The organism is Bradyrhizobium sp. 2S1, from assembly GCF_011516625.5.
Taxonomy (GTDB): domain Bacteria; phylum Pseudomonadota; class Alphaproteobacteria; order Rhizobiales; family Xanthobacteraceae; genus Bradyrhizobium; species Bradyrhizobium septentrionale.
Genome location: NZ_CP147717.1, coordinates 461371 through 518534, shown reverse-complemented (window position 1 = coordinate 518534; position 57164 = coordinate 461371). Strand labels below are relative to the sequence as shown.

At 60.1% G+C, this 57164-nt stretch carries 49 protein-coding genes and 11 pseudogenes (2 of these 60 only partly in view); 38 read left to right on the top strand and 22 right to left on the bottom strand.

The features are described from left to right. The 5 genes from HAP54_RS02455 to lpxK form a co-directional block, all read left to right on the top strand. Window positions 1–93: the 3' portion of a 3'(2'),5'-bisphosphate nucleotidase CysQ gene (locus HAP54_RS02455; RefSeq protein ID WP_166298628.1), read on the top strand. It extends 717 nt beyond the left edge of the window; only the last 93 of its 810 coding nucleotides appear in the window; its start codon lies off the left edge, out of view; its stop codon occupies window positions 91–93. A gap of 103 nt (window positions 94–196) precedes the next feature. After that, window positions 197–445 carry a DUF4170 domain-containing protein gene (locus tag HAP54_RS02450; RefSeq protein ID WP_166298627.1) on the top strand — a complete coding sequence of 83 codons (249 nt, stop codon included), beginning with the start codon at window positions 197–199 and terminating at the stop codon, window positions 443–445. Then, window positions 442–1155 carry a lysophospholipid acyltransferase family protein gene (locus HAP54_RS02445; protein ID WP_029079220.1) on the top strand — a complete coding sequence of 238 codons (714 nt, stop codon included), beginning with the start codon at window positions 442–444 and terminating at the stop codon, window positions 1153–1155. Before HAP54_RS02450 ends, HAP54_RS02445 begins: the two co-directional genes overlap by 4 nt. Further along, on the top strand, window positions 1118–2452 hold the full coding sequence (locus HAP54_RS02440; protein ID WP_166298626.1) for a 3-deoxy-D-manno-octulosonic acid transferase: 1335 nt from the start codon (window positions 1118–1120) through the stop codon (window positions 2450–2452). Before HAP54_RS02445 ends, HAP54_RS02440 begins: the two co-directional genes overlap by 38 nt. After that, on the top strand, window positions 2445–3455 hold the full coding sequence (gene lpxK, locus HAP54_RS02435; RefSeq protein ID WP_166298625.1) for a tetraacyldisaccharide 4'-kinase: 1011 nt from the start codon (window positions 2445–2447) through the stop codon (window positions 3453–3455). The genes HAP54_RS02440 and lpxK overlap by 8 nt, the downstream gene beginning before the upstream one ends. A gap of 14 nt (window positions 3456–3469) precedes the next feature. Here lpxK and HAP54_RS02430 read toward each other — a convergent pair whose 3' ends face one another. Then, a complete protein-coding gene (locus HAP54_RS02430) occupies window positions 3470–3697 on the bottom strand; it encodes a DUF2093 domain-containing protein (RefSeq protein ID WP_016848019.1) in 228 nt (75 codons plus the stop codon). Between the two features lie 187 nt (window positions 3698–3884). On the opposite strand from HAP54_RS02430, the pseudogene HAP54_RS02425 reads away from it, so the two are divergent. Next, window positions 3885–4367, top strand: a pseudogene (locus HAP54_RS02425) (dienelactone hydrolase family protein); the annotation flags it as partial. A 44-nt stretch (window positions 4368–4411) separates the two neighbouring features. Here HAP54_RS02425 and HAP54_RS02420 read toward each other — a convergent pair. The 4 genes and pseudogenes from HAP54_RS02420 to HAP54_RS02405 all read right to left on the bottom strand — a co-directional run. Then, the gene (locus tag HAP54_RS02420) at window positions 4412–5746 is read right to left on the bottom strand and encodes an IS1182 family transposase (RefSeq protein ID WP_166202952.1); all 1335 of its coding nucleotides are present in this window, start codon (window positions 5744–5746) and stop codon (window positions 4412–4414) included. A gap of 345 nt (window positions 5747–6091) precedes the next feature. Continuing rightward, a complete protein-coding gene (locus tag HAP54_RS02415) occupies window positions 6092–6814 on the bottom strand; it encodes an outer membrane protein (RefSeq protein WP_166214455.1) in 723 nt (240 codons plus the stop codon). Window positions 6815–7422: 608 nt separating this feature from the next. After that, a complete protein-coding gene (locus HAP54_RS02410; protein ID WP_224741406.1) occupies window positions 7423–7854 on the bottom strand; it encodes a hypothetical protein in 432 nt (143 codons plus the stop codon). A gap of 407 nt (window positions 7855–8261) precedes the next feature. Next, a pseudogene (locus tag HAP54_RS02405) lies at window positions 8262–9003 on the bottom strand (IS256 family transposase); the annotation flags it as partial. Window positions 9004–9047: 44 nt separating this feature from the next. Here HAP54_RS02405 and tnpA (HAP54_RS02400) point away from each other — a divergent pair. The 5 genes from tnpA (HAP54_RS02400) to tnpC (HAP54_RS02380) all read left to right on the top strand — a co-directional run bounded on the left by tnpA (HAP54_RS02400) (window position 9048) and on the right by tnpC (HAP54_RS02380) (window position 13394). Further along, entirely contained in the window at window positions 9048–9443 is a 396-nt protein-coding gene (gene tnpA / locus HAP54_RS02400; RefSeq protein WP_166202956.1) for an IS66-like element accessory protein TnpA, read from the top strand. Continuing rightward, window positions 9440–9658, top strand: coding sequence for an IS66 family insertion sequence element accessory protein TnpB (gene tnpB, locus HAP54_RS02395; protein ID WP_166294299.1), 219 nt, complete (start codon window positions 9440–9442; stop codon window positions 9656–9658). The genes tnpA (HAP54_RS02400) and tnpB (HAP54_RS02395) overlap by 4 nt, the downstream gene beginning before the upstream one ends. A 561-nt stretch (window positions 9659–10219) precedes the next feature. Then, entirely contained in the window at window positions 10220–11446 is a 1227-nt protein-coding gene (gene ltrA, locus HAP54_RS02390; RefSeq protein ID WP_166306448.1) for a group II intron reverse transcriptase/maturase, read from the top strand. 33 nt (window positions 11447–11479) lie between these two features. Beyond that, window positions 11480–11674 carry an IS66 family insertion sequence element accessory protein TnpB gene (gene tnpB / locus HAP54_RS02385; RefSeq protein ID WP_166293650.1) on the top strand — a complete coding sequence of 65 codons (195 nt, stop codon included), beginning with the start codon at window positions 11480–11482 and terminating at the stop codon, window positions 11672–11674. Between the two features lie 46 nt (window positions 11675–11720). Next, a complete protein-coding gene (tnpC, locus tag HAP54_RS02380) occupies window positions 11721–13394 on the top strand; it encodes an IS66 family transposase (RefSeq protein WP_166205228.1) in 1674 nt (557 codons plus the stop codon). Window positions 13395–13479: 85 nt separating this feature from the next. Here tnpC (HAP54_RS02380) and HAP54_RS02375 read toward each other — a convergent pair. From HAP54_RS02375 to HAP54_RS02360, 4 genes and pseudogenes are all read right to left on the bottom strand, one after another. Then, window positions 13480–13767, bottom strand: a pseudogene (locus HAP54_RS02375) (transposase); the annotation flags it as partial. 612 nt (window positions 13768–14379) lie between these two features. Next, window positions 14380–14754: a hypothetical protein gene (locus tag HAP54_RS02370; protein ID WP_029084494.1), complete on the bottom strand. Its 375-nt coding sequence runs from the start codon at window positions 14752–14754 to the stop codon at window positions 14380–14382. 1430 nt (window positions 14755–16184) lie between these two features. Then, a pseudogene (locus HAP54_RS02365) lies at window positions 16185–16889 on the bottom strand (LLM class flavin-dependent oxidoreductase). Further along, a pseudogene (locus tag HAP54_RS02360) lies at window positions 16796–17053 on the bottom strand (transposase); the annotation flags it as partial. The pseudogenes HAP54_RS02360 and HAP54_RS02365, both read right to left, overlap by 94 nt. Before the next feature lie 176 nt (window positions 17054–17229). On the opposite strand from HAP54_RS02360, the gene HAP54_RS02355 reads away from it, so the two are divergent. After that, window positions 17230–17502, top strand: coding sequence for a hypothetical protein (locus HAP54_RS02355; RefSeq protein WP_035978067.1), 273 nt, complete (start codon window positions 17230–17232; stop codon window positions 17500–17502). A gap of 576 nt (window positions 17503–18078) precedes the next feature. Here HAP54_RS02355 and HAP54_RS02350 read toward each other — a convergent pair. Together HAP54_RS02350 and HAP54_RS02345 are read right to left on the bottom strand one after the other, a co-directional pair. Further along, window positions 18079–18372, bottom strand: coding sequence for an ABC transporter substrate-binding protein (locus tag HAP54_RS02350; RefSeq protein ID WP_029084498.1), 294 nt, complete (start codon window positions 18370–18372; stop codon window positions 18079–18081). Window positions 18373–18866: 494 nt separating this feature from the next. Continuing rightward, window positions 18867–19580 (bottom strand): MerR family transcriptional regulator, encoded by a 714-nt coding sequence (locus tag HAP54_RS02345; RefSeq protein WP_175619350.1) that lies wholly within the window; start codon window positions 19578–19580, stop codon window positions 18867–18869. Window positions 19581–19721: 141 nt separating this feature from the next. On the opposite strand from HAP54_RS02345, the gene HAP54_RS02340 reads away from it, so the two are divergent. Continuing rightward, complete coding sequence (locus HAP54_RS02340) at window positions 19722–20132, top strand: hypothetical protein (RefSeq protein ID WP_166298624.1); 411 nt, start codon at window positions 19722–19724, stop codon at window positions 20130–20132. A gap of 391 nt (window positions 20133–20523) precedes the next feature. Here the strand turns inward: HAP54_RS02340 and HAP54_RS02335 are convergent, their stop codons facing one another. Both HAP54_RS02335 and nodD1 read right to left on the bottom strand, forming a co-directional pair. After that, window positions 20524–21519 (bottom strand): LysR family transcriptional regulator, encoded by a 996-nt coding sequence (locus tag HAP54_RS02335; RefSeq protein WP_165125947.1) that lies wholly within the window; start codon window positions 21517–21519, stop codon window positions 20524–20526. A gap of 619 nt (window positions 21520–22138) precedes the next feature. After that, window positions 22139–23083, bottom strand: coding sequence for a transcriptional regulator NodD1 (gene nodD1 / locus HAP54_RS02330; protein ID WP_029084501.1), 945 nt, complete (start codon window positions 23081–23083; stop codon window positions 22139–22141). 837 nt (window positions 23084–23920) lie between these two features. Between nodD1 and HAP54_RS02325 the strand changes: the two genes are divergently transcribed. From HAP54_RS02325 to HAP54_RS02270, 12 genes are all read left to right on the top strand, one after another. Next, window positions 23921–24553, top strand: a complete 633-nt coding sequence (locus tag HAP54_RS02325) for a NodA family N-acyltransferase (RefSeq protein ID WP_029084503.1) — start codon at window positions 23921–23923, stop codon at window positions 24551–24553. Then, entirely contained in the window at window positions 24550–25209 is a 660-nt protein-coding gene (gene nodB, locus HAP54_RS02320) for a chitooligosaccharide deacetylase NodB (protein ID WP_084518718.1), read from the top strand. The genes HAP54_RS02325 and nodB overlap by 4 nt, the downstream gene beginning before the upstream one ends. 17 nt (window positions 25210–25226) lie before the next feature. Beyond that, window positions 25227–26582, top strand: coding sequence for a chitooligosaccharide synthase NodC (nodC, locus tag HAP54_RS02315; protein WP_166298622.1), 1356 nt, complete (start codon window positions 25227–25229; stop codon window positions 26580–26582). A 30-nt stretch (window positions 26583–26612) separates the two neighbouring features. Further along, window positions 26613–26849, top strand: coding sequence for an SAM-dependent methyltransferase (locus tag HAP54_RS02310; protein WP_051346709.1), 237 nt, complete (start codon window positions 26613–26615; stop codon window positions 26847–26849). A 30-nt stretch (window positions 26850–26879) separates the two neighbouring features. Continuing rightward, complete coding sequence (locus HAP54_RS52415) at window positions 26880–27134, top strand: SAM-dependent methyltransferase (RefSeq protein WP_334261874.1); 255 nt, start codon at window positions 26880–26882, stop codon at window positions 27132–27134. After that, entirely contained in the window at window positions 27110–28819 is a 1710-nt protein-coding gene (nodU, locus tag HAP54_RS02300) for a nodulation protein NodU (protein ID WP_166307315.1), read from the top strand. Before HAP54_RS52415 ends, nodU begins: the two co-directional genes overlap by 25 nt. 1 nt (window position 28820) lies before the next feature. Next, entirely contained in the window at window positions 28821–29741 is a 921-nt protein-coding gene (nodI, locus tag HAP54_RS02295) for a nodulation factor ABC transporter ATP-binding protein NodI (protein WP_224496934.1), read from the top strand. A gap of 3 nt (window positions 29742–29744) precedes the next feature. Beyond that, window positions 29745–30533, top strand: coding sequence for an ABC transporter permease (locus HAP54_RS02290; protein ID WP_029084506.1), 789 nt, complete (start codon window positions 29745–29747; stop codon window positions 30531–30533). Between the two features lie 316 nt (window positions 30534–30849). Next, on the top strand, window positions 30850–32928 hold the full coding sequence (locus tag HAP54_RS02285; RefSeq protein WP_165129156.1) for a carbamoyltransferase family protein: 2079 nt from the start codon (window positions 30850–30852) through the stop codon (window positions 32926–32928). 106 nt (window positions 32929–33034) lie between these two features. Further along, window positions 33035–34144 carry a nodulation protein NodZ gene (locus HAP54_RS02280; RefSeq protein WP_166298621.1) on the top strand — a complete coding sequence of 370 codons (1110 nt, stop codon included), beginning with the start codon at window positions 33035–33037 and terminating at the stop codon, window positions 34142–34144. A gap of 571 nt (window positions 34145–34715) precedes the next feature. Beyond that, complete coding sequence (locus HAP54_RS02275) at window positions 34716–35999, top strand: IS256 family transposase (RefSeq protein WP_166298302.1); 1284 nt, start codon at window positions 34716–34718, stop codon at window positions 35997–35999. A gap of 113 nt (window positions 36000–36112) precedes the next feature. Then, window positions 36113–37056 (top strand): IS630 family transposase gene (locus HAP54_RS02270; RefSeq protein WP_166298620.1). Its coding sequence is split into 2 segments (ribosomal slippage): window positions 36113–36221 and window positions 36221–37056, totalling 945 coding nucleotides; the frame shifts between segments, so codons are not numbered across the junction. 25 nt (window positions 37057–37081) lie between these two features. On the opposite strand, the gene HAP54_RS02265 is transcribed toward HAP54_RS02270, so the two are convergent. Continuing rightward, complete coding sequence (locus HAP54_RS02265; protein ID WP_166298619.1) at window positions 37082–38146, bottom strand: IS630 family transposase; 1065 nt, start codon at window positions 38144–38146, stop codon at window positions 37082–37084. 420 nt (window positions 38147–38566) lie between these two features. On the opposite strand from HAP54_RS02265, the gene HAP54_RS02260 reads away from it, so the two are divergent. The 7 genes from HAP54_RS02260 (at window position 38567) to tnpB (HAP54_RS02230) (ending at window position 45864) form a co-directional block, all read left to right on the top strand. Further along, window positions 38567–39403 (top strand): SDR family NAD(P)-dependent oxidoreductase, encoded by an 837-nt coding sequence (locus HAP54_RS02260; protein WP_029084977.1) that lies wholly within the window; start codon window positions 38567–38569, stop codon window positions 39401–39403. Between the two features lie 253 nt (window positions 39404–39656). Continuing rightward, window positions 39657–41411 (top strand): nif-specific transcriptional activator NifA, encoded by a 1755-nt coding sequence (nifA, locus tag HAP54_RS02255; protein ID WP_166298618.1) that lies wholly within the window; start codon window positions 39657–39659, stop codon window positions 41409–41411. A gap of 582 nt (window positions 41412–41993) precedes the next feature. Next, window positions 41994–42836, top strand: coding sequence for an electron transfer flavoprotein subunit beta/FixA family protein (locus HAP54_RS02250; RefSeq protein ID WP_166298617.1), 843 nt, complete (start codon window positions 41994–41996; stop codon window positions 42834–42836). Between the two features lie 243 nt (window positions 42837–43079). Next, window positions 43080–44195: a GFA family protein gene (locus tag HAP54_RS02245; protein WP_166298616.1), complete on the top strand. Its 1116-nt coding sequence runs from the start codon at window positions 43080–43082 to the stop codon at window positions 44193–44195. A 97-nt stretch (window positions 44196–44292) separates the two neighbouring features. Then, window positions 44293–44967: a 2OG-Fe(II) oxygenase gene (locus HAP54_RS02240; protein WP_029084981.1), complete on the top strand. Its 675-nt coding sequence runs from the start codon at window positions 44293–44295 to the stop codon at window positions 44965–44967. A gap of 286 nt (window positions 44968–45253) precedes the next feature. Further along, window positions 45254–45649 (top strand): IS66-like element accessory protein TnpA, encoded by a 396-nt coding sequence (gene tnpA / locus HAP54_RS02235; RefSeq protein ID WP_166202956.1) that lies wholly within the window; start codon window positions 45254–45256, stop codon window positions 45647–45649. Beyond that, window positions 45646–45864, top strand: coding sequence for an IS66 family insertion sequence element accessory protein TnpB (tnpB, locus tag HAP54_RS02230; protein ID WP_166294299.1), 219 nt, complete (start codon window positions 45646–45648; stop codon window positions 45862–45864). Before tnpA (HAP54_RS02235) ends, tnpB (HAP54_RS02230) begins: the two co-directional genes overlap by 4 nt. 85 nt (window positions 45865–45949) lie before the next feature. On the opposite strand, the gene HAP54_RS02225 is transcribed toward tnpB (HAP54_RS02230), so the two are convergent. The 7 genes and pseudogenes from HAP54_RS02225 to istA form a co-directional block, all read right to left on the bottom strand. Further along, on the bottom strand, window positions 45950–47359 hold the full coding sequence (locus tag HAP54_RS02225) for an integrase catalytic domain-containing protein (RefSeq protein WP_166293515.1): 1410 nt from the start codon (window positions 47357–47359) through the stop codon (window positions 45950–45952). Window positions 47360–47784: 425 nt separating this feature from the next. Continuing rightward, window positions 47785–48438: pseudogene (gene istB / locus HAP54_RS02220) on the bottom strand (IS21-like element helper ATPase IstB); the annotation flags it as partial. Window positions 48439–48463: 25 nt separating this feature from the next. After that, window positions 48464–50137 carry an IS66 family transposase gene (gene tnpC / locus HAP54_RS02215; protein ID WP_166205228.1) on the bottom strand — a complete coding sequence of 558 codons (1674 nt, stop codon included), beginning with the start codon at window positions 50135–50137 and terminating at the stop codon, window positions 48464–48466. A gap of 46 nt (window positions 50138–50183) precedes the next feature. Then, window positions 50184–50531 carry an IS66 family insertion sequence element accessory protein TnpB gene (tnpB, locus tag HAP54_RS02210; protein ID WP_063676425.1) on the bottom strand — a complete coding sequence of 116 codons (348 nt, stop codon included), beginning with the start codon at window positions 50529–50531 and terminating at the stop codon, window positions 50184–50186. Next, complete coding sequence (tnpA, locus tag HAP54_RS02205) at window positions 50528–50923, bottom strand: IS66-like element accessory protein TnpA (RefSeq protein ID WP_166202956.1); 396 nt, start codon at window positions 50921–50923, stop codon at window positions 50528–50530. The genes tnpB (HAP54_RS02210) and tnpA (HAP54_RS02205) overlap by 4 nt, the downstream gene beginning before the upstream one ends. Before the next feature lie 62 nt (window positions 50924–50985). Further along, window positions 50986–51117 (bottom strand): annotated as a pseudogene (locus tag HAP54_RS02200) (IS21-like element helper ATPase IstB); the annotation flags it as partial. Between the two features lie 8 nt (window positions 51118–51125). Beyond that, window positions 51126–52616, bottom strand: a pseudogene (istA, locus tag HAP54_RS02195) (IS21 family transposase); the annotation flags it as partial. Between the two features lie 115 nt (window positions 52617–52731). Between istA and tnpC (HAP54_RS02190) the strand changes: the two are divergent. After that, window positions 52732–53490, top strand: a pseudogene (tnpC, locus tag HAP54_RS02190) (IS66 family transposase); the annotation flags it as partial. Window positions 53491–53799: 309 nt separating this feature from the next. On the opposite strand, the pseudogene HAP54_RS02185 reads toward tnpC (HAP54_RS02190), so the two are convergent. Next, window positions 53800–54009 (bottom strand): annotated as a pseudogene (locus HAP54_RS02185) (hypothetical protein). A 136-nt stretch (window positions 54010–54145) separates the two neighbouring features. Between HAP54_RS02185 and tnpA (HAP54_RS02180) the strand changes: the two are divergent. The 5 genes and pseudogenes from tnpA (HAP54_RS02180) to tnpC (HAP54_RS02160) form a co-directional block, all read left to right on the top strand. Beyond that, window positions 54146–54457 carry an IS66-like element accessory protein TnpA gene (gene tnpA / locus HAP54_RS02180; RefSeq protein ID WP_166298498.1) on the top strand — a complete coding sequence of 104 codons (312 nt, stop codon included), beginning with the start codon at window positions 54146–54148 and terminating at the stop codon, window positions 54455–54457. An 84-nt stretch (window positions 54458–54541) separates the two neighbouring features. After that, the gene (gene tnpB / locus HAP54_RS02175) at window positions 54542–54760 is read left to right on the top strand and encodes an IS66 family insertion sequence element accessory protein TnpB (protein ID WP_166298587.1); all 219 of its coding nucleotides are present in this window, start codon (window positions 54542–54544) and stop codon (window positions 54758–54760) included. Between the two features lie 561 nt (window positions 54761–55321). Then, on the top strand, window positions 55322–56548 hold the full coding sequence (gene ltrA, locus HAP54_RS02170) for a group II intron reverse transcriptase/maturase (protein WP_166306448.1): 1227 nt from the start codon (window positions 55322–55324) through the stop codon (window positions 56546–56548). Between the two features lie 33 nt (window positions 56549–56581). Then, a complete protein-coding gene (gene tnpB / locus HAP54_RS02165) occupies window positions 56582–56776 on the top strand; it encodes an IS66 family insertion sequence element accessory protein TnpB (protein ID WP_166294302.1) in 195 nt (64 codons plus the stop codon). A 45-nt stretch (window positions 56777–56821) separates the two neighbouring features. After that, window positions 56822–57164, top strand: a pseudogene (tnpC, locus tag HAP54_RS02160) (IS66 family transposase) (its annotated part continues 1280 nt past the right edge of the window); the annotation flags it as partial.

Below are 57164 nucleotides of genomic sequence, written 5' to 3'. Positions count from 1 at the left end.
CGCCGGGAGGTGACGCATGGGGTGCTGGTGGCAGCAGGACGCGAACGTCACGCACGCATTGTCGAGCATTTTCGCAACCGTCCATTGCCGTGAGACCCCGCCGATCCGCGCCGTTCCTCCGATTGCGACGACCAGACGTTACGACAGACTTGTGACGACCACGACTTTGCCGGGCATCTCGTTAGGAAAAACCATCATGTCAGACAATGCCCAGCCGCAGCTGCTCCACCTCGTCATCGGCGGCGAGTTGATCGATCTCGAGCACAACACCTTCAAGAACCTGGACGAAGTCGAGATCGTCGGCGTCTATCCGAACTATGCGACCGCCCATGCGGCCTGGAAGGCGAAGGCGCAGCAGACCGTGGACAACGCCCAGATGCGCTATTTCGTCGTTCACCTCCACCGGTTGCTCGATCCTGAGCAGGACACAAAGCACTCCCATTGAAACGACTACTTCGCGATCTGCTGCGCAGCGGCTTCGTGCAGCGCGTGCTGGGTGTGCTTGCGGCCGAGTATCTGCGGCTGGTCTGGCACACCAACCGCTTCAGCTACCAGCCGCCTGACGTGTATGGGATCGTCGAGCCCTTGATGCCGGCGATCTTCGTGTTCTGGCACGGCCAGCACTTCATGACGCCGTTCATCAAGACCAAGGAGAGCTACCGCGCCAAGGTGCTGATCTCCCGCCACCGCGACGGCGAGTTCAACGCGCTGGCGGTGGAGCGGCTCGGGATCGGCACGATCAGAGGTTCCGGCGACCATTCCGGCGCGTTCCATCGCAAGGGCGGCGTCGGCGCTTTCCTGGAGATGGTTCGGACGCTGGAAGACGGCTGCAACATGGCGACCACGGCCGACGTGCCGAAGCGGGCGCGGGTGGCGGGTCTCGGCGCCATCATGCTGGCGCGGGAGAGCGGCCGGCCGATCATCCCCTTTGCGATGGTCACCAGCCGATTCATCCGGTTGAAAAACTGGGATTCGACCACCATCAATTTGCCATTCGGGCGCGGCGCAGTGGTAGGTATTGAGCCGGTCTATGTGCCGCCCGATGCCGATGCCGCGACGATGGAGAAGCTTCGGCAGCACGTGGAGAACCTTCTCAACGAAGCGACCCGACGCGCCTATGCAGCCGTCGGGCGGCCGGAGGCAACGCTTGGCTAGCTCGCTACCGATGACGTTGCGTGTGTACCGCAAGCTGTCGTCCGCGATGGTGCCGCTCGCGCCTGCCCTGATCAAGCGGCGGCTCAAGCTCGGCAAGGAAGATCCCGAGCGCGTCGGCGAGCGGCGCGGCATGAGCGCCGATGTCAGGCCGCAGGGGCCGCTGGTGTGGATCCACGGCGCCAGCGTCGGCGAGGTGCTGGCGGCGGCAGGGCTGATCGAGCGGTTGCGCGCGCTCAATTTGCGCATCCTGCTGACCTCGGGCACGGTGACCTCGGCCGCGATCGTGGCCAAGCGCTTTCCGCCCGACGTGATCCACCAATATGTGCCGTACGACTCACCGCGCTATGTGACGCGCTTCCTCGATCACTGGCATCCGTCGCTGGCGCTGTTCATCGAGTCCGATCTGTGGCCGAACCTGATCCTGTCGTGCGCGGCGCGGCGGCTGCCGATGGTGCTGATCAATGGACGGATGTCGCAGCGCTCGTTCCCGCGCTGGCGCCGGGTCTCCAACACCATCGGGGCGTTGCTTGGACGGTTCGACATCTGCCTTGCGCAGTCGAACACTGACGCTGAGCGCTTTGCCGCGCTCGGCAGCCCGAATGTCGTCGTTACCGGCAACCTCAAGCTCGACGTCGCGGCGCCGCCGGCCGATCCCGCCAAGCTGGAGCGGCTGATGTCGGTGACGCGTGGCCGTCCGATCGTGGTTGCCGCATCGACCCATCCGGGCGAGGAAGAAATCCTGATCGAGGCGCACAAATCGCTCGCCGGCTTCTTCCCCGGGCTGCTCACGGTGATCGTGCCGCGGCATGCCGCGCGCGGCGAGGCGGTGGCGCGGCTGGTGACGGAGGCGGGCCTGCGCCCCGGCCTGCGATCGCACGAAGACTTGCCGGTTGCGACCACCGATATCTATGTCGCCGACACGATGGGCGAGCTCGGCCTGTTCTACCGGCTGGCGCCGATCGTGTTCATGGGCGGCTCGCTGGTCGCCCATGGCGGCCAGAATCCGATCGAGGCGATCAAGCTTGGCGCTGCGATCGTGCACGGCCCGCATGTCTTCAATTTCACCGACGTCTATGACGCACTCGATCGTGCCGGCGGCGCGCGGCGCGCCGACGATCGCGAGGCGCTGGTCAAGCAGCTTGGCCAGTTCCTCGCCGATCCCGCGGCGCGCGACACCTCGCTGGGTGCCTCCGAACGCGTCGTCGAACAACTCGGTGGTGCGCTGGAGCGCACGGTGACCGCTCTCGAGCCCTATTTGTTGCAGTTGCGGCTCGAGATGGGAGCCGCCAATGCGTGAGCCGGCCTTTTGGCACCGGCCGTCGTCCTGGATATCGCAACTGTTGAGACCGCTTGCCGCGCTGTACGGCGCGGTGGCCGCGCGGCGCATGCAGCGCGCCGGCATCGACGCCGGCATCCCCGTGCTTTGCGTCGGCAATTACCACGTCGGCGGCGCCGGCAAGACGCCGACCGTGCTGGCGCTGGCAAAACTGCTGCGCGAGCTCGACGAACGGCCGGTCGTGCTCAGCCGCGGTTATGGCGGCAGGCTTGCCGGCCCGGTCAAGGTCGATTCCGACAGCCACACCGCGGCAGATGTCGGCGACGAGCCGCTGATGATGGCGGCGAGCCTGCCGGTCGTGGTGTCGCGCGACCGCGCCGCGGGTCTGGCGCTGGCGCGGGCGCAGAACGCCAGCGTGATCCTGATGGATGACGGCTTCCAGAACCCGTCGGTCGCGAAGGATTGCTGCCTGATCGTGGTCGACGGCACGCGCGGCATCGGCAACGGCCGCGTCATTCCGGCCGGACCGTTGCGCGCGCCGCTGCCGCCGCAGCTGGAGCGGACCGACGCGCTGATCGTGGTCGGCGAGGGGCGTGCGGCGCAGGACATCGCGGCCGAGATCGCCTCCCGCGGCAAGCCGGTGCTGCCGGCGCATCTGACGCCGGACGCGGCTTCGCTGGCGGCGCTGCGCGGCACGCGTGCGCTCGCCTTTGCCGGCATCGGCGATCCCGCGCGCTTCTTCAATTCGCTGCGGTCGAGCGGCGTCGATGTCGTGCGCAGCAGGGCTTTCGCCGATCACCACGCCTTCACGAAGGACGAGATCGATCAGCTCGTCGCTGACGCCCGAGATAATGGCCTGACGCTGGTGACGACGGAGAAGGATTTCGCGCGCCTGCGCGGCACCGATGCGGCGAAGACGATCGTGCCGTTCGCGGTGACGTTGCAATTCGCCGACGTTGGCGCGCTGCGGCGCCTGGTGGCCGATCAGCTGTTCAAGGCGCGGGACAGGAGGCTGCGCAAGTGAACCTGGCCTCGAGCTTAGGCCTGCGGCTTGAGCACGCCGGGATGGTGGCGCTGCAGCACGGCGGTCGGGGTGGCGTAGGCCTCCTGCAGGTCGACGCTCCAGTACTTCAACTCGTCGAGCGGAATCCGGACATCGGTGATCGCACAACGCACGAAGGTGCCGGGCGAGATCACGCGGAAATCGCCGTCAAGATATTGCACCTGCGCTTCGCCATGGCCCGAGGGACCGAACTTGTTCAGCACGATTGAGCTCTCCGCCTTGCCTCTGACGAGGCAGCCTTAAATGTTCATGAAGCCGTCTATCACAGATAGGCGGGCATGTCCGCCCGTTAAACCACCGACTTGTGATGATTTGGCGGCGGAAGCGCATGGTAGCGTTGCACGCGTGGTTCGCCGCGTTTGCAGCGCCATGACGAGCCGGCCGGATCGGATGCGCCTCAAGTCAGTTTTCATGTGTCTCGCGATGCTTGCCGTGCCGGCCGCGGCCGCAGCGCCGCTTCCGGCCCCGCATCGGGTCGAGATTCCCGAAGGCAATGTCACGCTGCATGCGCAGCTCTACCGGCCCGATGGCGACGGGCCGTTCCCGACGGTGATCGCGCTGCACGGCTGCGGCGGTCTCGCCGGCCACTCTGAGCAGGTCGCACTGCGCTATCGCGACTGGGCCGAACAGCTCCTGACCTCCGGCCATGCGGTGCTGCTGCCGGACAGCTACGGCTCGCGCGAGCTTGGTCCGCAGTGCCGCATCAGGGAGCATCAGGTCCAGACCCGCCGTGCGCGGGTCGCCGACATCAATGCGGCGCGGCAGTGGCTGGTGCAGCAGAAATGGGTGGCGAAGAGCCGCATCAGCCTGATCGGCTGGGGCAATGGCGCGGCCGCCTTGCTGTGGGCGGTGCGGCCGCAGCTAGGAGCCCGTCCAGATATGTTTTCGTGACGGGCATTTGTTGTAGAGTAGCAGGCTCAGGCTGCGTTTGCGAGGTTGAACAGCTTGAGGAGGTTATGGACGGTGCAGATCATTGTCCACTCGGCGCGCACTTTCTCGATGCCCCGCAACAGGAACTGGCGGAAGCCTCTTGCCTGTTTGATCTGCCCGAACACCGGCTCCACCACTTGCTTTCGCAATCGGTAGGGTGTTTCGAAGCCGCCATCGTCGATCTTCTTTCGCATGGCCTGTGTCAGCGGGCCGCCGACTTTTCCGTTCGCTACTGTCGGGTGCTTGGCGCGTCCGGGCGCGACATAGCCATCGATGCTGCGTGTGTCGAGCGCTTCGAGATTGGCTTCGCTGCAGTAGCCGGAATCCGCTGAGGCCTGCCGCGGCTTGCGGCCAAGATTGCTCTCGATGGCCTCGATCAGGGGCACCAACTGGCCCTGATCGCTGCCGTGCTGGGTCAGTTCTTGCGCGACAATGATCTGGGCATGTGCATCGACGGCCGCCTGGGCATTATAGGCCTGAACGAAGCCATCCTTCGACTTCATGATGCGGCTTTCCGGATCGGTGAAGTTGCGTTGCGCCTTGGGATTGGGTTCCTCCGATGGCAGCGCCGCCGGTTTGCCCGGCTTCTTGCGGCCTTCGGCCTGGCGCTGCTGTTCCTTTTCGGCCTCGATGCGGCGCTCTTCCTCCGCCGCCAGTTTGGCGTCCGCTTCCAGCGCCGCCATCGCTTGCTGGATCTTCGCCAGCCGTTTCTGCTTGTCGACGGTCCAGTCCGGCAGTTCGTCGCTGTTGCCGAAAGTCTCATCCTCCGAGGCATCCGCCGCCTCGGCGGCCGCCAGCATGCGAGCGACCTCGGCCTTCAATTCCGCCTCGCGCTTCTTCATGCGCTCATAACTCATCGCCTTGTGTTTCGACGCGTTCGCCTTGATCTTCGTACCATCCAGCGCGACATGACCGAGCTTGACCAGCCCGGCCGTCTCGCACAACTTCAGAACCTGCACGAATAGCGCGCCGAGCGCCTTCAAATGTCGCTTGCGAAAGTCGCTGATCGTCCGAAAATCCGGCGCATCCAGCGCCACGATCATCACAAAATCGTTCCGCTCCCGGCAGGCCTTGGCAATCCGACGCGACGAATACAGCCCACTCGCATAGCTATGCAGCAGCAGCGCCACCATCATCCGCGGATCAAACGGCGGCTGCCCAAGCCCGCTCACATAGCTGCCCATGATCTCCCTGAGATCGAGGCTCTCCCGCACCAGATCAACCATAAACCGCGAGACATGGCCTTTCGGCACGAAGTCCTGCACATTCGGCGGCAGAAGCAGCGTCTGATCGATGTTCCAAGGCCGAAAATACTTGCTCATCGCCCAATGTTGAATCAGACCCGACCAGATTTGAACAGCGACTATCCAGACAAGCTCCTAGGGCAAGGTGGTCGCGCCAGTGGCCTACGTCGTCTGGAGCTGCTTGCGCTCAGCCGGCGAAAACCGGTGATCATCCCGGCATCTGGCTCATAAATTTGGTGGCGCCGCGTACACCATTTGATGGTAGCTGCCATTTGAGTGACGTCGCGCAGTCCGTCGAGAGACCGAGCTCGGGATTCAGGAAAAATTCGGCCGCGGCCGGGCCGCTGCAGAGAGCGCCTCCTGAAGAAAGAGCCCCGACCCAGGTCGAGGCTCTCGATTGACCGCGCTAGTGCGTAGAGATCATTATTTGCCAAGCACCGGGCTGAGCTTGTAATTGAACCGCGCTGTGATCAGATCGACGTCCTGGTGGACGCGATCCACGCCGGCACCTGGGAAGGCTACATTGGTGCCCTGCATGAACAAATGGTCATACTCGACGCCGGCGGACCAGCTCGGCGTAAGACTGACTTCGACACCGGCGCCCAGCGCGCCACCCCAACGCACATTGCTGCTTTTGGCAATCTCCGTACCAGTCGCCACTGAGTCGATGTGGTAGGTGTTGCTGGTCACGGCGGCACCGCCCTTGGCGTAAAGCAGCACGGCATTGAATGCGTAGCCAATCTGGCCAGCAAGCAACCCGAACGCATCCGTCTTGGTGCGGAGGGTGTCGGCCGGGAAGGCGGTGCTGACATTGGAGCCGCTGAAGTCGGCCCAATTGCCCTGGCCCTCGATGCCGTAAACCATATTGAAGATCTGCCAACGATAGCCAATCTGGCCGCCGATCGAACCACCTGTCGAATTATGGCAGCCCTCGGGAGTGACGCCATTGAAATTCCAGCAATTATGGCCAGCCCCCCAGCCGCCATTGATACCGATATAGTAGCCGGTCCAGTCAGTGATCGGGGCCGCGATTGGCATCGGCGGCGCCTTTATATTGACGGGCTGCACGGCGAAGTCTGCGCCAAGCGCCGGTGCCGCTGCACTGAGCGCGACAATGCTTGCAGTCAGAATCAGAAAACTCTTCATTTCGAGTGTCGTTCCTTTCGGTGCCCCCCGGCGCTGTGCGTCTTAACAACATCGACGCCGATTGCTGTAACTGCAGGACAACAATCCTTCGGGAGAAATGCGCGGAACCGCACGTAGCGTCAGATTGTGGAGCGTGCAAGGACGTCACGCGCACCCGTCAGCGAAATGCGCCGAATCTGGCTTGGGCTCACACGCAAAATACGCCAATGGAAATTCGGATCAGTCAACGTTGGAAGACGTGAGGCGTTATGGTGCAGCGTGCTCCTTGAGACTGCGGTTTCGCGTCGCGGTGCGCCGTGATATGGGGTGTAAGCTCCCCGTCAAGAACCAGCGCGAGAGCCGAGCTGCGTAAGTCCTGCCGGTGCGTGATGAGCTGCTTGGCGAGTGCTCTCAGGCGGGCCGCGCTTTATCAAGCCGTCGAGGAACACCCGATCGCAAGGCACGTGCGATCACAACGCGCGCGGCGTTGCGGCGCCTTCAGCGCGGCGAAAGATATGAGTGGAGGAAGGTCAGATCGGTCACCATCGGCGTCGACGTTCATTCTTGGCTGAATGACGGGGCAAACCTGGCGAACCGGATCTCTCTTGCCAGTGGATGTGCGAGGAAGCCTATTGCGTGGTCGCATGCGCAAGCTCGGCGCGCAAATTGCGTATCGCCTCGTTTGCAAGATGGAGTGCATTGCGTTCGCCGTTCCTTACCGAGCTCGCCAGTAAATCGCGCAATCGGCGATGAAGGACGGACTTCAGATTGTGCGCTAGGATCGGATCACTCTCGACAAAGCGCCACGCTTTATCAAACGCCACACTCACGAGAGCCTCTGGCGCCTGGACCTGCTGGGATAAGTCGTGATCCATCTCAAACTCCACTGCAACGCCCTTCAAAGAACAAATCAGTTTGTCCCAAACGAAACCGAGAGCATGTGGCCAGCGCTCAAATCGGTTGCGATCTTGCTCGCGCATCGAGCTACGCTCGGCGCCATAATGAACATTATATAGATGCTTGTTGAAGTTCGGATGACCGAGCGTCGTAATGTCGATCAATTGGAGTTAATCTCGGAGCGAGTGAAGCGAACAACGCAGTACAAGCGTCTCTAGCGGTACCGCTTGAGGTCCGCTAACGGTGCAAGGCGTTGTTTCAGGCGATCAAACTTCGCTCGTGCCAGTCGCAGCTACAACACGACCATGGCGGTCGGGGTCGTCCACCATTTGCAGATCTCAAGCGAACAGCGTGGTCGTTTTCTGAGATGTCGGCTTCCGATCAAGCCCGGCATATTCCGGACAAGTGTTGTTGGTGTTGTGACATGTGTCGGGGCATTCTCTTGCTCGCATTATGGATCTAAGCCCCGTACAAGCCGAACACGTTAGAAGAGGATGAAAAACGCCAGCGCCGATCGGGCCGGAATTGATCCAGAGTGCGCCGGATCGTGTCCACGGGCGTGGTGTGGCGCGTTGAGGCGCTCGATCGGGTTGGTCGAGTGCAGCTTGGTTCGATGCTGGGGCGGGTACGTCATGTAGGCGAGCACATCGGTCTCGGCCTCGTCGAGGAAGCCAGCAAGCTCGGGCAGCTTGGGGCGGAGCTGGTCGGCGACCTTCCGCCCACTGCGCTTGGGCGGTCTCGGCATCGTCCTGGGCAAAGGCGGTGGCGATGAAGGCGGAGACGACGCGCCGTCCGCTCTTGCCGGCATGCGACCAACGCGTTGCGCATGAAGTGCACGCGGCAGCGCTGCCAAGTGGCGTTGAGCACCTTGCTGATGGCGGCCTTGATGCCCTCGTGCGCGTCGGACACAACCAGCTTGACGCCGCGCAGGCCGCAGCGGGCGAGCTTGCGCAAGAACTCCGTCCAGAATGTCTCGGCTTCGGAAGGGCCAATGTCCATGCCGAGAACCTCGCGGTGGCCGTCACTGTTGACGCCGACCGCGACAATCACCGCGACCGACACATGCGGCCATTCTGGCGCACCTTCACGTAGGTGGCGTCGATCCACAGATACGGCCAGTCGCCCTCGATCGGGCGGACGAGGAACGCCTTCACTTTGTCGTCGATCTCGCCGCACAGCCGGCTCACCTGGCTCTTGGAGATGCCGCTCATTCCCATCGCCTGCACCAGATCGTCCACCGAGCGGGTCCAGACGCCCTGCACATAAGCTTCCTGCACCACGGCGGTGAGCGCCTTCTCGGTATCCGTCCGAGGGCGGCCGTCTTGCGAGTTTTTCCGATCTGTAGCTGACTGTCCTTATGGACGGACATAAGGACAGTGCGGTGCTGAGCCGCATGGATTTGGTGGAGACCGGTCGGCGGCGACGCTGGACGCGTGCGGAGAAGCTCAGAATCGTAGAGGAGAGCTTCTCGGGGCCACGACTGGTGTCGGCGACGGCTCGCCGGTATGGGATATCACGTCAGCTTCTGCTGAGCTGGCGCAAGGCTTGGACCTGTCATGATCCGGCCGAAGAGGATTCGATCGGCCCGACATTCGTCCCTGCGATAGTTGCGGCAAGTACGCCGCCAACGACGGAAGCTGTCGAGACAGGTCAGATCGAAATCGTGAGCCCTCAGGGGCTGCGCGTGGTCTTCGGCCCCGGTGCGGATATCGAGGCGGTCGTTCGAATTGCTCGGGGCCTGGCGCGCCGATGATCCCGATCCCGACGGGCGTGCGGGTGTGGCTGGCGACGGGCCATACCGACATGCGGTGCGGCTTTCCGAGCCTGGCTCTGCGCGTGCAGGAAGTGCTCAAGCGCGACGCCATGGGCGGCGGTCTTTTCTGCTTCCGGGGCAAACGCGGTGATCTATTGAAGGTCATTTGGCACGGTGTGCTGCAGAGCATGAAGGAGGTGAATAACCGAATTTAATGCGTACAGCTTTATGAGAGATGGAGGATGGCCCTCCTGCATCGGCGTTTCAGGCGCAGATGCAAAACCACGACACTGTGGCTTCGCTTAAAAGGCGCGGTCATGAGCAAGTGTTGCAAAAGTCCCGGGTGTACGGGGCAGGTAAGTATCCAGAAGGCGAGCGAAAGCGAATCTTCCGATGACGCGTCGAAAATTACTAAGGCGTCGCCAAAATCAGGGGCGCGTGCCATCCCTGAGATCAATCCGTGAGGCGCCTGGATTACTGCGCGGATGGCGACCGGCGTTTAGGGGACGCGATCTGGATACAGGCTCTTGTAGAGAACTGCAGGAACCAGTCGTTGTGATGCCAAGGGAGAAGTTCAAGCGGCGCACACCGCGAGACGAGAGTACCGAAGCACAACACTGGGGCGGATCGGCTCGTAGTAGTGATGAAGGTGCTGTAATGGGACTGGAGCGAAGGGGCCGAAACAAGTGGGTTGCTCCCATATGCAACTGTGATGAGCAGGAGGACATGTGAGTGTAACCGGACGTAAGCAGTACGATATCGACAAGCAGACAGTGATGAAGGCCTACCGATTGGTCAAAGCCAATGCGGGCTCGGCCGGCGTGGATAAGGTGTCGCTCGAAGCTTTTGAGAAGGACTTGAAGGGCAACCTTTACAAGGTCTGGAATCGAATGTCTTCTGGCAGCTACTTTCCACCTGCCGTTCGGGCTGTCTCCATTCCCAAGAAGAACGGCGGGCAACGCATTCTAGGTGTGCCGACAGTAGCAGATCGCGTGGCGCAAACGGTCGTCAAGCTGCAGATTGAACAAGCACTCGAGGAAATCTTCCTTCCCGATTCCTACGGCTACCGGCCCGGAAAATCCGCGCTGGACGCCGTCGGCGTCACCCGGCAACGGTGCTGGAGGATGGACTGGGTGCTGGAGTTCGACATCAAAGGCCTGTTCGACAATATCAGCCACAAGTTGCTTATGAAGGCCGTCAGGAAGCATGTGCAAGACGAATGGGCTCTGCTCTACATCGAACGCTGGCTAACAGCGCCGATGCAAGACAGAGACGGAGCGATCACCGCTCGCGACCGGGGCACACCCCAAGGCGGCGTGATCAGTCCCGTCCTTGCCAATTTGTTCTTGCATTATGCGTTCGATACATGGATGGCGCGGAACTTCCCGCAGTCGCCGTGGTGTCGATACGCGGACGACGGGCTCGTTCATTGCCGAACCAAGGCTGAAGCGGAAGCCATCAAGGCGGCGCTGCAAGCAAGGTTTAAGGAATGCGAACTCGAAATGCATCCCGACAAGACCAAGATCGTCTACTGCAAAGACAGCAATCGCCCGGGTAGCCATGCCAGTCAGTCATTTGACTTTCTGGGATTTACCTTTCGACCGCGCAGGGCAAGAAACCATCAGAAGAAAGAAAACTTCTGTACGTTCTCGCCAGCGGTCAGCAGGGCGGCGATGACGTCTATGCGTATGACGATCCGGCAGCTCCGCCTCAGGCTTCGCTCGCAGACGGAAGTCGACGCAATTGCCTTGGAACTGAACCCCGTCCTTCGTGGATGGAGGCAGTACTACGGCAGATATGGGCGGTCAGAAATGCACAACCTGTATCGATATGTCGACGAATCTCTTAACCGCTGGGCGCGACGCAAATACAAAGGGCTGAAGAATGGAAAAGTCAGAGCCTCCACCTGGCTCAGATTGATCCGCTGCCGCAGGCCGAAGCTGTTCGCTCATTGGGCGATGTTGAGTTCTGCCTCGTTACTTGTTGAGAGCCGTATGACGTGAGAGCGTCACGTACGGTTCGGAGAGCGGCTCCGGGTGCAACCCCCGGGGCCGACTCACCATGGCCAGGGCGCCTGCTTGTTCACCAAAAGACTCGAGAGAGGCAGGTTCATCTGGCCATCGGTTGCTGGTGAATCGGTAACGATCTCTCCGGCGCAGTTGAGCTATCTGTTGTCCGGGATCGATTGGCGCAACCCTCAAGAAACCCAGCGTCCGACGCGGGTCGGATAGTCGTTTTACGGTTTGAATCTGCTGCTCGATCTGATTCAATGGCTCCATGATATCGAAGCCGGATGATCTTCCATCGGACCTTGTCAGTGCCCTGGCGGCGCTGCAGGCCGAGCGTGAGGCGCGACAGAAAGCCGAGGCGAAGGCCGCCAACTGGCAGGCGCAAGCCGCGAATGCGCAGGCGAAACTGTCGGATACCGAGGCGCTGATCGCTCATCTCGAGTTGCGCATCGAGAAGCTGAAACGCGAACTGCACGGGCAGCGATCCGAGCGCTCGGCACGGCTGCTCGAGCAGTTGGAGTTGGAGCTCGAAGAACTCGTCACCACGGCGAGCGAGGATGAGCTTGCCGCACAGGCCGCAGCGGCGAAGACGCAGAACGTCCGCCCCTTCATGCGCAAGCGGCCGGTGCGCAAGCCATGGCCTGACGATATCGAACGCGAGCGCGTCGTCATTGAGACTCCAACGACCTGCGCCTGCTGCGGTGGATCGCGGCTGGCGAAGATCGGTGAGGATGTGACCAAGACGCTGGAGGAGATTCCGCGCCGCTTCAAGCTGATCGAGACGGTACGCGAGAAGTTCACCTGCCGCGATTGCGAGAAGATCAGCCAGCCGCCCGCGCCGTTCCATGCCACGCCGCGCGGCTTCATCGGCCCACAATTGCTGGCGACGATCCTGTTCGACAAGTTCGGCATGCATATCCCGCTCAACCGCCAGAGTGCGCGCTTTAAGGCCGAGGGGATCGACCTGCCGTTGTCGACGCTGGCCGACCAGGTCGGCCACGGGACCTTCGCCGTCATGCCGCTCTTCCACTTGATCGAACGCCACGTGCTCGCTGCCGAGCGCCTTCATGGCGACGACACCACCATCCGTATTCTGGCGAAGGGCAAGTGCACGACCGGGCGGATCTGGACTTATGTGCGGGATGACCGGCCGTTCGCCGGGCCTGCGCCGCCGGCAGCGGTCTATTACGCCTCGAGCGACCGACGAGGCGAGCATCCACAGAGACATCTGGCCGCCTTCGCCGGCATCTTGCAGGCGGATTGCTACAGCGGCTTCGAGCCGCTGTTCGACCCGCAGAAGAAGGCGCTGCCGATTACGCCGGCGTTTTGCGTGGCCCATGCGCGGCGGGGCTTCTTCGAGCTGGCTGATATCGAGAAAAATGCTCGGGAAGGCAAGAAAGGCAAACCGGTCTCCCCGATCGCGCTGGAGGCTGTCAGACGCCTCGATACGTTGTTCGAGATCGAGCGCGCCATCAACGGCCGCGGTGCCGGCGAGCGGCGTGCCGCTCGCCAGGAACAGAGTAAGTCACTTCTCGAGGACATGCATGCCTGGCTGCTCCGCGAGCGCGAAACCCTCTCGCGTTCCTCCGAGGTCCTGAAGCCGATTAACTACATGCTCAGGCGCTGGGACGGCTTCGCCCGCTTCCTCGACGACGGCAGGATCTGCTTGACCAACAATTGCGCTGAGCGCGCATTGAGAGGCATCGCCTTGGGAAGGCGCAACTGGACCTTCGCCGGCAGCCAGCGCGGCGCCGACCGTGCCGCCATCATGCTGACGATGATCACGACCTGTCGCCTCAACGACGTCGATCCCAAGGCCTGGCTCGCCGACGTCCTGGCCCGTATCGCCGATCATCCCGCATCGCGTCTGCACGAGCTCTTGCCCTGGGAATGGAAGCTCCTGCGCCAGGCCGACAAGCCAGCCAATCAGCAGGCCGCCTGACCTTCACCCTTCACCCAATGCCATCATAGACCTCGCCGTGCCCGCGCGCATGCGTCAATCAGGCGGCCTCCGTCGTATGCGTACCCTTCTCGGCCATGCGGCGCGGCTCCAGGAAGCCCGGCAAGTAGGAGCCCTTGCGCAGTTTGGGGATGCGAAGTTCGACCGTGCCGGCGCGGGTCTCCCAGCTCCGGTCGCGGTAGCCGTTGCGCTGGGCCAGACGCTCGGGACTCTTCTCGCCGTAGGCCGCTCCGGTCTGGCCTTCGACTTCCAGCTCCATCAGCCGCTGGGCGGCAAAGCCGATCATCTCGCGCAACAGATCGGCATCAGGGGTCTTCTCCACGAGCGTGCGCAGGTCCATCATATCGTCGGTCATCGGTGGTTCCTCGGTTGCGTTGGCGTGTCGCAACCCGATCCTACCGGCGAATCGCCGGTGACCACCGCAAAGCCGCCCGCCCGCTACGGCGCTATTTGAGGCGCGCGTACCGGGCGGCTTTGCTCTACCGAGCTACACCATCACTGGGGACACGACCGTGCGCCGCCGTCCCCAGAAGGGTTCGAGTGAAGTTCGTTGTCAGCACATAAGGGGATATTGCCGCAACAACGGCCTAACCACTATACACGAAACGAAGGTTAGGCCGAGTTGCCAGTCATTGTGAGTGTCTCGCACCCGGGCGGCCTGTGCTTTCTCGTTATCCGGCTTCCGCACGGCGGTAGCAGAGCCATGAGGTCCCGAAGCAAGAGCAAAAGTTGAACTAAGGAGCGAAATCAAACTGGGTTGTTGCAGTGCAAATGCGTGTTGTACGACGTACCCGATCCGACCGCGATAGCTAATGAATCAGTCGCAGACGGCGTAATGGAGGCGGCGCCCGCATGCCAGGTTAGCTCGTTGGATGCTGCGCTTCGCTATGATACTCTGTTCGTACCATCGCAGCCGGCGTTGTTCGGCCAGGAAAAGCGCTCTCCACATCAATCCGTCAACGAAATCTCACTCCGCGGCACGCGAGAAAATGAGTTTCGCGATCTTCATCTGGTTGGCCGGAGTTCGTAGGTTGGCCGGCAAGGCATCGACGGCTTGATCGAACAGGCGTCCCAAAACGAGAAGGTCTTCCGGGTAATAAGCGCCGCGGTCCCCGGACATGTGCGTGGTGCGAGCGCCGCCGTCATGATTGCTTGTTCTTGTCTCGCCGAGCTGGCCGAGCTCCAGCTCTGCCGTGATCATTTCATTTGTGAGTGCGTTGAGCAGTCGGATCGCGTCAAGCGCGTCACCATCCTCGCCTACGAGAGTGGCGAGGATGGTCAGTTGCAGGTCGATCCGATCCTTAAGATTCTGTACGCGGGAATTGGAGGGGGCAAGTTCCACGATGTGCTCCTGGTGGTGAAGTGAATGTAAAGTACCTGATGGTGTGTGTTGCGTTTCGCGGTCCGCGAGAGCCGGCAGGTGCGGCGCGACAAGGAATGTCTCCGTCCCAGCTGCGTGTTCATTGAGGCGATCGTCGCGCTCGCTCGACGCCGTACAATGGCAGGGCCTGCGGGCCATGACTGCGACTTACGACTTAAGCCGAGCAGCCCGCGGATGTGCTGTGAGACGCCGCCCGGCATAGCCGCCGAGAGCCAATTGGGCTCATCGGGGATTGCAGAGCGATCTTCCGCCACAATCGTCTGGGCTGCCACGCTCAGATCGTTAAATGCTCGGCACAGTGAGCGTGCGGCTAGGCGGGGAAAAGGAGCCCGCGAACAGATGGGAACTCGGCAGCTCGCCCAGCTGCGCCAATTGCTTAGATGATGGTGTGATGCTTGCCGGAAACTCAAAGAGCGCTCGCCCCCGTCGAAAGTTGATCGACAACCGCGGATAAAGCCGGATGAGCATCGTGCAGGTTTGTAGAGCGTAGATCTGGCCCGCGCCGACCGAGCAGGGCTCAGCAAGCGAGCGCAGTGAGGATTTATGGTCACACGACGTTGCAGAGTGGACGGCAAGTTGGCGAAGTTGATCTGTCCATGTCGTCGCAGATCGGGTCCTCGTCCGGGCCGTCGGACACGTATCTTGCAATCGGGGCAGGTACAGACCTGCCAGCACGGCCTCGCTTGCAGCCGCCAGATTGACGGCGCTGCCGACCTGGTCAGGGCGAAAAGTCCAAGCTCCGGCGAGGAGGACGGTTCGCCTGGCCGAATTCTAAACGACGTACGCATTTACCGAGGCCACTGGAAGTGCGCGAACGCCGATCGTCTGAAACGCCTTTGGGGTGATGGCCAGGGTATCAGCGAGGACGCGGTTGATGACTACGCGCCGCACGCGGCGATCAGGGGACAGACTAAAAATGGTCCGCACGTGCGTCGATTTGGACGAATCGAAAGTATCTTTGTGGATCCAGGTCGGGGTGGCTTGAACTGACCTGCGACTGTGCTGAAGGCAAAAGGGATCCATGGCCACACGACATTCGTGAAAGGTGCTTTCCGGAAATCGCGATCGACTTATGGGGTATTTGGCTAAATCCGGTAAAATCGAAAGTTTTGATGGGATCCATCCAGTTCGCGGATAGCCCGGGCGAGGAGTCATTGACCTTTCTGAATGACGCTGGATTCTCGCGCGGTCCACGAGCCGATGAGACGGGCCGCGGGGCTGACCCGGTGCTGCTCCAGGTGCTCGAGCATGCTCTATTGGTCCGAGGACCCCATGTTGGGCAAGGCAGCGAGCGTGATGGCAGGCGGATATCGGCATTGTCGGCAGGGCGGCCGATCATGGCACATAGCGTTGCGGCGCTGAACGCAGGTAGCAAAATCGGATCGAACGTTTCAGCCAAAGCCAGGCATGATCTCGGATTGGATTGTGGTTGCTGTGTACAGCGAAACCTCCAACGGAAGGTTCCCGAATGCAAGCTGGCATAGTAGATATTAGTTGGCGCCCGCCTCCTCGATCTGGTTAAGGAGGAGCTGTCGGATGGAAGCTGGCGTTCCGACAACGCACAGTTCGCTTCAAGCGCTGCATCGAAGGTCAGCGGCAAGTTAGGCGGTGTCGGCATTCAATTCGTAAAGGAATCTAAAGCTCCTTAGCCATCGTTGATAAGCGGCTTCCGCGGCCGCGCGGGCATCTTTGTCAGACTGTGCAACTACGACCATGCGCAGCAAGCCGAGAAATGGCATCCGATCGTCCGCGGCGGTCTTATGCGCCAGATGAGAGCGGAACGCATCTGTCATGTTTCGGACAGCAGAGGAGTGGCCTGCGCACGCCAGATTGGCGCCGTTTGCAGCAGCCCACGCCGCCGGCTCCGGGCGATTGCTCGCGATCCAGGTCGGCTGATGTGGGCGCTGATGAGGCCTCTGTTCACAGTGACTCTTTTGAATTTGCCCTCTCTGGCTGCGCGAGGCGCCTGACACCAAGCGGCCGGGAGATGGTCGCTTCGCTACTTTGAAAGCAGTTCGCGAAGCTCCGCGACATCGAGCATGTGCTTGACCAGAAGCATCTTTAGCATCGCGTTCTCCTGCTCCAAGTCCTTCAATCGCTTGGCCGCAGGAACGTCCATGCCGCCAAACCTGGCGTTCCAATTATGGATGGCCGCTTCTGCGGTCCCGTGTTTGCGAGCCAGGTCAGTTGCCTTCGCCCCAGCCTGATGCTCCCTCAAGATCGCGACGATCTGCTCTTCCGTGAATCGTGGCCGCTTCATTTGACAGCCCCTGTTAGGGGGGAGCTTGCATTCCAGCTGGAGGAAGCGCGGAATGATTGGTCATCTGCCGAGCGCGGGTTGGAGGGGGCCGCAGACGATCCGACTGGGGCCAAATGGGCTTCATCGATCTGCCCTAGAGGCCCGTTAGGCGAACCCTTGTCGTCGATAGCTGAACGATGCGTCAGGATCCCGTCGCCGATGTTGAAGGTATTCCGGATCTTGCCAAAGCACTCGATTGGCGCGTCAACATGCTCGGCTTGATGAGTGCGTGCCACATGGTGAAGTCTTGGTCTGTATGTGTGCCTTGCGATTTGAGCGCAGCGCTGGGTGAGTTGTGCGTTGCGGCGCTCGGCAGCGAGAAGGGGTTTCCATTGACGTCGAAGCCGCAATTCGCGCAGAAAACTGTCTGGCGGAAGGGCATAACGAAAAACTTGCGCAGCTCGAATTAGCGCGAGAGGACGTAAACGACGCAGCGTCTGGCGCAACGTGGGGCGCAGGGCAGGGGCACTTGTCAGCACGGGAGCTCCATAGGCTGGACTGTTGCCGAAAATCGATTTTCGCGGCTACGGCGGTTGAAAGGATAACGGCCAGCACCTCCCGACAGCGCCAATCAAATGCTGCAGGGTGAATGGAGGGCTCATTTGGCCAACAAGCCCATCGATCAGGGCGGCCAACCATTAAGCGACCAGGCCGTTGCTTAAAAGACTCGCAAACAATGAGGGTTGGCACGGTACTACTTGTCTATCATCGGACGTAGCTCGTCATCGAGCCTGTCGACATCGGGGAGCTCTGCGAGCGCTGCAGCAAACGCAAGAAGTGCTCCGAGAGCCGCCAGTACAAGGGCGGACGCAACTATTGCAGCTGCCAGGTCTTGAGAACGTCTCATCATCTGTGTCATTCGCTGTTTAGGGAAACGATGCGTTCGCGCCGGTCAGTTCTGCTCGACGGCTTCAACACGCCCGTCGCGTAGCGATAGACCAGAAGGGCGGGAGCCGCGTTGTTGCTATCGAACCGGAGCGGCGCGATCAGGTTATCGATCGCCCCTGAACGAAGTGCCACGACAACTCGCGAGGCGTTGAAGGAACCGGCCCGCCCCACCGCCTGTCCGCTTCGGCGTAGACTTCGGAGCCTGGGATCGACGAGAAGGAACAAAAGTGGCCGACGACTGACTGGACTCGGTCCATTGTGAGCCTATTGGCAACTGCGACCGCTTGCTTCGGATCGCTGGCGTCGTCTGCGACGCTCAACATCACTTTGGTATCTGGTATTGGGCCCGAGGCGTTCAATGCCTCGACGGCGGCCGCCGTACCATCGCGCATTTGCGCGCCAAAACGCAGCGCTGTTCCCGCTCATTGGGCCAGCCACGGCAATATAGACGTCGGAGGCGTGCGCAGTCGAGGCGAGGGCGCAGAAGACGAGCGCTGCACTTGCAGCCGAAGCGAAGCGCCCATTTAGCATTGTAGAACTCCCAATCTCAAATGAAGTGAACGGCCAACGCCGCGGTCAGCCAGCTGCAGCTCGATGCGGTTGCTTCCGGCAAGCGAATCCATGCGCGGCAGTTCGCCAGACCTCAATCTCGCTAGAGCCTACAATTTGACGTTACGTGCGGTTCAAGCTCCATTCGGGGTTCATGCCGCCAGTTGCAGCAAGTGGCCGTGCGTTAGGCGGGCGGATCGCCAAAGACGCGCTACGCAGACAGGCCCAGTGAGGCCGCAGAACGGCAGGCACGAATCAGAACCGGCAGATCAACCGGCGCTTCAACGCGCTTTGATGTTGACCGGGCCGTCCGACAATCCGCCCGTCGGCGCCGCAATCAGTACGGCTGGTCTTCCAATCCAGCAAGGGCGAGATCGAGATACTGCATGAGGTGGGGATCCCAACCGGCCAGAGTGTGAGGTGCGCTTAACCGTGCAAGCACCTTCAGGATCGTCGAAACGCGCGAATCGGCGCCGGCTATTTCGCCGATCAGCGAGCGTGCTGCGATCGCGACGGCCTTTGCCCGCTCGCCGCAGGGATGCTCAGCCATATCCATGCATTCGCGCAGCTCATCGCGAATCCGCCGCCACCGCTCCTCGCGATCTGCAGCCAGCTTGCAAGTGCATCGGGAGGGCTGACTACGCGTCTCGACCCGCGACATGGCATCCAAGGTGGCGGGTAGCTCATCAACACTTACCTGGATTTCACTGTCCGTCGTCATGTTGCGTAAGCGATCTCGCAACAGGGTTGCACGAGCGACTTGAAGCTCTATCCGCTCCAAATGCTTGCGCATGAGGTCCGTAAGTGAAGTCGTACGCTCCATAGCCTTACCGATCTCGAAAAGGGAGAAACCAAGCTCACGCAGCGCTCGAATCTGATGAACCCGTTGAACGCTTTCGCGGTCGTACATCCTGTGGCCGCCGTCGGTGCGTTCGGAGGCAGCTAAGAGCCCCGTGTGTTCATAGTGATGCAGCGTGCGTACCGTCACTCCGGTCGCCTCTGCAAGTTCGCCAATGCGCCATCGACGCCTTCGTGGTGTAGCTTTGCTCATGTTGTTCAATTTCAAAGCCTACAACCTGACGTCACGTATGATTCAAGCTATTTCAAAGCTCTAGCTGGATCGTCTTCCATTCCAGCGCAAGAGATGGTGACTATCCTTAGAATGGCGGGCGATCAACCCTGAGGGGAAATGATGACCAGTAAGTTCATCAGGTATGCCAGTCGAGCCTCGCTCACCGCTGTCCGCTCCAAAATGAGTTTTGCGATCGCCGTTCGATTATCGGGAGTTCGCATCGATGGCGGCAACGCGGTGATTGCACTATCAAAAAGACTTCCCAAGCCGGAAAGTTCTTCCGGATCAAATACACCGCTGTATTGCTCCAACGATCAGCTCCTGTTTGTCATCGCGCTAGGGTCGCGCACGTCGTCGAGACGTTTGGCCGCGGTAGGGCCAAAAGAAGTCGGACCGGCGGCGCGGAGCGACGAAGATGCGATGCGCTTGAAGGTGATGCGATACGGCAACACGGCTGCGCGATGCTGCGTCGAAATTGCGGGGATGTACCCCATCTGCACAATCGATCAGCACAGCGCTCACTGTGGGTGATGATGTGACGCCGACTAATCCGAATCGAGCTCGCGCCTGGGAGCTACTGATTCTGAGAGTGGACGGCGCGTGGTCCGAAGCTGATTCCAAGTTCTGCATCGAGCCTGGTGAGCCAAAGAGAGAGGCCGGGTGCAGCGTAAGACCCCAGCTGGAGCGGCGGCGGGCGCGTCGTGCTTCGTCCTTGAGGGTTAAGTTGCAAACAACGCAATCGACCGCGTGCGTCGCAGTTCGCGCGCCGGTCGGATAATAGAATGCGAGCGGCACAGCGGCTGATAGCCATCGGCCGAAACTGACCGAAGTTTATCTGCCAATAACCGGTGTCATTGGAACAAGCGTGAATTGGCCGCGTCGAGACATGCGTCCGGATAGAGATTACGCACTGCGGACGTCCTTACGACAACGGCGAACCAGACTCCGCGAAGTCTGCGCCAGTGTCCGCTTGGTCCGAAGCGTTGATGATGAAGCGTTCTTCACGTGTAGATGCCATGCGGGCCGCCTCCTGCAACAGTATTTCTCGCATCCAGACGCTTTCCGGATCGCTGTTGTGAAGGACAGGCCATTGGACCGCCTCGGTAAATGTGGGGAATGGCTGCGGGAGTTCGGCAATCCGAAGGGGTACCATTCTTTGGAAATGCTTAACGAGCCTTGATGGCATGGTCCCTATGCGAGTCGTGCCTGCCAGCAGGGGCGGAATCATGCTGAAGCTCTGCACGAGAATGTCGATGCGTCGGTTGAGGCCAAGGTCGAGTAAAAAGCATTCCTCGATGGGGGCCTTGCGCGCACCTCCGAGTTTCACCGCAACGTGCCCCATGGACATATATCGATCAAATGTTAGCCGTCGGAGCAACTGGCTGTTCGTGCCGCAGCCTACGCAAACGAGTCTCTCCTCAAACAGGCTCATCTTAGGATGCGCGCACGACATGAATAATTCCGGCAAGATGATGAAATCGGCCTCGCCGCGCCGGAGAATCTCATCGTGATCATCAGCAAGCGCCGCCAGTTCGAAGCTGACGGCGGGAGCTTCTCGCGCAACGCGCTCTACGACGTTTCGGAAGAATACGACTGTTATGAAATCCGAAAGGCCGATCCTGAAGCGGCGCTTTGATTGAGCTGGATCGAACACGTTCCGAGCGATAATGGAGAGCTGAATGTGCGTCAGCGCCTCGCGAACGGGAGCTGCCAGCGCTTCGGCGCGTGAGGTCGGGACAAGCTCGCGGCCTCTCATTGTAAACAGATCATCGTGAAAATAGGAGCGCAGCCGGGCAACGGCCGCGCTCATGGCCGGCTGACTAAGGTTGATCCTGCGTGCTGCTGCAGTGAGGTTGCGCTCAGTCATCAGAGCGTCAAGCGCGACGAGAAGATTTAGATCCAAGCCCTTGAAGCGCATATCGTCTTATCCTGCGCGAGTGTCGTTGCGGTACATTAGAGTAGCGAAAGCGGCTCTGAAGCGCTCTCATCGGATCGCCTGAAACGAATCCGTTCCCATCCTGCGATCGCGAAAGAAGCTCGCGGAAGCCATCGTAAGAAGGGCGCGGAGGGCGGTCGGCGAACGACCGGCGACTGGAGTGTATCGGGAGCCGCGGAGCTGATCGATTTCGACACTCCGGCAACCCCGCAACACGACCTGGTCAATTTACGGCTGGCGCTGGCCCTGGTGCTATGGCCAGAGCCGTAAGTTCGCCGATGCCCCTGTCGATGGCCGCGCAACGCGTCCCAGCAGCGAGCCTACAACCTGACGCGGCGTGGGGTTCAAGACATTGATTGGACGAATCAAACATTATTGAGAAGTTGCCGCGATAGTGGGGGCTGTGCTTTCACGCAAGCTCACCGAATCACATTTTGCGGCATCAACGGTCAGCGCCTGCCAGGCGTTTGCGACTGACCGACGGCTTGAGTGGCCTCTTAAGGAGGGCGCCACCCGAGACGGCGAAATGAGAAAGCGGCCGAGTACGACCAAAGGGCCGAACACGGTATTTGCAGCGTGCGGAGAGCGGCTTGTGGCCAAACTAGCAGCGCCTGCGAGCTGGGCTCTTCTGATTCGCAGATGTCATGTGGGATCCCTCCTCCAACAGTATCCGCCGCATCCAAATGCTTGCCGGGTCCGTGTTGTGAAAGGCTGGCCACTGAACGGCCTCGGTGAACTGGGGCAGCGGCAACGGTGGCTCGACGATCCGCAGAGGCGTCCGCTTTTCGAAGTGTCTGGCGAGCCGTAAGGGCATTGTCCCTATGCGGCTCGTGTCGAACAGTATAGGCGGAATGAGGCTGAAGCCCTGCACAACGACCTCAATGCGTCTCTTAAGGCCGTGCTCAAGCAAAAACCATTCCTCGAGGTTGGGCCTTAGCGCCCGCCCGAACTTGGCCGCAACATGTCCCATCGAATTGTATTTATCAAACGTAAGCTGCCCTGACAGCTGCCTGTTCGAGCGGCATCCCACGCATACGAGAGTCTCTTCAAATAACGTCGCCTTCGGATGCGCGCTCGACATGAACAATTCCGGCAGAATGAGAAAATCGACCTCGCCGCGGCGGAGTAGCTCATCGGGCTCATCGGAATATGGTAGCAATTCGAAGCGTACTGCCGGAGCTTCCTGTGCGATACGATCCACAATCCGCCGAAAAAAGACGATTGTCATGAAGTCGGAGAGAATGATCCTGAACCGTCGGTTCGACTGACTTGGGTCAAACGCGTCCCTTGAGATGATCGAGAGTTGAATATGCAGCAGGGCCTCGCGGACAGGGCTCGCAAGCGCTTCCGCGCCGGGTGTTGGGACGAGCTCGCGACCTCTCATCGTGAACAATTCATCACGAAAATAGATGCGCAGCCGCGCGATCGCAGCACTCATCGCGGGCTGGCTCAGATTGATTTTCCGTGCCGCCGCAGTGAGGTTGCGCTCGGTCATCAGAGCATCGAGCGCAACCAGAAGGTTTAGATCAAGTCCCTTGAATCGCATGTTGTGAGTCTATCCATCGTGTGGATGAGTTCTATCGAAACAACGGAATGTTGGATAGCAAACATCAGTTTGGAAACTGATTAGGCGTACCACGATGGCTGCTTGCCATTACGCGAGTTCCGAAACGGACTGCTGGGGTGTGCGAGCACCTGCCGAACCCGTTTAGGGGCGGGTGTCGGCGCGCTATCCGAGCAACGTCTGTTCTTCTCGGTGCGACGAGCGGCCTGACACGGCGCTCGCTCGTGCTGCCGATAAACGTTCGTATGTGTCTTCCATTCCTTTCCATATTTGCGGTTTACCCGCGTACACTAGAGATGGCTTACGCCTCACCCTAGTGTCGGAACCGAGAGGCAGGCGCACATTGCGGATGCCAAACGTCACCCGCGACCGGCCAAATAGTTGCTTGTCCATCACATTCAGAGCGTGTCGAAGATGCATATGACCCAAGTTGATCTGGGGCCGATCGGGATCGCTTTCGGTGAGATCTCGTTCATCGATGGGGCGCCATCAGACCGCACAGCATCGATAGCAATCCTGGACCGGACCGAACCTCTTGATAATGCGGGTAGGTGCCGGACAATCCAAGCGCCACGTCGGCATGTCTGGCAGATCTCGGACATGACATTGACTGGGATGACCAGCGCCGACTGCACGATCGCCTCTTCTCTGGCCAAGGCGCCACTCCAAGGGGGCCGTTCTGCCGCGCCGCTGGCGAACTGAGCCGGGCGCCGGCGCCCCACGTCAGTGCATTCGAGTATTGATCAGCGATTCAGCCGATAGCGAGTTGTTCACGTGACCACCTCCGCTCTTAACGTCACTGGTGCAGGGAAGCCCGTCATGAATATTCCCGGATCTCGGTCGGCGGAAAGTCGTTCCGCGCGGCCTCAAGTGCAGTGGAGCCTGCATTGGGAAAGCGAGCTGCGGCTGGGCGACCATACCGAGCTCGCTGAGTTTTTCCGCGAAAGCTACGGGCCGACCGGTGCGTTCAATGCGCAGCCATTTGAGGGGAGCCGAAGTTGGGCCGGTGCAAGGCCGGAGGTCCGCGTAATTGGTTACGACGCGCACGGCGTAGCTGCTCACATCGGCGCCCTACGCCGCTTCATCAAGATTGACGGGCGCGATCTACTCGTGGCCGAACTGGGACTATATGCGGTGCGTCCGGATCTCGAGGGGCTTGGAATCAGCCACTCAATGCGCGTGATGTATCCTGCGCTGCAGGAGCTCGGGGTCCCGTTCGGCTTTGGTACGGTTCGGCCCGCGCTTGAGAAGCACCTTACCAGACTGATTGGAAGGCAGGGGCTGGCAACCCTCATGTCCGGCATTCGCGTCCGGTCCACCCACGCAGATGTGTATCCCAATTTGCCGCCGGTCCGGATCGAGGACGTTCTCGTGGTGGTGTTCCCGGCCGGACGCCCGATCAGCGAGTGGCCGGCCGGGACGATCATCGACCGGAACGGGCCTGAGTTGTGAAAGAGCTCGTCCCCCTGTCTGCGGTGCGTCGCGACTACGCCGACGTCAGCGCAAGTCGCTGTGTCTATTTGACCTTTGATGATGGGCCAAATCCATTTTGCACGCCCGACGTGCTCGATGTGCTGACGCAACATCGGGTGCCGGCGACGTTCTTCGTTATCGGCACGTACGTGACCGATCACCCTGAACTCATTCGACGAATGATTGCGCAAGGACACGAGGTTGCAAACCACACGATGACGCATCCGGATCTCTCCAGATGTGAACCAGCGGTGGTTCACGATGAAGTGCTAACGGCGAGCAAGGCGATCCGTTCGGCCTGCCCGCAGGCTTCGCCCAGGCACATGCGAGCACCCTACGGCTTATGGACCCAAGCGGTGCTCGCTACGACAGCGAGCGCTGGCCTCACAGCTCTGCACTGGTCGGTCGATCCGAGAGATTGGTCGCGCCCAGGCGTCGATAGGATTGTGAATTCAGTGCTGGCGGCCGTTCGTCCAGGCGCAATTGTACTTCTGCACGACGGGTATCCTCCTGGTGAGGAAAGACTCTGCAGCGATGCCACTCTGCGTGATCAGACGGTGATGGCGCTGTCACATCTGATACCGGTACTGCAACAGCGCGGGTTTGCAATCCGTCCGCTTCCTCAACTTCACTAAACAAAACTGGCCCCAAAATGGACCTGCTCGCTACAACCAGCGCTGTCGCCGTTTCGTCTTATGCGCTGCTCTCAACTGTCTACAAGAGCGCGCAAGCGCTCTATGCTCAGCCGGCGAATACCTCGTCGCTGCAGACCGATATGGGCCAATCCGAGGTAGCTCTGCCCAGCGTGGACGTCATCGTGCCTTGCTTCAACGAGGACCCGAATACGCTCTCCAAATGTCTCGAGTCGATTGCAGGTCAAGACTACGGTGGAAGACTGCAGGTCTATGTGGTCGACGACGGATCTGCAAATCGCGATGTCGTGGGGCCTGTACACGACCTCTATGCGAACGATCCGAGATTCAGCATCATCCTGCTGGCCAAGAACGTTGGAAAGCGCAAGGCGCAGATCGCCGTTATACGTAGCTCGTCCGGGAACCTGGTGCTCAACGTCGACTCGGATACGATACTAGCCGCTGACGTGGTCAAGAAGCTTGCATTGAAGATGCAGGAGCCGGAAGTCGGCGCCGCCATGGGCCAGTTGATAGCGAGCAACCGCAGCCAAACCTGGCTGACCAAGCTAATCGATATGGAATACTGGCTAGCGTGCAACGAAGAGCGCGCGGCACAGGCTCGCTTCGGTGCAGTCATGTGCTGCTGCGGCCCCTGCGCGATGTATCGTCGCTCCGCCCTCGCTTTGCTGCTTGATCAATACGAAACGCAACTCTTTCGCGGAAAGCCGAGCGATTTTGGCGAGGATCGCCACCTAACTATCCTCATGCTCAAAGCGGGGTTTCGAACCGAGTATGTCCCGGATGCCATCGCGGCAACAGTCGTACCCGACAGCCTTGGGCCGTATCTGCGTCAGCAACTGCGTTGGGCACGGAGTACCTTTCGGGACACGTTTCTTGCATTGCGCCTGCTGCCCGAACTCGATGGCTATCTCACGCTAGACGTTGTCGGACAAAATCTCGGCCCTTTACTCCTCGCCTTGTCATCACTGGCTGCGCTCGCACAGCTCGCAGTCGGCGGTTCGGTGCCCTGGTGGACGGGATTGACAATTGCTGCAATGACAATAACCCGGTGCAGTGTCGCGGCGTTTCGTGCCCGCGAATTGCGCTTTATCGGCTTCTCGCTCCATACGCCCATCAATATATTTATCCTACTTCCGTTGAAGGCTTATGCGCTTTGTACATTGAGCAACAGCGATTGGCTGTCGCGTAAGCTCGTCAATGTGCCGAGCGCAGGGGAGAAGAAGGCCGCTATCCCGGCTACTAACACTGGATCGAGCGCTGCAGCTACTGCAGAAATTGTTGAAGCAATTCGCAAGCGGAGGTCGCGCGGTTCCTCGGGCGTGCCGGCGACTGACAATGTGTGCGGTGGCGATTGATCGAGCCAATAACAACAGGTTAATCGACCCATGAGACTGGACAAGAACGATCATCTGCTCGAGCGTGGTCTTGCTGTTGGTGATCAGTGGCAGCTCGACAGTAACCCGTTGGAACAGGAGCGTTACGCGCAAATGTTTCGGATGTCGCGTTCCAATGGGGAAGTTACGCGTGCCCTTGAAGTCGCAGGTGCAGCCTTCGCATTCACGGAAATGCTGGGACCCCACTGCCAGCGAATTACCGTGCAGGATGTCATGCCACAGGATTGAGCGCGCACGGCAAAGAACGGAGAGGCGGTCATGGTGAGCATGCTTGCGCCAAATGGCGCGCTGGTCTTCGCGCGTGATGCTTGTCGACGCTGGGGGCATGCTGCTGAGACGGCGATCGCTCTCTTGAATGAGAGTTTATCCGAATCGAGCGTCAGCATTGCCAGACTGGTTCGGTCGACCAAGATTGCCTGCTCGTTCTGTTCCGGAAGTCGAATAACTCGTCGAAACAATCAAATTGCGGTCGTTGGGCCGGGGGGCGTATGCGCATCTGCGGCATCAAGTTGACACATGACGGGGCAATTGCTGTCGTCGAGGATGGGCGGCTTGTCTTTTGCACCGAGCAAGAGAAGCGCGGCAATAATCCTCGCTATCAATCCATCGATAATCTCGATGCAGTTGTACTTGCATTGGCGGAGCACGGCCTGGATCCGCGTGATATTGATCAGTTCGTCATCGACGGCGGGGATGGCGAGCGCGAGTCGCAATTCCTGGTCCTCAGTGGGGCCGTGCCGATCGCGCTGAAAGGGGCGCCATATGTCGAGCGCCGTGCTGAGGGCCTTCTTGATTGCGTCGACGGTTTTGGCTTGATCCTTGGCGGCAAGGTGTTTCCCTACAAGAGTTACCCGCACGTCACCGGCCACGTTGCCTCAGCATATAGCACCAGCCCCTTTGCCGTCTCGGGTAGGCCCGCGTTCTGTCTGGTATGGGACGGCTGGATCTCTCCACGTCTTTACTATGTTGAACCACAGGGGGGGCGGCTCGTTGGATGCCTGTTTCCGATGATTGGCCACGCCTATGCTGTCGCCGGCCTTCACTTCGGGCCTTACAGTCGGCCGAATCGCACCAATTCGGACTTGGGCATCGCCGGCAAATTGATGGCCTACGTCGCGCTTGGTTCTGCCGATGAAAGCATTGTGGCAGTGTTTCAGGAGCTCTACGACAGGCGCTTCGCGGCGGACACGCAGCAGGCTCGTCGCTATCGCGCAGACATCAACAATGCCGAAGCGTCACTCGCAACTATGCACGACTTTTTCGAGGCGAGCAGACTGCGCCTGATGGCCAAGCGAGCGGAGGACGTCCTTGCGTCGTTTCATGTGTTCCTGGAACGTCTCCTTATCCGGGAAATCGCAATGGTGTTGCTGCGGCATTCGTCGCTTCCGGGAGCGCGGAATCTATGTATAGCCGGCGGCTGCGGTCTTAACATCAAGTGGAATAGTGCGCTTCGCGCGACGGGACTGTTCGATGACGTCTGGGTGCCGCCATTTCCGAATGACAGCGGCTCGGCAATCGGTGCTGCTTGCAGTGCGCTGGCGGCGCAAGATGGGTTCGTGCCACTGGAATGGTCAGTCTACAGTGGTCCTGCCCTGCAAGCCAGCGAGGTTCCGCCAGAATGGCAGGCCGCGCCGTGCAGTCTGCGCGATCTTGCGGCCATTCTCGCCGACAACGAGCCGGTGATCTTCCTTTCCGGGCGCGCGGAGCTTGGGCCGCGGGCGTTGGGCGGCAGAAGCATTCTTGCGGCCGCGACCTCGCCGGCAATGAAGGATCGTCTCAACGACATCAAGCGCCGCGAATACTTCCGACCGGTGGCGCCGATTTGCCTAGAGGATCGGGCGCCAGAGATATTCAACCCAGGTACGCCGGATCCGTACATGCTGTTCGATCACCAGACTAGGACGGAGTGGCGCGACAAGGTCGCCGCCGTCGTCCATTTGGACGGCTCTGCGCGACTGCAGACAATCTCCCGCAACTCTTCACACAAGATTGCCGAGCTCCTCGTCGAATTTGAGAAACTCACCGGCATTCCGCTGCTCTGCAATACGAGCGCCAATGTTCACGGCCGTGGCGTCTTCCCGGATGTTGCCGCGGCTTGCCAATGGGGACGCGTTGAACATGTGTGGTGTGACGGCCTGCTCTGGACCAAGACGGCCGTAGGGACGCCATCTTCGGCTCAACCACTTCTGCCAACCTAAGGTGAACATGTCCACCGTAGCCATCGACATTGCCGGCGTAAAAAAGTCCTTTGGCGGCAAGATCATCGTCAATGAACTGTCGTTCTCGGTTGCACGCGGAGAGTGCTTTGGCCTGCTCGGGCCTAATGGAGCTGGCAAGAGCACCATTGCGCGTATGCTTCTCGGCATGATTGCGCCGGATGAAGGCAAGGTTACCGTCCTTGATGAGCCCGTGCCTGCACGCGCTCGAGTGGCACGTGTGCGCATCGGCGTGGTGCCGCAGTTCGACAACCTTGAACTCGGGTTTACCGTACGAGAAAACCTCGTGGTATTTGGCAGATACTTCGGCATGAGCGCTCGAAAGATCGAGGCGCTCCTGCCGTCGTTGCTTGAGTTTGCGCGACTCGAAAGCAAGGTGGATGTGCGCGTCGCCGAGCTTTCAGGTGGCATGAAGCGGCGGCTGACGCTGGCGCGTGCATTGATCAATGACCCGCATCTGCTGGTAATGGACGAGCCGACGACGGGTCTGGATCCGCACGCCCGCCACCTGATCTGGGAACGTCTGCGAGTTTTGTTGGCCCGTGGCAAGACGATCCTACTGACCACTCACTTCATGGAAGAGGCCGAACGTCTATGCGATCGGCTGTGTGTGCTGGAGGATGGACGCAAGATCGCCGAAGGCAAACCGCAAGCGTTGATCGACGAACAGGTCGGATGCAACGTGATTGAGATCTATGGCGGTCATCCGCAAGAGCTGCGTGAGATACTCAAGCCCTATGTACGTCACCTCGAAGTGAGCGGAGAGACGCTGTTTTGCTATGCGCAATATCCCGAGCAGGTGCGCATCCAGCTGCGCGGGCGAGCGGGTCTGCGCATTCTGCAGCGTCCGGCAAATCTCGAGGACGTGTTCATGCGCCTGACCGGACGCGAGATGGAGAAATGAGTGATGAGTGAAGGTTATGCGGGGGTCCTGCCCGCTAACGCCTACAACTGGGTCGCGGTATGGCGTCGAAATTGCCTGGCATGGAGGAAAGTTGCGCTTGCGTCGGTTCTCGGCAACCTCGCAGATCCTATAACCCATCTTTTTGGCCTTGGCTTCGGCCTCGGTCTCATCGTCGGGCCCGTTGAGGGAACTTCCTACATCGCATTTTTGGCTGCGGGCATGGTTGCGACCAGCGCCATGACTGCCGCAACGTTTGAAACCATGTATGCAACCTTTGCTCGCATGGATGCCAATCGTACCTGGGAAGCAATCCTGTCCACACAGCTCACGCTTGGCGATATCGTTTTAGGCGAATTGGTTTGGGCGGCCAGCAAATCCGTTCTTGCCGGGACGGCAATCGGGCTTGTCGCTGCCACGCTTGGCTATGCGTCTTGGCTTTCCATTTTCTATGCGATGCCGACCGTCGCGCTTACTGGGCTTGTCTTCGCCAGCCTGGCAATGGTCGTCATATCTCTTGCGCCAAGTTACGACTACTTCGTGTTTTACCAGACGCTTGTCCTTACCCCTATGGTGTTTCTGTGTGGCGCGGTGTTTCCGATGAGCCAACTGCCTAGCTCATTTCAGCACTTCGCCGACTTGTTGCCGCTAGCGCATTCGGTCGACCTCATTCGCCCCGCGATGCTAGAGCGCGAGGCTGGCGGCGCTTTGTTTCATGTAGGTGCGCTTTGCATATACGCGGTGTTGCCCTTCTTCGTATCGACCGCACTGTTGCGGCGCCGGCTGCTGCGTTGACGGAAAGAACTAAGATAACCGGGAGAATCCAGCTGATGCAGTCGCACCATGCTCTCTGTGGTGAGTCGGACAAGGCCCGACCTGCCATGGCAGCAGTTGCAATGCCTGTAAGAGGACGCGATCAAGCCAGGTCGACACCAGCCTGTTCGGTTGATCGATGCGGGGCTCCGGCACTTCAACGGGCTGAGCGCCGTGTCCGGGCGGCGTTGGGAGAGCCTTGGGTTGTGCTACGGCCCCGCGCGGCCGACGGAGCGCGATAATACGAAGCAGCTGGAACGGCCATTGGTCGTCCCGTCATGATCAAATGGAGAACGAGATGTTGTGTCTGGGAATATGTGGCGGTCTGGACAGAATTCATGAAAGCTCGCCCGAGCTGCCGAATACATTCTTGCACGATGGCGCTGCGGTTCTTGTACAGGATGGCCGCGTGATCGCTGCCGTCGAAGAGGAGCGCCTCAATCGAGTTAAGCACTCCAACAAGTTCCCAAGCAACGCGATGCGATACTGTCTTTCGGCTGCGGGAGTCGAGCTTCACCAGATCGATCGCATCGCGTTCTACGCGACTGAGGCGTACTGCAACACTATGCTCGAGCGCCTAGCTGTTTCTCAGCCGCTTCCGCTGGACGCCAAACTGTTGCTGCGACAGCTATTGGCACGGGAGTTCGGTACCGAGGTCGATGCGTCGCGGATTTCATTCGTAAATCACCATGAAGCGCATGCGGTGAGCGCGTTTGCCATGTCTGGATTCGAGCAAAGCCTCATTTTTTCGGTTGACGGCGGTGGCGATTTTCTCTCGGGCCTATTGGCGGTAGGGTCGGGCACCGGAATGACGCAACTTGCACGCTTCCCAGAAAGCAACTCTCTGGGATTGTTCTATCTCGAAACGATCCGTTACCTCGGCTACGGGTTGTTCGACGAGTACAAGGTGATGGGGCTTGCTCCCTACGGGGACCCCGCTCCTTATCGCGAGCTGTTCGCACAGCTCTACGAGTTGTTGGACAATGGAGACTATCGCGTCCACCACGACCGCATCGGTCCGGCGCTGCTCCGAAACATCCAGGTCCGACGAAAGGGAATGCCGTTTACCCAGCAGCATCGGGATGTCAGCGCATCGCTGCAGGAAGCTCTGGAGCGGATCGTGTTTCATGTCCTGCTACACTATCGCGAAACGACAGGCATCACGCGTTTGTGCCTAGCTGGAGGGGTAGCTCATAACTGCACCGTCAACGGTAAGCTACTCTATTCCGGCCTTTTCGACGACATCTTCGTCCAACCCGCGGCCCACGACGCCGGATGCGCGCTTGGCGCCGCATTGATGATGTCGAGCGAGCTGGGCAGGCCAACCCCGCGCGAGCGGCTGTCAGACGTATATTGGGGGCCCGGCCTCGGAAACGAGCAAGCCGTGGAACAGGAGCTCAATGCATGGTCCGGTCATCTCGACATTCAACGATGTGACGACATAGCAGCAAGTGCGGCCGACTGGATGGCAAATGGCGCCGTGATCGGCTGGGTTCAGGGCCGCTCTGAGTTCGGGCCGCGTGCGCTCGGCAACCGGAGCATTCTTGCGGACCCGCGGCCAGCCGAAAACAAGGACCGGATCAATGCAATGGTCAAAAAACGCGAGGGCTATCGTCCGTTTGCGCCATCGGTGCTGGAGGAGAATGCGAACGAGTTCTTCGAGCTCCCTGACGGCAAGCAGGACTTTCCCTTCATGAATTTCGTGGTCCGGGTGCGCGAAGCCCAGCGTAAGGTGCTCGGCGCAATCACGCACGTCGATGGTACCGCTCGGCTGCAAACAGTATCGCGCAAGACAAACCCCGCCTATTGGGATGTTATCAATGCGTTTAAAAAGCGCACTGGCATCCCAGTGCTTCTGAATACGTCATTCAACAACAATGCCGAGCCGATCGTGGATTCGGTTGCAGACGCGATCACGACATTTTTGACGACCGACCTAGACGGACTTGTTGCGGGGCCGTTCCTCGTCAAGAAGCGAGCGGCAAGGCTGCAGGATTGGGGTGCGCTAAGCGTTTCATTGCCGCCTTATGCGTCCCTTCATCGCGTTCGCTCCTACACTGCGGCAGATCGCCAGGAAACGGTCTGCGAGATCCGTACGGGACCTTCGGGCCGCGACAGCATACGCATTTCACATGAGTTATTCGAGCTGCTGATGCGAATCGAGGGCGAGGCGCCGCTTGGCTGGCTTCTAGACACGACCATGGCCGATCACGACAAGCGTGAAGATATCGTGAAGGAACTGCGGCTCGCGTGGGAGCAGCGCTGTGTTCGGCTGCGTCCGCCGCGCGCGGCCTGCGACTGCAATAAAAGGAAAAGTGAAGCTCAGGCTGAGCTCACGAATGACCCTGGCAATGCATGCGGGGCGGGACCGGGATAGGCCGAAACGGTATCGGACCGAAATCGGGTACGTCGGCGCAGCGTCTCTGAATGGAAGTGCAATCGGAAAGCATTCAGAGAACATCTTCCATCAGAGGCACGCCGCCATGAAATTCTACCGACGCAGCTCGCCGGCATCACGAGTGCCGCCGATGACAACGGATGCGATCACACGAGATGCATCTATAATGACGTCTTATGTCCACCCAGGAGCCCGCGAGGCAATGCGTATGGTTAGCGGTTTAAAGAGCGATCGGTTCGTTGTTTCCAGGCGAAGGACCGGGTTCGGCGACTGCCTGTGGTCGCTGGCGGCAGCTTGGCGCTTTGCACAGCGGACCGATCGGACGCTGGCAATCGATTGGCGCGGATCCTGTTATCTCGATCAGCCATTCACCAATGCCTTCCCAGTCTTTTTCGAACCAGTTCACGATATTGCTGGGGTACCGATCATCTGCGACGACGAGATCAACCACCGCTCATTCCCGGGGCCATTCTTCCCGGGATGGTGGAACAGGCCATCCATCGACTGCGTCTATCGGCCGGATCAGCAAATTTTCCGCGAGCGCGACGAGCTCGATCGACTGTTCCAAAATGAGGAAGATAGTGACGCTAACACGGTTGTGTGTGACGCCTGTCTGATGTGGCGCTGCGATCAGGAGGCCGAACGAGAGATCTTTCGCAACATTAAACCGCGATCTGAAATTCTGGCACGGATTGAGGCCATTTACCGCAAGCAGTTTGAGCCGTACAGCATCATCGGCGTTCATGTTCGACACGGCAACGGCGAGGATATTCTGGGGCATGCTCCCTATTGGGCCGATCCGGAGCGCGCCCTGCGGCAGGTCTGTCGTGCCATCGAAAGGGCCAGGGGGTTGCCGTACGCCAAGCCTGCGAGGGTGTTCCTGTGTACGGACAGTGCGCTCGTTCTTGAGAAGGTTTCGGCCTTATTTCCTGATGTTTTCACGATTCCAAAACGTTTCCAGGCGCTTCAGGCCGGGCCTCTGCACAGCGCCGCGCTCGGAGCCGAGGGCGGCTTTTCAGCCCTTATCGAGATGTATCTCCTTGCGCGCTGCGACACTGTGATTCGCTTTCCCCCAACGAGCGCCTTCACGCGCTATGCGCGTCTCTTTGTGCCACGTGTGATAGAGTTCGACCTGAACGATCCGGGCCGATTGATCTTAACCGATGAAACCTCGCAAGAGCTCGTGGGTTTGTGAAAATCATAGCCCGTCTCATAGACCAGATGGCCGCTTTTTGCATCCGGCAGTACTGGCACTATTTCTCCAGACGGCAATTCATAGCCCAACCTGAGGATCCGACGCGACTTTTCATTGAAGAGGAGAAGAAAAGCGCTGGCTCGCCACCATCCGGTGAAGCGCGACCTGGATGAGAGAGCGCTTGTAGTGCTGCCACCGTGCCTACAGGTGGAACACGTCGGTGTCTTCGTCTCGCACCCGTAGAGTGGAAGCTGTCGCTGCTGCCCGATTGCAGGTCAAGCTGTCTGTCGAGCGGCGCGTTCGCCGCGGCGGTCGTCCTCTCGCTCGAGCGCGCTGGCGCACTCAGAGTCGATTATGTGGAACGTCTCGCTAGGCGTTCAGTCCCCGGCTCGCGGTCGCGACGTCAATTGACGCGCTGCTGCTGGACAGGATGGTGATCAAATCAGCGCTAGAGCGGGATGGGTCTAGCTTGAGAGCTATCGCTGAAAGTTGGTGACGGCGGGAATCGGGAAGGCGGCATATCGTGGGGGTGCTTGACGCCTCCACTTCTCCACCGAAGGAGCGATATGCCGTGGCCAAAGATAACATCATCAAGTTGATTCAGCCAGGAAACGTCGACGATCAACTCACCGAAATCTTGCGCAATGGGGCGCGTGCTCTGTTGGCCCAGGCGGTCGAGGCCGAGGTCGCGGACTTTCTCGGCAAGCATGCCGATTTGAAGACTGCGGACGGCCACCAGCGCGTCGTGCGCCACGGTCACCTGCCGGAACGCGAGGTTATGACCGGTATCGGTCCGGTCGGCGTCCGCCAGCCGCGTGTACGCGATCGCGAGGCGGAGGCTACCGATCCCGACCGCATCCGGTTCTCTCCGTCGATCCTGCCGCCCTACATGCGCCGCTCGAAATCGATCGAGACGCTGCTGCCGATCCTTTACCTGAAGGGTATCTCCACCGGCGACTTCTCCGAGGCTCTGGCGGCGCTGCTCGGCAAGGATGCTGCCGGGTTGTCGGCATCCGCCATCGGCCGTCTGAAGGACGGTTGGCTTGACGAACACACCGCGTGGCAGAGGCGCGATCTGTCGGCGAAGCGCTACGTCTACATCTGGGCCGATGGCATCCATCTCCAAGCACGCCTCGAAGACGAAAAGCAGTGCATCCTGGTGCTGATCGGCGCGACGCCGGAAGGCCGCAAGGAACTGGTCGGCTTCACCGATGGCGCCCGCGAGAGCGCGCAGGACTGGCGCGATCTGCTGCTCGACCTGAAGCGGCGCGGGCTCGGCGTGCCACCGCGGCTCACCATCGCCGACGGCGCGCTCGGGTTCTGGAAGGCCGCCGGCGAGGTCTGGCCGAAAACGCGCGAGCAGCGCTGCTGGGTACACAAGACCGCCAACGTGATCGCCAAGTTGCCGAAGAGCCAGCAGCCTAAAGCCAAACGCGCGTTGCAGGAGATCTGGATGGCCGAAACCAAGGCCGCCGCCGAGCTGGCGTTCGACGCCTTCATCGAGAGCTACACGCCCAAATACGAGAAGGCGGCCGACTGCCTGAGCAAGGATCGGGACACGCTACTGGCGTTCTACGACTTCCCGGCCGAACACTGGAAACACCTGCGGACCACCAATCCCATTGAAAGCACCTTCGCTACCGTGCGCCACCGCACGATCCGATCGAAGGGCTGCCTGTCCAACAGAACGGCGCTCGCGATGGTCTTCAAACTGCTTGAGGCCGCGCAGAAAAGCTGGCGTCGTCTCGATGGCCACAACCAGTTGCCAAAACTCGTTCTCGGTGTGACATTCAACGATGGGATCGAGGTCATCGCCAAACCGACTGACCGTCAGCCCATAACCGCCGCCGCCTGACCGGCCGCGCCGTCACCAAAATTTGGCGATAGCTCCTAGCTTGAATCGATTTGGGATTCCCAAATCGGAAGGCTTCTGATTCAACATGCTGGCTGGGAAGGAGGCCAGCATGGATGGGACGAGCCTATTCGGACGACCTTCGTGAGCGGGTAGTGAGAGCTGTCATCAAAGGTGGCCTGTCGCGGCATCAGGCAGCGGCTCAATTTGGGGTGGGCATCAGCCGGCGATCAACTGGGTACAGCGCTTCCACGAGACCGGTAGCGTCAAGCCAGACCAGATCGGGGGCTATCGGCCAAAGAAGATTGCGGGGCCGCACCGCGAATGGCTGATGCAACGGTGCCGAAACGATTTTACCGTGCGCGGGCTGGTGGCCGAACTCGCTGAGCGTGGCCTGAAGGTCGATTACCGCACGATGTGGGAGTTCGTCCACGCCGAGAAGCTCAATTACAAAAAAAAGACGATGATTGCCGCCGAGCAGGATCGTCCCGATGTCACCCGTCGGCGGGCGCAGTGGACCAAGTATCGGGATCGGATCGATCCCACTCGGCTGGTGTTCATCGATGAGACCTGGACCAAGACCAATATGGCGCCGCTGCGGGACTGGGCGCCGCGCGGTCAACGTATCAAAGCCAAGGTACCGCACGGCCGCTGGCAGACCATGACCTTCATGGCCGCCTTGCGCCACGATCGCATTACCGCTCCGTGGTTCCTCGAGGGGCCGATCAACGGCGAAGCCTTCCTTGTCTATATCGAGAAGGTTCTGGTCCCGACCCTGCGGCACGGCGACATCGTCATCATGGACAATCTCGGCTCGCACAAGGCCCACGCCGTGCGCCGCGCCATCCGTGCCGCCGGCGCCCGGCTCTTCTACCTGCCGAAATACTCGCCTGATCTCAATCCGATCGAGCAGTTCTTCGCCAAGTTCAAACACTGGTTGCGCAAAGCCGCACAGCGAACCACCGAGGCCGTCTACGATGCTATCGCTCCGATCCTCGGCACCGTCTCACCGGCCGAATGCGCCAACTACTTCGCAAACGCCGGATATGACCAAAACTAAACTCATCACGCTCTAGTACCCAGAATCAGAGCTGAGTGATACGGCGGCCTTTGAAACGGCGTTGACGGACCTTTTTCTTGGTCCAGACGAAGGGCTCGGCTCTGTCGTTGTATGCGTTGACGTAGGCATCGATGTGCTCCTGAAGCTGCGTGAGGCTTGTGAAGGAGGTGCCGCTGAGCGACTGCCCCTGCAAGATCGAAAACCATACCTCGACCTGATTGAGCCAAGACGCACTTGTCGGCGTGAAATGAAATTGCACGTTGGGGTGGGCCTTGAGCCAATGCTCGTTCTTCTTGTGGGTGTTGAGGTTGTCGAGGATGACGTGAAGCTTCCGGTTCGGAAAAGCCGCGGTGACGCTGTTCATGAAGTCGAGAAACTCGACGCGGCGTCGGCGTTTTGAATGCGCCGCGATGATCTTTCCGGTGGCGACTTCGAGCGCCGCAAACAATGTTGTGGTGCCATGCCGCTTGTAATCGTGGCTCTGGCCGGTCAAGGCGCGGCCATTGGGCAACTTCAGATAACCCTGCGCTCGCTCCAAAGCCTGGATCGAGGGCTTCTCGTCCACGCACAGCACAATGGCCTTCGCGGGCGGGGCGACATAGAGGCCGACAACATCGGCGGCTTTGGCCGTAAAGTTCGGGTCGCTGCTCTCACACCAGGACTTACGAGCCGCGAGGTCAATCTTGTGGCTGCGCAGGAACCGCCAGACATATTGGACGTCAACATCGCCCAGCGCCCCGGCCAGCAGGGGCCCGGTCCAGCGTGCGAACCCGTCCGGCGGCGGCTTGTCCAGCAGCTTCAGAATCCGCTTGTCGGTGGCCTTCGTATAGATTGGCTGCTTGCCCGGTCGCGGCTTGTCTTGCAGCCCTTCAAGGCCTTGGTCGGCATAGCGATGCCGCCAAAGGCTGACAATCCGCGGCTGGACCCCAACTTCCTTGGCGATCGACCGAGTGCTGCGTCCATCCGCCGCCAACAGAACTATCCGCGCCCGCTTCAAATCGCGCTGCAACGTCACCGGGGAGCGGCAACACGCCTCAAGCACCTTGCGATCTTTCCTCGAAAGGTGGACTTCTCTTGCTTCGGGTATCATCCCGACCTTGAATCACGACTCACGCTTTAAGAACAGTAGGTACTAGTGACGGGCGAACCTGACGTATGAAGCTGGTTACGTCATGTTCTGTACAAGTTGATGCGGCTGTACATTGCGAAAGCGATCCTGACCGATAGTTGCTCGGACGAGAGACGCTGTCCATCCACTCGCTGGTCAGGCTGCGAGCCAGCAAGGCGGGGCGTGCTTTACGCCCTGATCGCGTAGCACGGGCGAGTGCGCGCGGCATTTTTGTAGGTGATAAGCCGTTGCTGTCGCGAAGCATACGCGCCTTGTCGCTAAGCCTCCAACTGTTACGCGAGCGCGACATTAGGACGCAAAAGCGGGGCGCGTTTGCGTGCATAGCGATGGCCCAAATCCTGCTACGTGTCCGCCGACGGCGCTACAGGATGGGAGGCTGGCGTGGGTCTCGATGTGCCAAATGACGATATGGTCGGAGGTCTGTTGTCTGCAACACAGTCGGGTTGTCCCGTGCATGCCTGCCACGCCGGCGTCCACCCGGGAGAAAAGAAGGCGATGTTGCTGACCGGCGCCTCACGCGGAATCGGTCACGCGACTGCCAAGCTGTTTTCGCAGGCGGGCTGGCGGATCATTTCTTGCGCGCGCCAACCGTTCGATCGCGAGCGGTGCCCGTGGGAGTCAGGGAACGAGGATCATGTCCAAGTCGATCTTGGCAATCATCGAATGCTGCCGCGCGTGATCACCGAGGTCAAGAAACGGTTGGCGGGCGCACCGTTGCACGCGCTGGTGAACAATGCCGGCGTCTCGCCGAAATCGTCCAATGGTGGCCGGCTAACGTCGTTGACGACCTCACCCGAAACCTGGATGAGGGTGTTCCATCTCAATCTGGTGGCTCCGATAATGCTGGCGCAAGGATTGTTTGAGGAGCTGAGGGCTGCGTCAGGATCGATCGTCAACGTGACGTCCATCGCGGGCTCGCGGGTGCACCCATTTGCCGGCAGTGCGTATGCGACGTCGAAAGCTGCGCTTGCAAGTCTGACACGAGAAATGGCCCACGATTATGCGCCGCATGGCATTCGCGTGAATGCGATCGCACCCGGCGAAATACAGACGAGTATGTTGTCGCTCGACACGGAAGCGCGTCTCGTGCCAAGCATCCCGCTGCGCAGAGTGGGAACACCCGATGAAGTGGCCAAGGTCATCTTCTTCCTATGTTCGGATGCTGCAAGTTATGTCACCGGCGCCGAGGTGCCGATCAATGGTGGGCAACATCTTTGAAACGGCGAGGCCCAGCAAGGTAGCTGATTTGAACCGAAGTAGTGGAACTTGCGTCTCACGCCGACGTTACGCACCCATTCCGCAAAAGCTGAGATCGAGGCCCTGTGAGTTACCCTCGTGCCATGAAAAGGTGTTACCCTCCTATGTCATCTCGTCAACACTTGGCGCTAGATCGAGCATGACATGCAAAGAAACGCTCGCAAACCCGAACAAGGTGCCAGGGGAGGACGATCAGAACAACGGAGACCTCGTTATGCTGCATATCGCATCCACACGCGAAAGACCTAACTCACAGTCAGAGACGGAGCGCGAGGTTTCGGTCGAACCGCTGTGCGAGAGCGCTCTGACCGGCATCTTCGAAATATCAAGGGTGCTCACTGCACCTTGCCGGCTCGAAGTGACATTGGCCAAAGTGGTCGATCTTCTGCAATCGTTTGTGCAGATGCGACACGGCATCGTTTCACTCTTCGACGATGAAGGGATGCCGGACATCGCCGTGGGAGCCGGCTGGAGCGAGGGTAGTGACGAGCGCTACCGGATGCACTTGCCGCGGAAGGCGATCGATCGGATCGTCGCGACGGACACACCCCTGATCGCCGAGAATGTGGCAGTCGAGCCGGCCTTCAGCGCTGCGGACCTGCAGGTGCTCGGCGCCACAGACAATATGCCGGTGTCATTCATCGGGGTTCCAATTCGTATTGATCCGAAAGTCGTGGGTACGCTGACGGTTGATCGTATTCGGAACGACGGGTCGAGCCAACAACTTGACTACGACGCGCGGCTGCTCGGCATGATCGCCAACCTGGTCGGGCAGACAGTTAAGCTGCATCGCCTGTTCGCCTGTGACCGCGAACGACTGATGGTGGAGAAAGACCGGCTGCAAAAGCAACTGTCAGAGCTTAGACAGCCCGCAAGGGAGCGCAAGAAGGTACCGATCCACGGGATCATCGGCGACAGCCCGGCGCTGCGCGGGCTGCTCGAGAAGATCGCGGTCGTCGCTAAATCGAACAGCACCGTTTTGCTTCGCGGTGAATCCGGTACTGGGAAGGAACTCGTAGCCAAGGCCATTCACGAGTTGTCGTTGCGTGCCAAGCGGCCCTTCATCAAGCTGAATTGCGCGGCGCTCCCTGAGACAGTTCTGGAGTCCGAATTGTTCGGTCACGAGAAGGGTGCCTTTACCGGCGCGTTCAGCGCGCGCAAAGGGCGCTTCGAGCTTGCCGACAAGGGCACGCTGTTTCTTGACGAGATCGGTGAAATTTCGGCCCCGTTCCAGGCGAAGTTGCTGCGAGTTCTGCAAGAGCAGGAGTTCGAGCGCGTCGGCAGTAACCAGACCATCAAGGTGGATGTTCGTGTCATAGCTGCGACCAATAGGAATCTTGAAGAGGCTGTGGCGAGGAGCGAGTTCCGCGCAGACCTATATTATCGCATCAGCGTAGTTCCCTTGATGCTGCCAGCGCTGCGCGAAAGGCGAAGTGATATTCCGTTGCTTGCCAGCGAGTTTCTGAAAAATTTCAACAGCGAGAACTGCCGTACGCTGAGCTTTGAGGCGAGTGCGATCGATGTGCTGATGAACTGCGGATTTCCAGGAAATGTCCGCGAACTCGAAAATTGCATCGAGCGAACAGCCACCCTGGCCGCCGGGCCCTCGATCGTGAGAAATGACTTTGCATGTTGCCATGGCCAGTGCCTTTCCGCGATGCTCTGGAAAAGTACATCGGATGAGATGACAGTCCAGCCTGCACCAACCATGCCAATGCCGGCGAGTCCTGTCACACCCGTGACTGAGGCGGACGCGCCGCTGCCGTCTGTTGGCAGCGAGTTGGCCTCACTGGGGCCTCCCGGCACAGTCCTCGTAAGCGGCGCGAAGATTGCCGATCGCGAACGGGTCATTGCCGCCATGGAAAAATCCGGTTGGGTTCAAGCAAAGGCAGCGCGCTTGCTCGGACTTACTCCGCGCCAGATCGGCTACGCGTTGAGGAAATACGGAATCGAGATCAAGCGATTTTGAGAAGGACACAGGAGCCGGAGTTGCGATCATCACATTGAGGCAAATAGCCGTGGCAGGTTAATCGTCGATGGTTTCGGGGGGGGGGGGCTGGTCTACCCCTCCTCTGAGGACGGTCCTATCCACGGCAGGTTTTCATGATGGATAGAGACCCGGACAGGACTCGAGAGCTGTGAGCATGAGGTCGCTCGACCGGGAGAGAGGTCGGCTTGCGTTCGACGTGCAGAACACCACCGAGCGTCGATGCGTTCGGTCGTCGTGGCGAGCGGCTTGGTTGATCCATAGTTCAACCGAGATATCAAGCCAACGCCGGCTCGGACGGATTGTATCCGCATCTTGATCGTCTGGAGCAAAACCCACCTCGTTGAGGAGGAACTCTCCCGGGCCGGCTCAATTGCCGATCACGTCGCTCGAACAGCACTGTCGCAGTCGCGACGAGTGTCGACATTGCTTCGTCGGGAGCGTCGGGCGATATCGCCTGGCTCGCCTAAGCCTTTGTATTGTTGAGCTGATTCCGAAATCATGCGCGCTGGTACAACACTTGCTGTTCTTCTTCGCAGCTGTGGCAATTTATGGAGCTGAACTGTGCACAATGTCGTCTGCATTAAACAAGTTCCCGATTCTGCACAGATCCGCGTGCACCCGGTCACCAATACGATCATGCGCCAGGGCGTGCCGACGATCATCAACCCATATGACCTTTTCGCGCTCGAGGCCGCACTGGAGCTACGCGATCGGTTCGGCGGCAAAATAACCGTGCTTACAATGGGGCCGCCGTCGGCTGAAGACTCGCTGCGAAAAGCGCTGACCTTTGGCGCCGATCGCGCGGTACTGCTAACCGATCGTTGCTTTGCGGGCTCCGATACCCTGGCCACAACGTACGCACTGGCAACAGCCATTCGAAAGATCGACAAGGAATATGGCCGGCCAGATCTTATCTTTACCGGCAAGCAAACCATCGACGGCGATACCGCGCAGGTCGGGCCCGGCATCGCAAAGCGGCTAGGCGTGCTTCAGCTAACCTACGTCGCCAAGGTCAGGTCGCTTGATCTCACCGCACGCACAATTGAAGCAGAGCGGCGCTCCGAAGGTGGGGTCCAGGTTCTGCACACCAGGCTGCCCTGCCTGATCACCATGCTGGAGGCGACCAACCAGATTCGTCGTGGCGCCATGGCGGATGCCTTGCGCGCTGCGCGCGCCCCGATCGTGAAATGGAGCGCCCAGGATGCCGGCGTCGAGGACGTCTCAATATGCGGTCTTAGGGGCTCGCCGACTGTCGTCAAGCGGGTGTTCGCTCCGTCCGCCCGCGCTGAGAAGGCGGCACTGGTTGAAGCGGCCGAACAACCAGCGCAAGCGCTGATCGACGCCATCTTCAAGCATCAACCGAAGCTAGAAACCGAACTCGCGGCGTTAGCCCGCAATGCTTGATCTCAACTGCGTTACTGCTTTCGAGTGACGCGTCGAGTCTGCCGGGTGCATCGTCGCCGCCATAATCAAATGGACATGTTTCCATCGATGCGATCATCAATAGGACCGAGCTCGTCATGCCGCAGTCTGTTGCCGTGAAGGTGCCGGCCCAGGGGAGTTTCACATGCATGGTCAACGCCATCATAGACCGCCTTCCCAACGAAATCGTTGATCAGTTGCGTCACCTTAATAGCTAGAGATCAAATGACGTCTTCTCGCGCATCTGAATTTGCACTGGATCAGCCTCCTCAGATCTCGGTCCATGAGTATTTGACACAGAAAGCGCGAGCGCTGTTCGGCCCCCATCCGTTCGCTGCGGCGATGTCAAAGGACCAGATTGTCAGCCTGATTCCTGAATACCTGGCGATGTCACAGGCGTTCCCATATCTGCAGGCAGGGTCCCAAAAGGACCTTGTATTCGCTGCGATGCATAGCAATCGCGACCTTCCGAGGCATGTTGAACTGACCAGCGTGGTCGCAAATTTCTGCTGTTGGGATGAGACGGGTGGTCATAGCCGAGTTCTCCGGGCCGCCAACGCGGCGTTACCCGATATTCTGGCCACCGAACAGTTCCACTCGAACCTATTTAGAAAAGATGCATCGCGACGACTCGGCGGGGCAGTAAAACCCAACTATAGCCCCACAACAAAGCGATATCTGCATTCTCTGTATGCCGGGCTGTCATCGAAAGACCCCGTGGTGCGTTGCGCCTACATGGTCGCATTCGAACTGCATGCTGCGGAGATGATCCAGTCGCTATCGGCCACTGTGGTCAAGACCTTTGATGTGGAGGCAGACGATCTTGAGTACTTTCGGGTCCATGTCGTCGTCGAGGATCCAGCGGAAAAATATCACGGGGAGATGACAAGCCGCCTCATTGGCGAAATTGTCCCGGCTGACAGCAGTAGCCGTTTTTTCGATGAGTTTGATCGAGCCTATCGGCACAGCTTGGAGTGGTGCCGGGATCTGCTCGCAGGGTTTTCCCTCGAAGGCGATGGTGCCGAGATCCGCCACCATGGCCGCTGTCATTGTGGTTCTGTGAAATTCTACGTTCGAGCGCCGCGAGTGCTTTCCGCAGTGCGATGCAATTGCTCAATTTGCCAAATGTTGAAATTGTTACATTTGCTCGTGCCTGGCGACAAATTGGGCATTGAGTGCGGCGAAGAATTTCTCACTTCGTACCAGTTTAATAAGAACGTCGCTCGGCACACGTTTTGCCGGATCTGCGGCGTAAAGCCATTCTACAGGCCTCGATCCAGTCCTTCAGGATTCAGCGTAAATATTGGATGCTTGGATAAACGAACGATCGAAAGCGTATGAAAAGAGGATTTTGATGGCGAGCGTTGGGAGCAGGCCATCCACTCGATGCAGGGGGATAGCGAAGGATCCCTTAAGTCCGAACTTGGAGTAAACGCGAATGGCACGCGCAGTAAATGATAAATCCCGCCTGCTTGCAGAAGAGGCTCTCACAAAATACCGCATAGAGCTGTTGGTTAAGGGGACGGTCTTGATCGCCCCCCAGACCTTGTTCACCGATGATGACTTGGCAAGGGTCGATCAGCTGCAGACCGAGATTCCCGAAGAGGAGGAGGTGCGGGAAGGGGATGCCGGCGATTCACACAGTGTCTTTGTGAAACGCGTCAGGGTAGATCTGCCCGGCCGCCCTCCTAGCAATGCGCATGGTACAGCTCCAGCTCAAATCATCGAGTTACTCGAAAGGAAACACCGTCGCCTCTCGTTGAAAAAGATCTTAGGAGGATGGTCTGATTATGTGATTCGCCGCTGCCAAATGCATCGTATGCCGACCGGATCCTTTGTTGGCATCCATTTGGATGCTGAGAGCGACCCTGATTTCGAGTACGCCGTGATTGTTCAACTCACTAGAGAATTTGAGGGGGGTGAGTTTGTGGTATATCCTAGTGCGTACGAACAACACGTGTTTCGACCACCATTTGGAAGCGTACTTGTTACTACATGCAGGAACCGGCATGAGGTGAAGCCTGTGCACGCTGGGGAGCGTCGTTCACTAGTTTATTTCTGTTCAAAACGCAGCGGCGCGAACCGCCGGATCATCGAGAGCTCTACTAGTTAGCCGATGACAAGAGGTAGCTGGAGGGATCTGTGGATGCATTAAGTAACGGTCAGCTTGCCGGATGAGATCGGCAGAGCATCTCTTCGGGCAGATGTCCGTGAGCTCGTCATTGCTGTGCGCTACAGTGGAAGTGGCCAGATGGAGCCGGAAACCATGACGTTGGCGCCGTTCGCGAGTCGGTACGCGTGGACTGAAAATCTTCCAATCGCCGATCGGCCTAAATCAGGCGTATCCGTCCGAGGGCGGCCGTCTTGCGAGTTTTTCCGATCTGTAGCTGACTGTCCTTATGGACGGACATAAGGACAGTGCGGTGCTGAGCCGCATGGATTTGGTGGAGACCGGTCGGCGGCGACGCTGGACGCGTGCGGAGAAGCTCAGAATCGTAGAGGAGAGCTTCTCGGGGCCACGACTGGTGTCGGCGACGGCTCGCCGGTATGGGATATCACGTCAGCTTCTGCTGAGCTGGCGCAAGGCTTGGACCTGTCATGATCCGGCCGAAGAGGATTCGATCGGCCCGACATTCGTCCCTGCGATAGTTGCGGCAAGTACGCCGCCAACGACGGAAGCTGTCGAGACAGGTCAGATCGAAATCGTGAGCCCTCAGGGGCTGCGCGTGGTCTTCGGCCCCGGTGCGGATATCGAGGCGGTCGTTCGAATTGCTCGGGGCCTGGCGCGCCGATGATCCCGATCCCGACGGGCGTGCGGGTGTGGCTGGCGACGGGCCATACCGACATGCGGTGCGGCTTTCCGAGCCTGGCTCTGCGCGTGCAGGAAGTGCTCAAGCGCGACGCCATGGGCGGCGGTCTTTTCTGCTTCCGGGGCAAACGCGGTGATCTATTGAAGGTCATTTGGCACGGTGTGCTGCAGAGCATGAAGGAGGTGAATAACCGAATTTAATGCGTACAGCTTGTCAATCGGCCTGCAAATTTGACCCCTCATCGGCGTCCAATTTTGACCCCTCGTATTGCCTCAGGAAGTAATGTTACCCGGGATGAAGGTCTACGAACTGCCCCAGACCGGTCTCGAGCCGCGGCCAGCTCGGTGGAGAGGCTGTGGGCGGGGCGGAGTGCTCATCACACGCAGCGCCGTCCACAGCCTCGGGCCGTATTTCATCCACGGGCATGGATACGATGGCTGTCTCCGCCACCTTCCGCCGGAGGGACCGAAGCAGGCGCTGAACGATCGAATGCTGCTTGTCGCTGAACATCGAAGGATCGATCGTGGCGAGCCTGCCCACGATGGCCAGTGCAGTGAGCTGTGGCTCGACGGCGAGCCAGTTCTCGATGATCGCGAGATGGGGATCGAGCTTCGAGGGCATGCGAATACGCTTTTTGTATCGCCGTTTCGGCCGGCGGTGCGTGGCCCGCACTTCGGCGGTGTTTGCCGCCGTGCCGAGCGATCGGGCAAACGAGAGCGGATCAGCCGGCGATACGGTGGGAACCTTCGCAAGACCGCGCTTGCCGATCCGTTCGCCGAGCTCTTCCTGCGCCGTGCGGATCGTGGCAAGCAATTGTATGGGATCGAGAGTCCGATACGTCTGGCGCAGACGGCGCTTGACCGCTGATGGGAGTTTCGGGTGCCCCAGTGCACGTTCGTATGGTGTGGCAGGCGGATGATAGCGTTTGATGATCTTGGCACCCTCGCGGCGCTTCTCTTTGAGCTTGAATGACGGCTGGAAGAAGTTCACCAGCAGGCGCGCCGCCGCGTAGAGACGTGCCATCACGCGGGCCGTCTCGACCCCGTCGAAGCGCCCGTATCCGACGAGCCGCCGGACCACCGCACCGTTCTTCTGCTCCACGAAAGCCTGATCGTTCTTTTTGTAGGCACGTGACCGCGTTACCTCGATCTTCTGTGCTCGGCACCATGGAACGACGACGTCGTTCATGAACGCGCTGTCGTTATCGAAGTCGGCGCCACAGATCACCCACGGGAACAGGCCCTGTGCTCGCGTCATCGCTTCCACGACGAGGCTGCCATCGCGTGTCACCAGGGGCAGGCATTCCGTCCATCCTGTTGCGATGTCCACCATGGTCAAAGTCTGGATAAACGAGCCGGCGACGCTGGTCCCACCGTGCGCGACCATGTCGATCTCGCAAAAGCCTGGCGGCGGGTTTGCCCAGTCATTGAAAGTGCGGATCGGCACCTCGCGTCGAATCGCCGAGTAGAATCCGACTCGCCGCCGGCGCCCCCCAGCAGCCGCAATTTTAACGTCGATCAACATCCGATCGATCGTCGCCGCGCTCAGAGTTGTCAGCAGCGCACGCTCTGCGCTCGTTGGCTTCAGCCGGCCATGCCGCTCGAGTGCGGGCAACAGCACTGGGATCATCGATACGAGGCGCTTACCGCAGACGCGATCGGAGGCTTCCCACAGCGCGATCAGCGCGTCGCGCACGCTGGCGTATTTGCGTCGCCGACTTGTCGCTGGTTCGGTTGGGCTCGTTGCCCCTTCGTCCAGTGGTGGTCTGGGCCTGTCCCTTCCGGCAACCGACAGTGCTCGCACCGCGTGCTTGCGGTGCCAACCCGTCGTTGCTGTCAACTCGTCAAGGATCCGTCCCTTCTCAACTCGTCCAGCCGCACGGTAGCGCCTCGCCACCACGGCCAACACCTCGCGCCTTGCGCCCATGCTGATCCCGCTCGCCATTGGCGCCACCGACCTGATTCGGTAACGCCGCCCCAGTCATCAGCGGAATTGTTCGGTAACATTTTCGATGAGGCAATGCGCCCCTTCGTGCGGCGGGCTTTGCTGGTAGCGCTCGTCTCGTCGGAGCTGGCCGGGATAGCGGAGGCGAGACGAGCGCGGGTGGCGTGATCGTCGTCTCGGCTCTTGAACCGCCAGCTATCGTTGCCGGTCTCGACAATGTCGCAGTGATGGGTCAATCGGTCGAGCAGCGCTGTGGTCATTTTGGCGTCGCCGAACACGCTCGGCCATTCGCCGAAGGCGAGATTGGTCGTCACGATGACGGAGGCGCGCTCATAGAGCCGGCTGACGAGGTGGAAGAGGAGCTGGCCACCGGACTGGGCGAAGGGCAAATAGCCGAGTTCATCCAGCACGATGAAGTCCATCCGGGTCAGATGCTCGGCGAGCCGTCCTTGCCGTCCGTTGCGGGTCTCGGTCTCGAGGCGATTGACGAGGTCGACTACGTTGAAGAAGCGGCCGCGGGCACCGGATCGGATGCAGCTTCTGGCGATGGCAATGGCCAGGTGGGTCTTGCCTGTGCCGGTGCCGCCAACCAGCACGACATTGCGTTGCTGGGCGATGAAGCCGCCGCTGGCGAGATCATTGACGAGAGTCTGATTGATCGGCGTGCCGTCGAACTGGAAGTCGGCGATGTCCTTGGCAAGCGGCAGCTTGGCAATGGTCAGCTGGTATTTGATCGAGCGGGCCTGCTTCTCGTTGATCTCGGCGTTAAGCGTACGCATACGACGGAGGCCGCCTGATTGACGCATGCGCGCGGGCACGGCGAGGTCTATGATGGCATTGGGTGAAGGGTGAAGGTCAGGCGGCCTGCTGATTGGCTGGCTTGTCGGCCTGGCGCAGGAGCTTCCATTCCCAGGGCAAGAGCTCGTGCAGACGCGATGCGGGATGATCGGCGATACGGGCCAGGACGTCGGCGAGCCAGGCCTTGGGATCGACGTCGTTGAGGCGACAGGTCGTGATCATCGTCAGCATGATGGCGGCACGGTCGGCGCCGCGCTGGCTGCCGGCGAAGGTCCAGTTGCGCCTTCCCAAGGCGATGCCCCTCAATGCGCGCTCAGCGCAATTGTTGGTCAAGCAGATCCTGCCGTCGTCGAGGAAGCGGGCGAAGCCGTCCCAGCGCCTGAGCATGTAGTTAATCGGCTTCAGGACCTCGGAGGAACGCGAGAGGGTTTCGCGCTCGCGGAGCAGCCAGGCATGCATGTCCTCGAGAAGTGACTTACTCTGTTCCTGGCGAGCGGCACGCCGCTCGCCGGCACCGCGGCCGTTGATGGCGCGCTCGATCTCGAACAACGTATCGAGGCGTCTGACAGCCTCCAGCGCGATCGGGGAGACCGGTTTGCCTTTCTTGCCTTCCCGAGCATTTTTCTCGATATCAGCCAGCTCGAAGAAGCCCCGCCGCGCATGGGCCACGCAAAACGCCGGCGTAATCGGCAGCGCCTTCTTCTGCGGGTCGAACAGCGGCTCGAAGCCGCTGTAGCAATCCGCCTGCAAGATGCCGGCGAAGGCGGCCAGATGTCTCTGTGGATGCTCGCCTCGTCGGTCGCTCGAGGCGTAATAGACCGCTGCCGGCGGCGCAGGCCCGGCGAACGGCCGGTCATCCCGCACATAAGTCCAGATCCGCCCGGTCGTGCACTTGCCCTTCGCCAGAATACGGATGGTGGTGTCGTCGCCATGAAGGCGCTCGGCAGCGAGCACGTGGCGTTCGATCAAGTGGAAGAGCGGCATGACGGCGAAGGTCCCGTGGCCGACCTGGTCGGCCAGCGTCGACAACGGCAGGTCGATCCCCTCGGCCTTAAAGCGCGCACTCTGGCGGTTGAGCGGGATATGCATGCCGAACTTGTCGAACAGGATCGTCGCCAGCAATTGTGGGCCGATGAAGCCGCGCGGCGTGGCATGGAACGGCGCGGGCGGCTGGCTGATCTTCTCGCAATCGCGGCAGGTGAACTTCTCGCGTACCGTCTCGATCAGCTTGAAGCGGCGCGGGATCTCCTCCAGCGTCTTGGTCACATCCTCACCGATCTTCGCCAGCCGCGATCCACCGCAGCAGGCGCAGGTCGTTGGAGTCTCAATGACGACGCGCTCGCGTTCGATATCGTCAGGCCATGGCTTGCGCACCGGCCGCTTGCGCATGAAGGGGCGGACGTTCTGCGTCTTCGCCGCTGCGGCCTGTGCGGCAAGCTCATCCTCGCTCGCCGTGGTGACGAGTTCTTCGAGCTCCAACTCCAACTGCTCGAGCAGCCGTGCCGAGCGCTCGGATCGCTGCCCGTGCAGTTCGCGTTTCAGCTTCTCGATGCGCAACTCGAGATGAGCGATCAGCGCCTCGGTATCCGACAGTTTCGCCTGCGCATTCGCGGCTTGCGCCTGCCAGTTGGCGGCCTTCGCCTCGGCTTTCTGTCGCGCCTCACGCTCGGCCTGCAGCGCCGCCAGGGCACTGACAAGGTCCGATGGAAGATCATCCGGCTTCGATATCATGGAGCCATTGAATCAGATCGAGCAGCAGATTCAAACCGTAAAACGACTATCCGACCCGCGTCGGACGCTGGGTTTCTTGAGGGTTGCGCCAATCGATCCCGGACAACAGATAGCTCAACTGCGCCGGAGAGATCGTTACCGATTCACCAGCAACCGATGGCCAGATGAACCTGCCTCTCTCGAGTCTTTTGGTGAACAAGCAGGCGCCCTGGCCATCGTGCCAAATGACCTTCAATAGATCACCGCGTTTGCCCCGGAAGCAGAAAAGACCGCCGCCCATGGCGTCGCGCTTGAGCACTTCCTGCACGCGCAGAGCCAGGCTCGGAAAGCCGCACCGCATGTCGGTATGGCCCGTCGCCAGCCACACCCGCACGCCCGTCGGGATCGGGATCATCGGCGCGCCAGGCCCCGAGCAATTCGAACGACCGCCTCGATATCCGCACCGGGGCCGAAGACCACGCGCAGCCCCTGAGGGCTCACGATTTCGATCTGACCTGTCTCGACAGCTTCCGTCGTTGGCGGCGTACTTGCCGCAACTATCGCAGGGACGAATGTCGGGCCGATCGAATCCTCTTCGGCCGGATCATGACAGGTCCAAGCCTTGCGCCAGCTCAGCAGAAGCTGACGTGATATCCCATACCGGCGAGCCGTCGCCGACACCAGTCGTGGCCCCGAGAAGCTCTCCTCTACGATTCTGAGCTTCTCCGCACGCGTCCAGCGTCGCCGCCGACCGGTCTCCACCAAATCCATGCGGCTCAGCACCGCACTGTCCTTATGTCCGTCCATAAGGACAGTCAGCTACAGATCGGAAAAACTCGCAAGACGGCCGCCCTCGGACGGATACCGTTAAGCAGGTCGCCGACAATGCGCTGAGGTTCGTGCTGGCGCTTGACGGCAGTTGCCATGATCTCGTCGAAGGCAGCCTTCATGCCGTAGAGCTTGAGCTCGCCCATGAGGTCGAAGATTTGGGTTCGTTCCATCAGATGGTCCTCCGGAGGTTGTCGTAGCGGGCACAATCGGCGATCGGTGCATGACGGAGCGTCAGTGCGGCCGGCGTCATGATGTTGGCCGGTGGGGCGGGTTCACGTTGACGGGCCAGGATGTTGAGCACGACATCGGCGGAATGGACGCCATGACCGAGCGCTTCGGCACAGGCCGCTTCCACCGCGGACAGACCGTCAGTCAGCACCGCGGTGAGGATGTCGACCATCTGCCGATTGCCATCGTCGGTGCTGGCAAGCTTGCGCCGGATCCGCTCGATCGCGGCCGGCAGCACCCAGTCTTTGAAGGGAGCGCCGTTGCGCAAGGCACCGGGTTTGCGAGCCAGCACCGGCACATAGTGCCAGGGATCATAGGTCGTCTCGCCGCGGCCAAAGGATCGCGGGTGCTCGGCAACGATGCGTCCATCCTGACGGATCACGATGCGGTCGGCATAAGCCTGGACTTCGACCGGCCGTCCGACTGCGCTGGCTGCGACCGAGTACTTGTTGTTGTCGAAGCGCACCAGGCAGGTCTTCGAGACCGATGCCGTCACCGCATGGAAGCCGTCGAAGCGGCCGGCATAGGGAACGAGCTTGGGACGCTCGGCTTCGAACACTTCCCAGATCGTCTGATCGACCAGCTCCGGGTGGCGATGAGCCTTGGCGTAGGCGATGCATTTGTCGAGCAGCCAGGCGTTTAACTCGTCGAGGTTTTTGAACCGCAGCCGCGGCGTGAAGAAGCGCTCCCGGACCAGCCCGACCTGGTTCTCGACCTGCCCCTTCTCCCAGCCCGACGCCGGCGTGCAGGCGACCGGATCGACCAGATAGTGGCTGCACATCTGCAGGAAGCGGCGATTGTAGAGACGCCCTTTACCGACGAAGATCGTCTCTACGGCGGTCTTCATGTTGTCGTAGATGCCGCGGGTGCAGGTGCCTTTGAACAGAGCGAACGCCCGGTCGTGGGCGTCGAACACCATCTCCTGCGTCTCCCGCGGATAGGCCCGCACGAACAGCATGCGGCTGTGACAGAGCCGGACATGGGCGGCCTTCACCATCACCGTGGTCCCGCTCAGCAAGACCACCTCGTGGCTCCAGTCGAACTGGTAGGCTTCGCCTGGGGCAAAGCTCAGCGGGACATAAGCCGCCGCGGTCGATTGCCCGCGTTCTTTGCTCCACCGCCTGGCGTAACGCCGCACGGCATCGTAACCGCCGTCGTAGCCGCGGCCGCGCAGCTCTTCGAAGATCCGGATCAACGTCAGCTGTTCACGAGCCGATTTGGCCGCGTTCGCCGCCAGCAATCCGTCAAGCTCTACTGCCCATCGTCCCAGCTTTGGCCGCGGCTGCACCTGCCGCTCGTACTCGAAGGAGGTCTCTCCCGACCTCAGCACCTTCCGGACCGTGTTCCGCGACACCTTCAGGTCACGGGCGATCTCCTTGATCGTCTTGCCCTTGATGAAGTGCTCGCGCCGGATCCGGGCAATTGTCTCCACGATCAGCATCCCCCACCACCTGCTTCGTTCCAAAGCAGGCAGCGCAACAGATCAATCTGTAGGGGGTCAATTTTGGACGCCGATCCCCCGGCTTAGGGGGTCAATATTGCAGGCCGAATGACACTATTACGCCTCGAGCGACCGACGAGGCGAGCATCCACAGAGACATCTGGCCGCCTTCGCCGGCATCTTGCAGGCGGATTGCTACAGCGGCTTCGAGCCGCTGTTCGACCCGCAGAAGAAGGCGCTGCCGATTACGCCGGCGTTTTGCGTGGCCCATGCGCGGCGGGGCTTCTTCGAGCTGGCTGATATCGAGAAAAATGCTCGGGAAGGCAAGAAAGGCAAACCGGTCTCCCCGATCGCGCTGGAGGCTGTCAGACGCCTCGATACGTTGTTCGAGATCGAGCGCGCCATCAACGGCCGCGGTGCCGGCGAGCGGCGTGCCGCTCGCCAGGAACAGAGTAAGTCACTTCTCGAGGACATGCATGCCTGGCTGCTCCGCGAGCGCGAAACCCTCTCGCGTTCCTCCGAGGTCCTGAAGCCGATTAACTACATGCTCAGGCGCTGGGACGGCTTCGCCCGCTTCCTCGACGACGGCAGGATCTGCTTGACCAACAATTGCGCTGAGCGCGCATTGAGAGGCATCGCCTTGGGAAGGCGCAACTGGACCTTCGCCGGCAGCCAGCGCGGCGCCGACCGTGCCGCCATCATGCTGACGATGATCACGACCTGTCGCCTCAACGACGTCGATCCCAAGGCCTGGCTCGCCGACGTCCTGGCCCGTATCGCCGATCATCCCGCATCGCGTCTGCACGAGCTCTTGCCCTGGGAATGGAAGCTCCTGCGCCAGGCCGACAAGCCAGCCAATCAGCAGGCCGCCTGACCTTCACCCTTCACCCAATGCCATCATAGACCTCGCCGTGCCCGCGCGCATGCGTCAATCAGGCGGCCTCCGTCGTATGCGTACAATCAGGCTCAAGGCAATCGTGGTTCGGAACGAGCTCCATGGAACGGCCCTCGCTCACAGCGGCCCGTGCGGTAGGCTGGATAGCCGATAGCGCCGATGACATTCTCCGCTTGGATCCGCGAATCTGGTCTTCACAACCAATCTCCCACCAGAAGCCGCGCGTCTTAAAGCGCTGTATCACCTCGTGGGGCGTCCTGGAGAAGACCTAGCAGGCTGTTGAAGAACTCAGCCGCGTTCGCAAACGAAGGCTGAATCGTCGCCATTGTGTATGTAGAAGTGACCGACGAGCCTGCCCGCAGTGCCGATCATAGCTCATCCGCGACCGCAGGCGGGGTCATTCTCATCGTGCCCTTCCCATGAGAACTCCGCGCAGGCCGAACCGTCTCGCGCGCCGTAGCGGACATCGAGGAAGCCCTTCAGCGCACCGAAGGCAATTTCACCGTCGGACTTGCCCGTGAAGGTGAGATGCGCCTGTTCGACGAGGTCGAGGAAGGTATTCCTCCGCTAAGGGCCGCCTTGTTTGATGGGCGCGAGCGCTGCAGGTCCTAGGGGTAATCCTAGGAGAAGCGCTATGACGATTTCGAGGGCGGAGGTGATCACAACGGTCGAGCGGCGGCGCCGGTGGTCGCAGGATGAGAAGGAACGGCTCGTCGCAGCGTCGCTCGAGCCCGGCGCCAATGTTTCCGAGGTGGCTCGCGTGGCCGGGCTTCATGTGAGCCAGCTGTTCAGGTGGCGTAAGGAGCTTTGCAGGCACGGCGAAGCGAGCATAGCGCCGTTTGTTCCGGTCGAGATTGGGCCGTCTGCGCTACCGCGGGAGGTGGCCGAAGCGGCGTTGACGCCAACGGCGCGTCGACGCAAGAGCCAGGGCATCATCGATGATTGATCTTGGTAGCGGGCACCGCATCCGGGTCGATGGCGACGTTGATGGAGATGCGCTACGTCGCGTTCTCGATGCTTTGGTCCGCCGATGATCCCGGTTCCGACGGGCGCGCGAGTGTGGCTCGCGACAGGCTACACGGACATGCGCCGAGGCTTTCCGTCGTTGGCGCTCCAAGTGCAGGAGGTGCTGCACAAAGACCCGCTCAGCGGTCATTTGTTTGTCTTCCGCGGTCGCCGCAGCGATCTTGTGAAGCTGATCTGGCACGGTGTGCTGCAGAGCATGAAGGAGGTGAATAACCGAATTTAATGCGTACAGCTTTATGAGAGATGGAGGATGGCCCTCCTGCATCGGCGTTTCAGGCGCAGATGCAAAACCACGACACTGTGGCTTCGCTTAAAAGGCGCGGTCATGAGCAAGTGTTGCAAAAGTCCCGGGTGTACGGGGCAGGTAAGTATCCAGAAGGCGAGCGAAAGCGAATCTTCCGATGACGCGTCGAAAATTACTAAGGCGTCGCCAAAATCAGGGGCGCGTGCCATCCCTGAGATCAATCCGTGAGGCGCCTGGATTACTGCGCGGATGGCGACCGGCGTTTAGGGGACGCGATCTGGATACAGGCTCTTGTAGAGAACTGCAGGAACCAGTCGTTGTGATGCCAAGGGAGAAGTTCAAGCGGCGCACACCGCGAGACGAGAGTACCGAAGCACAACACTGGGGCGGATCGGCTCGTAGTAGTGATGAAGGTGCTGTAATGGGACTGGAGCGAAGGGGCCGAAACAAGTGGGTTGCTCCCATATGCAACTGTGATGAGCAGGAGGACATGTGAGTGTAACCGGACGTAAGCAGTACGATATCGACAAGCAGACAGTGATGAAGGCCTACCGATTGGTCAAAGCCAATGCGGGCTCGGCCGGCGTGGATAAGGTGTCGCTCGAAGCTTTTGAGAAGGACTTGAAGGGCAACCTTTACAAGGTCTGGAATCGAATGTCTTCTGGCAGCTACTTTCCACCTGCCGTTCGGGCTGTCTCCATTCCCAAGAAGAACGGCGGGCAACGCATTCTAGGTGTGCCGACAGTAGCAGATCGCGTGGCGCAAACGGTCGTCAAGCTGCAGATTGAACAAGCACTCGAGGAAATCTTCCTTCCCGATTCCTACGGCTACCGGCCCGGAAAATCCGCGCTGGACGCCGTCGGCGTCACCCGGCAACGGTGCTGGAGGATGGACTGGGTGCTGGAGTTCGACATCAAAGGCCTGTTCGACAATATCAGCCACAAGTTGCTTATGAAGGCCGTCAGGAAGCATGTGCAAGACGAATGGGCTCTGCTCTACATCGAACGCTGGCTAACAGCGCCGATGCAAGACAGAGACGGAGCGATCACCGCTCGCGACCGGGGCACACCCCAAGGCGGCGTGATCAGTCCCGTCCTTGCCAATTTGTTCTTGCATTATGCGTTCGATACATGGATGGCGCGGAACTTCCCGCAGTCGCCGTGGTGTCGATACGCGGACGACGGGCTCGTTCATTGCCGAACCAAGGCTGAAGCGGAAGCCATCAAGGCGGCGCTGCAAGCAAGGTTTAAGGAATGCGAACTCGAAATGCATCCCGACAAGACCAAGATCGTCTACTGCAAAGACAGCAATCGCCCGGGTAGCCATGCCAGTCAGTCATTTGACTTTCTGGGATTTACCTTTCGACCGCGCAGGGCAAGAAACCATCAGAAGAAAGAAAACTTCTGTACGTTCTCGCCAGCGGTCAGCAGGGCGGCGATGACGTCTATGCGTATGACGATCCGGCAGCTCCGCCTCAGGCTTCGCTCGCAGACGGAAGTCGACGCAATTGCCTTGGAACTGAACCCCGTCCTTCGTGGATGGAGGCAGTACTACGGCAGATATGGGCGGTCAGAAATGCACAACCTGTATCGATATGTCGACGAATCTCTTAACCGCTGGGCGCGACGCAAATACAAAGGGCTGAAGAATGGAAAAGTCAGAGCCTCCACCTGGCTCAGATTGATCCGCTGCCGCAGGCCGAAGCTGTTCGCTCATTGGGCGATGTTGAGTTCTGCCTCGTTACTTGTTGAGAGCCGTATGACGTGAGAGCGTCACGTACGGTTCGGAGAGCGGCTCCGGGTGCAACCCCCGGGGCCGACTCACCACGGCCAAGGAGCATGCCTTTTTACCAAAAGACTCGAGCGAGGAAGGTTCATCTGGCCATCGGTTGGCGGTGAAACGGTAACGATCTCGCCGGCGCAGTTGAGTTATCTGTTGTCCGGAATCGATTGGCGCACCCCGCAAGAAACCCAGCGTCCGACGCGGGTCGGATAACCGTTTTGGGTTTGAATCTGCTGCTCGATCTGATTCAATGGCTTCATGAGCTCGAAGCCAGACGATCTTCCTGCGGATCTTGCGAGCGCCTACATGGCGCTGCTGGCCGAGCGCAAGGCGTTGCAAGTTGAGCGCGATATCGCAGTCGCGGATGCCGCCAGCGCGCGGGCGGAGCTGTCGGACAACGAAGCGTTGATCGCACATCTCGAACTGCGGATCGAGAAGCTCAAACGCGAACTGTACGGGCCGCGGTCCGAGCGCACGGCGCGGCTGATCGAGCAATTGGAATTGGAGCTCGAAGAACTCATCACCATGGCGAGTGAGGATGAGCTCGCCGCGCGTGCCGCGGCTGCAAAGGTACAGAACGTTCGGGCCTTCACGCGCAAGC

Bases quoted from the DNA above. Each gene is read 5' to 3' on its own strand.
- HAP54_RS02420 (WP_166202952.1), bottom strand. From the start codon at position 5,746: ATGAGCAAGTATTTTCGGCCTTGGAACATCGATCAGACGCTGCTTCTG.
- HAP54_RS02245 (WP_166298616.1), top strand. From the start codon at position 43,080: ATGACGTCTTCTCGCGCATCTGAATTTGCACTGGATCAGCCTCCTCAG.
- tnpC (WP_166205228.1), bottom strand. From the start codon at position 50,137: ATGATATCGAAGCCGGATGATCTTCCATCGGACCTTGTCAGTGCCCTG.
- nodU (WP_166307315.1), top strand. From the start codon at position 27,110: ATGCGCATCTGCGGCATCAAGTTGACACATGACGGGGCAATTGCTGTC.
- HAP54_RS02325 (WP_029084503.1), top strand. From the start codon at position 23,921: ATGAATATTCCCGGATCTCGGTCGGCGGAAAGTCGTTCCGCGCGGCCT.
- HAP54_RS02440 (WP_166298626.1), top strand. From the start codon at position 1,118: ATGCAGCCGTCGGGCGGCCGGAGGCAACGCTTGGCTAGCTCGCTACCG.
- HAP54_RS02350 (WP_029084498.1), bottom strand. From the start codon at position 18,372: ATGCGCGATGGTACGGCGGCCGCCGTCGAGGCATTGAACGCCTCGGGC.
- lpxK (WP_166298625.1), top strand. From the start codon at position 2,445: ATGCGTGAGCCGGCCTTTTGGCACCGGCCGTCGTCCTGGATATCGCAA.
- HAP54_RS02450 (WP_166298627.1), top strand. From the start codon at position 197: ATGTCAGACAATGCCCAGCCGCAGCTGCTCCACCTCGTCATCGGCGGC.
- tnpA (WP_166298498.1), top strand. From the start codon at position 54,146: ATGACGATTTCGAGGGCGGAGGTGATCACAACGGTCGAGCGGCGGCGC.
- tnpA (WP_166202956.1), top strand. From the start codon at position 45,254: ATGGACGGACATAAGGACAGTGCGGTGCTGAGCCGCATGGATTTGGTG.
- ltrA (WP_166306448.1), top strand. From the start codon at position 55,322: ATGAAGGCCTACCGATTGGTCAAAGCCAATGCGGGCTCGGCCGGCGTG.
- HAP54_RS02355 (WP_035978067.1), top strand. From the start codon at position 17,230: ATGCGTCAGGATCCCGTCGCCGATGTTGAAGGTATTCCGGATCTTGCC.
- tnpA (WP_166202956.1), top strand. From the start codon at position 9,048: ATGGACGGACATAAGGACAGTGCGGTGCTGAGCCGCATGGATTTGGTG.
- nodD1 (WP_029084501.1), bottom strand. From the start codon at position 23,083: ATGCGATTCAAGGGACTTGATCTAAACCTTCTGGTTGCGCTCGATGCT.
- tnpA (WP_166202956.1), bottom strand. From the start codon at position 50,923: ATGGACGGACATAAGGACAGTGCGGTGCTGAGCCGCATGGATTTGGTG.
- tnpB (WP_166298587.1), top strand. From the start codon at position 54,542: ATGATCCCGGTTCCGACGGGCGCGCGAGTGTGGCTCGCGACAGGCTAC.
- nodC (WP_166298622.1), top strand. From the start codon at position 25,227: ATGGACCTGCTCGCTACAACCAGCGCTGTCGCCGTTTCGTCTTATGCG.
- tnpB (WP_166294299.1), top strand. From the start codon at position 45,646: ATGATCCCGATCCCGACGGGCGTGCGGGTGTGGCTGGCGACGGGCCAT.
- HAP54_RS52415 (WP_334261874.1), top strand. From the start codon at position 26,880: ATGGTGAGCATGCTTGCGCCAAATGGCGCGCTGGTCTTCGCGCGTGAT.
- HAP54_RS02265 (WP_166298619.1), bottom strand. From the start codon at position 38,146: ATGATACCCGAAGCAAGAGAAGTCCACCTTTCGAGGAAAGATCGCAAG.
- HAP54_RS02415 (WP_166214455.1), bottom strand. From the start codon at position 6,814: ATGAAGAGTTTTCTGATTCTGACTGCAAGCATTGTCGCGCTCAGTGCA.
- HAP54_RS02340 (WP_166298624.1), top strand. From the start codon at position 19,722: ATGACCAGTAAGTTCATCAGGTATGCCAGTCGAGCCTCGCTCACCGCT.
- nifA (WP_166298618.1), top strand. From the start codon at position 39,657: ATGCTGCATATCGCATCCACACGCGAAAGACCTAACTCACAGTCAGAG.
- HAP54_RS02345 (WP_175619350.1), bottom strand. From the start codon at position 19,580: ATGAGCAAAGCTACACCACGAAGGCGTCGATGGCGCATTGGCGAACTT.
- ltrA (WP_166306448.1), top strand. From the start codon at position 10,220: ATGAAGGCCTACCGATTGGTCAAAGCCAATGCGGGCTCGGCCGGCGTG.
- tnpB (WP_166294299.1), top strand. From the start codon at position 9,440: ATGATCCCGATCCCGACGGGCGTGCGGGTGTGGCTGGCGACGGGCCAT.
- HAP54_RS02285 (WP_165129156.1), top strand. From the start codon at position 30,850: ATGTTGTGTCTGGGAATATGTGGCGGTCTGGACAGAATTCATGAAAGC.
- tnpC (WP_166205228.1), top strand. From the start codon at position 11,721: ATGATATCGAAGCCGGATGATCTTCCATCGGACCTTGTCAGTGCCCTG.
- HAP54_RS02240 (WP_029084981.1), top strand. From the start codon at position 44,293: ATGGCACGCGCAGTAAATGATAAATCCCGCCTGCTTGCAGAAGAGGCT.
- HAP54_RS02335 (WP_165125947.1), bottom strand. From the start codon at position 21,519: ATGCGCTTCAAGGGCTTGGATCTAAATCTTCTCGTCGCGCTTGACGCT.
- HAP54_RS02280 (WP_166298621.1), top strand. From the start codon at position 33,035: ATGAAATTCTACCGACGCAGCTCGCCGGCATCACGAGTGCCGCCGATG.
- HAP54_RS02310 (WP_051346709.1), top strand. From the start codon at position 26,613: ATGAGACTGGACAAGAACGATCATCTGCTCGAGCGTGGTCTTGCTGTT.
- HAP54_RS02290 (WP_029084506.1), top strand. From the start codon at position 29,745: ATGAGTGAAGGTTATGCGGGGGTCCTGCCCGCTAACGCCTACAACTGG.
- tnpB (WP_063676425.1), bottom strand. From the start codon at position 50,531: ATGATCCCGATCCCGACGGGCGTGCGGGTGTGGCTGGCGACGGGCCAT.